The organism is Actinomycetospora sp. NBRC 106375, from assembly GCF_030269665.1.
GTDB lineage: Bacteria > Actinomycetota > Actinomycetes > Mycobacteriales > Pseudonocardiaceae > Actinomycetospora.
The window spans coordinates 1-57671 of sequence record NZ_BSTS01000007.1 but is presented as its reverse complement, the minus strand read 5'-3'; the positions used below and the strand labels follow the sequence as shown (position 1 = coordinate 57671).

Below are 57671 nucleotides of genomic sequence, written 5' to 3'. Positions count from 1 at the left end.
CTCGGAGCCGTTGTCGCCCGACCCTCCGGAGTCGGACCCGGAGTCGTCGCCCGACAGGGCCGACAGGAGCCCGGAGCCGCCTCCGGAGTCCCCGGAGTCCGAGTCCGCGAAGGCGGAGCCGGCGGCCACGGCGACCCCGCCGGTGACCAGGAGCGCCGCCACGATCGCGATGAGTCGTGTCGGCAGGCTTGTGCGATGTCGTCCGCGTCGGGGCACGGGGAACCTCCTGACGGTGCCCGCGGCGCCGGGACGGGGGAGCTCGTCCGGGGTCGGTGCCGGGAACACGGGTGTCTGGGTAGTGACGGCGGAGCGCGGGACGGCGGCAAGGCGAGAGGGGGAGCGTCGCCGCCCGGCTCCGACGGAAGGTCACGGTAGGGACACGGCCGTCCGACGACGGCCTATCTGAGAGAACTCAGGTCCGAGCGCCGCCCGCAGGCTCGCGCGACGCGAGGAACGGCCGCCGTGATGCCCCGTTCGGGGGAACACCTGCTCCGAGCGCTGAACCGGGCTCTCAGGGAGACCCGCCGAGCCTGGGAAGGACGCGGGGCCGCCCACCTCCGTCGGTGAGCGGCCCCGTGGTCGGGTCGGTGCCTCAGCAGGCGATGCCGTCGTTGATGCACCTCACCGCGCGCTTCATCAGCGACTTCGGCATGAAGTTGATGCTGCTCGCGTGGTCGGTCTTCGGATCGTGCTGCTGGTCGGGGAACGAGTCGACCGCGAAGTCCGTGCCGTCGGGCCGGTCGTAGGTCAGGGTCATCCGCAGCGCCGGGATCGGCTGCGTGCCCTCGCCGCACGAGCCGTCCTCCTCGGGGAAGGCGACGTGCGAGCGGTGGTCGTCGGAGTCGGTGTTCTCGCCGTCCCAGCAGCTCGGGAAGTCGAGGATGCGCACGAGCCTGCTGCCCTGGGGGCACTCCGGGTACTTGGTCGTCGTCCGGTCCTCGAACCCGGTGCAGGTCCACTTGGCGTTCGCGTTCTGGTCGCCCTCGGTGCCCGCCTTCGCGTCACCGGTGGCCAGGCGCAGCGCCTGGGGCGCCGCCACGACGTCCTCCTTCGGGTTGCCGTGGAACGTCAGGTCGACCGAGGAGGGCGCCGTGATCGAGCCCTCGTTGCCGTCCTTGCCGCCGCCGTCATCGTCCTCGTCGTCCCCGGTCCCGTTCAGGTCGCGGATCACCGGCCAGTAGTAGGTCGACCGGTCGCCGTTGCCGCACGTGGTGTCGGCGGACTGCAGCTGGTCGTCGGAGGAGTCGAACGTGGCGGTCGTGCCGACGTAGTCGTGGACGTGCTGGGCGCCGTTGCGCTTGCCGGGGGCCAGGACGAAGTTGTCGCTGTTGCGGTGCGCCCCGTCGGCGTTCCGGCCGCAGTCGGTCCGGAACGTGCCGGCCGGGGAGAACTGTCCGCCCTTGCCGTCGGCGCCCGGCGAGACCTGCGTGATGTCGACGTAGTCGTCGTCGTCGGGCGGGGACGCCTGGTCGCGGCCCGCGAACTGCTCGTCGTCACCCGAGTCGTCGTCACCCGAGTCGCCGGAGTCGCCGGAGTCGCCGGAGTCGGACTGCGAGCTGGCCGCTCCGGAGTCGGAGCCCGAGTCGGAGCCCGAGTCCTCGTGGGCGGCGGCGGATCCGGCCGCGACCACGATCCCGCCCGTGACGAGCAGGGCCGCGGCGGCGGCGAGGAGTCGGACGGGTCCGGTCATGCGATGTCGTCCGCGTCGGGGCACGGAGAACCTCCTGGTCCACCCGATGCGGGAGGGCCGTCCGTGCGGCTCGAGCCCGTCCCGGCACCGAGATCGCGGTTGTCGTGCTGGTCCCGCCGGAGCCGGACGGAGGTGTTCGAGGGGAAGCGGCTCCGCCCGCAGCCGACGTGGACCCGACGGTAGGAACGCGACCGTTGGTCGACGGACGATCTGAGAAGAGGCGTCCGGAGGACCGCTCGCAGGAGGATCTCGCGCGACGAACAGCAGGATTACTAGGCTGAACGGACCAAACAAGCGGCTGTTGGGCGCAGTGGTCCTCAGGTGGGTGACCGCCGACGAGCATCACGTCTCCGCTCGCCGCTCACCGATTGAACTCGGACGCGCGGGGAGTCAAGCTGGCCGCGATGAGACCTGATCGTTATGCGGGCGCGGAGCGGGGCCGCGTGCTGTGCGTGGCCCCCTCCCATCGCACAACGAGCGTCCTGGTGGGGACGTTGCGGTCCCACGGCTTCGAACCCCAGCTGCTCCGTGAGAGCTGGAGCGTCGGGGCGACCGCACGGGCCAGCGGGGCCCGGGCGGTGGTGCTCGACGTCGAGATGCCGGGGCTGCGCCCCGTCGAGGTGCTCGCCGACCTGCACCGCGACAGCCCCCGCACGCCGGTCATCGCGCTGACCAGCCCGGAGGCCCGCGACCGCACGGTGCAGACGCTGCGCGCCACCCAGGACGACTACCTGGTGACGCCGTTCCCCATGGAGGAGCTGCTCGCCCGCCTGCGGCTGCGCCTCGGCGACGACCGTCCCACCGCCCAGCTCTTCCTGCGCCGCGGCGACGTGGCCGTCGACACGGCCCTCGAGCAGGTGTTCGTCGAGAACAAGCCCGTCAGCCTCTCGCGCACGGAGTACGCAGTGGTCGACGCCCTCATCCGCCACCCGCGCGGCCAGGCGATGTCCCAGGAGCAGCTCGTCACCCGCGTCTGGGGCGGCCCGCCGACCTCGAACATCGTCGAGGTCTACATCGGCTACCTGCGCCGCAAGCTCGGCGCGGAGCGCATCCGCACCGTCCGCGGTCGCGGCTACATCCTCGAGGGCTGATCGCCCAGACCTCGGGCTCAGGGCGTCAGGGTGAGGTGGCCCGGCCCACGACCCAGGACGTACGTGGGCCACCCGGGCCCCGGCCCGGGCGTGTAGGTCATGACCCGATCGGCGGGCTCCACCGGTCGGCGGTCGGCGTGCAGGAAGTTCAGCTCCAGCAGCGCGCGCTCGACGGGTCCGGCGCCCTGCAGCCGCGAGTCCAGAACGGACATGAGCCGCGCCCGGTCGCTGAACTGGTCGACGATGTCGCACCCGCAGGCGAAGGCGAGGGTCCCGATCTCACCCGGTGCGAGGACGCTCTGCCCGGGCGGCAGGACCCGGCCGAGCTGTGTCCCGGCCTCGAGGTAGTCCGAGGCCGTCGCCCAGTTCCCGAACAAGGACGGACTCGGCCACGGGATCCCGAGTCCGACCTGGTGACCGGCGCTGAGGCCGGCCACCACGGCGAGGGCGGCGACGGCGGCCCCGGTCCGACGGAGGCTGAGATCGGCCGCGCCGAGCGCGGCGGCGAGGCTGACCAGCGACAGCGAGGGGCAGTAGTACCAGATGTACGAGGAGACCCCCATCGCCGCGTAGGCCCCGTAGTGCACGGCGGCGCCCAGCACGGCCGCCACGATCACGCGGTCGACCAGACGGTCACGGCCCCCGACCCACCGGACCGCCGAGACGACGGCCGCGAGCAGCGCCACGACGGCGACGCCGCCGACGACCGCCATCGGGATCGGCCAGCGTTGCGCCATGAACAACGGTCCGTTGCCGAACACCTCGCCGCCGGGGAACGACCCGCTCGTCTTGATGATGAAGCTGTCCGGCACGAAGCTGCCGAGCACGAACCACGACCAGACGTGCCAGGGCAGGGCCACGACGGCACCGATGGCGAGGGCGAGCAGGGCGCGGCGCCACTCGCGCGGCGCGCGAGCGAGGAAGAGCACCACGACGATCACGACGGCGGGCAGCACCAGCTCGGGTCGTGTGAGCACCGCGAGGCCGGTGAGGATCCCTGTCCCCACCGCACGCCGCTCGGCGGCAAAGCGCGTGACACCCACCAGCGTCGCGGCGACGAGGAACGACTCCATCCCCACGACCGACGCGAAGATCGGCGACGTGACCAGCAGTCCGACGAGCACGGTCGCGAGCACGGCCGACCGCACACCGACCACACGGCCGAGTCCGGCGGCCCACCACGCCGTCAACGCCGTGGTGAGGACGAGGACCAGGCCGGCGGCGACGACCGGCCGCCCGGTCACGACGATGCCACCCGCGAGCAGCCACACGTTGAGCGGCGACGTCGCCGAGTTGGCGTCACGGAAGGGTGTCAGGCCCCAGTGCCAGTGCTCGACCACGTTCCGCGCGTAGTCCAGCGTGATGTACGAGTCGTCCGGCATCCCGCGGTAGGCCACGAGGAAGAGGACGGCGCCGAGGAGCCCGCCGCCCGCGGCGATGAGCACGGCGCCTGGCCATGACCGCCGGCTGGTGCGGTCCGTCGTCTCGGGCTCGCCCACGAGCGTGGGCAGGTCGCGCACGGGCCGGGTGTCGGTGTCGTCGACGCCGGTCGCCATGTCAGATCGTCTCCAGGAACGCGACCTGCGCCGCGACGGACGTCGCGAACGCCTCGCCGACGTAGATGTCGAAGTGCCCGCAGTCGAGCTCGAGCACCTCGACCGGGCCGCCCGCCCGGCGTGCCGCGGCACGCACGGCGGCCGGCGGGGCGATCGAGTCGGCCGCCGCAACGACGACCAGCATCGGGCAGCGCAGCCGGGACGCGTCGGCGACCGGGCGGTTGAACGGGATGGCGAGGATCCCGCGTGCCGGCATCTCGTTGCGGAACGTCGGGCCGGTGATGGCGCCGTAACCGGGCTCGGCGTCGGCCGCGGTGATCGCCGCCGTGGCGCCGGGCGGACCGACGACGCCCACGAGGTGCGGCGGGGCGCCGACCAGCGACCCGACGGCGTCGCGCACGGCGTGCGCCGACACCTTGAGCAGCTGGCGCGGCCCCGCGTAGCGCAGGATCTCGGCGACCGCCGCGAGACCGTCCATCGCCGCGCCCTGCGAGATCACGCCGGCGATCCGGGTGTCGCGGGCTGCCACGGCGACGACGTGGCCGCCCGAGTAGGAGCTGCCCCAGAGCACGATCCGGTCCGGGTCGACGCCCTCGATCGCGCGGGCCCGGGCGATCGCGGCGTGGTAGTCCTCGCGGTGGCGGCGGTGGTCGACGAGCTGGCGCGGCTCGCCCTCCGAGGCGCCGAAGCCCCGGTAGTCGAACACTACGACCTCCGCGCCCGCGGCCGCGAAACGCTCGGCGAACGGAAGCAGGCCGCTGTCACGGGTGGCGCCGAACCCGTGGGCCATCACCACGCACGGACGCCCGCCGGGGCCGCGCAGGTCTTCGGTCGTCGCCGGGACGTGCCAGGCGGCGAGCCGGACGCCGCGCTGGTCGACGACGATCTCGCTGGGCATCGCGCGGGCTCCGTCCGTCAGCGGATGTCGGGCCCATACCACCACGCCGGGCGAGACGTCCGGCCGTCAGGTCTCCGCGGGGAAGAGCGTGTCCTCGCGGTGCGCGGGATCGCCGTCGACGCGGATGAACCACTCGGTGCCGAACGCGAGCGCGAACCGGTCGTCGGGCAGCGCGAGGAAGAACGAGTCGTCGGCGATCTGGCTGCGGTGCGCGCGCATGGCCGCCCGCTTCGCCGCGAGCCACGGCGTGACGTCGACGCGCGTCGTGAGCACCGCCTCGGGCGAGCCGAACGCCTCGCTGTCCAGGTCGGGCACCTCCTCGCCCGCGGTGCGCGCCATCTCCACCATCCGCCGGAAGTCGTCCCGGTTGGACGTGGCCTCGTAGACGCGCGGGGTGCCCGCGATCTCCCCGGCCCGCCGCCCGACCCGGTGGACCTGGATGTGGTCGGGGTGGCCGTACCCGCCGATGCGGTCGTAGACCGTGAGGACCTCGGCGTCCTCCTCGCGCAGGATGTCCGCGAGGCGCTCGGCGGCCTCCTCGACGTCGGCGGACCAGAACGACCCGGGCGCACCGTTGGTGTCGGTGTCGACCATGCCGGAGTCGACGTAGCCGAGGAACTCGACCCGTGCCGCGCCGAGCACCTCGGCGGCCGCGTGGGTCTCGCGGACGCGGCGCTCGGCGAGCGTCTCGCCCTCGTCGAGGACGCCGGGGACGATCTCGCCGTGCTCGCCGCGGGTGGCGACCACGAGCACCACGCGGTGCCCGGCGTCTGCCGCGGAGCGCATGACGCCGCCGCAGGTGATGCACTCATCGTCGGGGTGGGCCTGGAAGGTGACCATCGTCGCCACGGGGTCGAGCCTAGTGAGCGCCCCGCGAGGGCCGGTCAGGCGAGGGCGATCGAGGCGACAAGCACGATCGCCACCAGCAGCAGGACCGCGGCCGTGCCGAGGATCGCGCCGGCCCGCGGCCCGGGTCCGCGCGCGAAGAGCTCCCGGCCCTGCAGGCCCTCGGACCGTGCGGCGGCGGCGTGCACCCAGGGCGGCGCGGTCTCCTCCGGCCGGGCCACCCCGCCCCCGGCGGCGCGGGCCGGCACCGACCCGGGCACGAACTGGGTGCGCTCCGGGGGCGGTGGCACGGGCGGGCGCGCCGGACCCGGTGACCACGCTCCGCGGGCCGGTACCGCGCGCCGCGGCACGACCTGGGTCTCCTCACCGCCCGCCGTGCCACCGGGCACGACCTGCGTCCGGTCGGCGGCCGGACCGGCCGCGTCCCGGACCACCTGCGTCGTGTCCGGCGACGGCGCGCCCTCGCCGCCGGCGTCCGCCGCCGACCAGCGGAACGGCGGCGGGAAGGGGTCGGCGGGCAGCGGCCGCTCGTCGGTCTGCACGGCCTCGTCCTCGGCCGGCGGTGGCGGCGGGCGCAGGGCGGGCGCCGCGGCGCCGGACCCGGGCAGCGGCGGCGCGTCGGCCACCGGCGCCGGCACCGGGATGCCGCGGGGCTGCACCGTCCCGGGATCGTCGCCGGGCGCGAGGTCGGACGCGGCCTCGGGCTCGTCCTCGGGCTCGTCCTCGGGGTCGTCCTCGGGCTCGTCGTCCGTGGGGTCGGGACGCGCCGCGGGAGGTGTCGCCGGCGCCGTGCCGGTGCCGAAGGTGGCGCCGGAGTCGGAGTCGGAGTCGCGGTCCGCGGTGCCGGTGGCGGTGTCGCGGGTGGCGGCGTCCGTCGCGGGGCTCGCGGGTGCCGCGGACGTCGTCCCGGCGATCTCATCCGCGCCGGACGCTCCCCCGCCGGCGCTCGCGGCGTCGGCGCCGACCGGGCTCGCGGTCCCGGCCAGGCTCGCGGCGATGCCGAGATCGCCGGCCGCGACCTCGCCCGACCCGGAGGCGCCGGTCCGGGCCGCGCTCCCCGGCGCGGGCGGGTCGTGGGGGGCGCCGCCTGCGCCCGGCGCCTCGGGTGGGCGCCCGGCCGCGGCGTCGTCCGCCGTCGCGGGCGGCGGGCGGTCACCGGCTCCCGAGGACGGCGTGCCGGCCGCGGCGTCGGACTCCTCGCCCGCCGCATCGTCCACCGAGGTCGGCCCGTCGACGGCGTCCGAGGTCGCCGGGCCCGGGTCGTCACCGGCGGGGTCGCGAGTCGGGAGACCACCCCGCTGCTCGTGCGGCTTCGCTCCCCGCGACGTGGACGGGCTCCCGGCCGACGCGCCCGCGGCCGCGGACGTGGGGTCGTCGACCGGGGGCGCGGGCCGGTCCGGGCGCTCCCCCGGATCGGTCGCCTCCCCGACATCCCGGCCGGGCGCTCGGCCGGCGGAGCCGCCCCCGGACCGCCGGTCAGGGGCACGCAGCACGCTGGTGTCGACCGGGCCGGTACCGCCGATGACGGGCCCCGGCTCCGGCGCACGGGGTGTTCCGGACCGCGCGGCGGCACCACCCCGCGGAGGACCGGGCGGACCAGGAGGCGGCGGCGCCCCCGGTCGGGACGGAGCCGCCGGCGGGCCGCCCGGCGATCCCGGCCGGCGCGGTGGGCCCGGCGCGGCGTGCGGGCCGGCCGGTGCACCGCGCGGAGGTCCCGGCGGTCGCGCGCCTCCGGGCGGGGGGCCGGCGCCCGGCGGGACCGGACCGGCGGGCGGGCGGGGGTGGCCCGGGTCCCGGGGCACGGACGGCGACGCGCGGCCCGTCGACGGCGCGAGGCCGGACGGACCGTCGGACCCCGTCCCGAAGCCGGTCCCGAACCCGCTGTCGAAACCCAGCTCGCGCTCGGCGGCGTCGAGCTCGCTGTCGTCGAGGTCGTCCCGGGGCGGCGGCGGGGGCGGCGGCAGGCGCGTGGCGAGGATCTCGTCGCGGCGCCGGCGGTAGGACTCGGCGTCGACACGCCCGGTGGCCAGGTCCTCGTCGAGCCGGCGCAGCTGCTCGGGGACGCCCATGACACCTTCCTCCGCGGCCCTCGCCGACACCGGACGGATCCCGTCCGACCTGGGCAGAATTCGCACGGTAACGCACGGAGACGCTCGGTGAGTGATCATCGCCGTCGACCGCCCACCGAGTGCCGTCCGCTGATCTCCGTGAAATCCGGTGAACACCCGGGCGTCCGATCACGAAGGTGGCGGCGATGGTCGTGCGCGACCGATCGAGCAGGACGCCCGAGCGGTCGAGACGTACGGCCGCGGACGAGAGGACGACACCCGTGGCACCGAGCTCCCGCACCACCTCCGCCTCCGCGGCGACCCGCCGGGCCGTGCCGCGCCCGGCGGAGGGCGTCTGGCCGGGCCTGCAGGACCCCGGGGAGAACCGCCTGCGGATGACGGTGGCCCGCGGCCTGGTCCGCGCCGCGGTCCGGCGCCTCCCGCTGCACCTGGTGTGGCCCGACGGGACGGTCGACGGCGACCCCGCGGGCCCGGAGCTGCGCCTCATCCGGCCCGACGCCTTCTTCACCCGGCTGGGACGCCACGGCCTGATCGGCTTCGGCGAGGGCTGGATGGTCGGCGACTGGGACTCCGACGACCTCGTGGGCGTCCTGCGGACCCTCACCGACCACGTCGAGGTGCTCGTCCCGCGCCCGCTGCGCAACCTGCGCCGCCTCTACGACCGCGGCCAGCCCCGCGAGGAGGTGGCCGCCGACACCGCGGCGTCGCAGGAGAACGTGCACCGCCACTACGACCTGTCGAACGACCTGTTCGGCCTCTTCCTCGACGAGTCGATGATGTACTCCGCGGCCTGGTTCGACCCGGCCCGGCCGGGCGAGCCGCTGGTGGACGCCCAGCACCGGAAGATCGACGGCATCCTCGACCTCGCCGGCGTGCGCTCCGGCCAGCACGTCCTCGAGATCGGCACGGGCTGGGGCGAGGCGGCCATCCGCGCCGCGCGCCGCGGGGCCCGCGTCACGACGCTGACCCTCTCGGTGGAGCAGGCCGAGCTGGCCCGGGCCCGCGCCGAGCGCGCCGGCGTCTCGGACCGGATCACGATCGACGTGCGGGACTACCGCGAGGCGGCCGGCGAGTACGACGCCGTGATCAGCATCGAGATGATCGAGGCGGTCGGCGAGCGCTTCTGGCCCGAGTACTTCCGCACCGTCGACCGCCTGCTGGCCCCGGGGGGACGGTTCGGGCTGCAGTCGATCACGATGCCGCACCATCGGCTCCAGGCGACGAAGTCGTCGTACACCTGGATCCACAAGTACATCTTCCCGGGGGGTCTCATCCCGAGCCTCGAGGCGATCGACCAGACGCTCGCGCGCCACACGACCCTCGAGGTCGTCGACCGCCGCTCGATCGGCCTCGACTACGCCGAGACCCTGCGGCGGTGGCGGGACACCTTCCTCTCCCACGAGGCCGAGGTCCGCGCCCTCGGGTTCGACGAGACCTTCGTGCGCATGTGGGACTTCTACCTCGCCTACTCCGAGGCCGGCTTCGCCTCGCAGTACCTGGACGACCTCCAGCTGGGCATCACACGACGGTGAGGGCCCGCCCGGTGGCCCTGAGCACAAACGGTCAGGGCTGACGGCAGACGCCACGAGGTCGGCGTTAGCCTCCGCGAGGCTCTCCCATCCCCGTGCCGCAGAGGAGCCTCTCAGAGACATGGACACCACCGACGTCGCCGCGATCGTCACCGGCGGGGCCTCCGGCCTCGGCGGCGCCACCGTCCGCCGGCTCGCCGACGACGGCGCCCGGGTGATCGCCATCGACCTCCCGAAGGCCGTCGACGGTGCCGAGGAGCTCAAGAACGTCGAGTACGTCGGCGCCGACGTCACCGACGGCGACCAGGTCGCCGCGGCCGTCGAGGCCGCGACGTCGACCGGTCTGCCCCTGCGCGTGGTGGTCAACTGCGCGGGCATCGGCACCGCCGGCCGGGTCCTGTCGAAGAAGGGCCCCCACGACCTCGGCGTGTTCAACCAGGTCATCGGGGTCAACCTCATCGGCACCTTCAACGTCATGCGGCTCGCGTCCGAGGCCGTCGCGGCGACCGAGCCGCTCGCCGACGGCGCGCGCGGCGTCGTGGTGAACACCGCCTCGGTCGCGGCCTTCGAGGGCCAGATCGGCCAGATCGCCTACTCGGCCTCGAAGGGCGGCGTCGTCGGGATGACGGTGCCCGCCGCGCGCGACCTCGCCCAGTACGGCATCCGCGTCATGACCATCGCCCCGGGCATCATCGACACCCCGATGCTCGCCGGGGTCGAGGAGTCCTTCCGCGAGCAGCTGGCCGAGGGCATCCCGTTCCCCAAGCGTCTCGGGCGCCCGGACGAGTACGCGCAGCTCGTCGCCCAGATCATCGAGCACGACTACCTCAACGGCGAGGTCATCCGCTTCGACGGCGGCCTGCGCATGCAGCCCCGGTAGCCACCGCCGCCGGTCAGGCCGTGAGGTCCGCGAGGTGCGGCACCTCGAGGACGCGGTCCGACGTCAGCCAGGTGCGCAGCGTCCACGTGGCCCGCACGTCGTCGGCGTTGTAGACGAGCAGCCGCTCGCGCTGCGCCGGGTCCGCCTCGCCGCCGTCGAGCCCGACCGCGTCGCGGTACCAGCGCATGGAGTTCTCGCCGCCCGCCTCGGGGTCGTGCCAGGCGAAGCCCGCCGACGGCGCGACCCGCTTGAGGCCCTTGCCGTGCGGGCAGAGGAACGCCTCGCTGACCACGGGGAAGAGGTCGATCCAGACGTCGGAGGCGATGAACTCCTCCACCTCCGCCGCCGGCGGCACGCCCGGCATCCCCGCGAACCGCTCGGCGGAGGCGCGCAACCAGCGGTTCTCGGCCTGCTCGTTGTAGCAGTAGGCGCGCAGCACGAGCCCGCGCTCGGCGCACCGGGCGCGGACGTCGGAGAGCCACGTCCAGAACTCGCCGAACGAGCGGCCCTCGTCGCGGGTGGGCAGCGGGTCCCACGTCGCGAAGGCGCGGTAGCCGTGCTCGAGGCCGATGTCGGCCCCGGTGAGCAGGACGCCCCACAGGTAGGCGCCGTCCTCGCCGAGGCTCTCCATGTCGACGTCCAGCTCGACGTCGCCCCGCGCCACCGTGGGACGTGCGACCCGGCGGACCAGCGGCACGTCACCGCGCCAGGCCCGAGCCAGCGCCACCGCCTCGACCAGGTCCGGGCCCTCGGGAGCGGCCGACGCGTCCGCGGCCTCGGGGTCGTCGGCGGGGGGCCCGGGCAGCCCGACCGCCGGGTCGAGCGCCGCGAGCTCGCGCACCGTCGTGATGCCGCGGCCCCGCAGCTGCAGCGCCGCATCACCCCGGACGACGAGGCTGACGTCGTCGGTGCCGCGCAGGGCGGCCTCGCACGTCGGCCACCACGGGCACCGGCGGCACTCGGTGATCCGGGACGGCTCCGCGAGCGCCGGCGCCCGGCGCCGGGCCGCCTCCGCGACGGCGAGGCGGTCGGCATGGCGGCGGTCGTAGGTCTCGAGGGCGCTGCGCCCGCCCGACCCCCCGGAGGCGGCCAGGTCGATCCACACCACGACGTCGGCGTCGAGGCCGACCACCCCGCCCCACACCGGCTCGCCCGGGCGCTCCGGGGGCGCCAGCCCGGCAGCGCGCAGCATGCGGTGCAGGTGGGCCAGCCGCAGGACGTCGCGCGTGACGGTGCGGACCCGGCGCGACTCGTCGGGCCGCGCCGCCGCGGGGTGGGGCTGCGCGAGCGGGGAGGTCAGCGCGCCCTCGCCGGGATCGGTGACGCGGTGGCGCACCACGATGAGGGGCCACCACCCCGACGCCGGGTCGCCGGGCCCGGCCCGGACGAGCGCCTCCGCGCCGCCGCGACGGCCCTCGGCCGCGGGCAGCTCGGCCGCACCGACGAGGTCGGCCCGCAGGTCCGGATCCGCGAGCACCTCGCGCGTCGCGGCCGCCCGCGCCCGCGAGCCGGACGTCGGCGGCACCGACACCCAGCGCGACCCGAGGAGCTCGGCCCACCGCGCGGCGAGCGTCGCCCGGTGGGCCGCGGCGTCGGCGCGGCGCATCGCGACTCCGGGGTCGGCGTCCTCGTCGGTCGGCACGCTGCCCGGCGGGAGGTCCTCGGGCGGGACGTGCTCGAGGTGGACCCGGCGCCGGCACCGCGTGGTGGCCGCGGCGTCGAGCAGGACCGGGCGCGGCACGGCGGACGAGGCGGGGACGCACCCGTCGTCGGCCTCGCGCTCGGTCGTCGTGCTCATGGTCCGAGCTTCCCACGCCACCCCGACACGCCCGATCGAGGACGTCCACCCCGCCCCCCTCCGTGATCACCGTCGGGCGGGGTGTGGCGCCCGGGCGAGGAGGGCACTCGGCGGCCGACGGGGCGGCGGAGGCCCAGCGCACCGACGCGCCGGACCGGTCCGCGGCCCGACACACGGCGGCGCCCGCCACTAGGGTGCGGGCGTTCGCCCCGCGCGCGACGCGGGCACGAGGATCGGGAGGGTCCATGGGACTGCTGCGGCGCGGGCGGACCGCGACGGCCGCGGACGAGCTCGAGGTGGCCGACGACGTGTTCGTCGTGAGCCCGAAGGCCGCCGACCTCGCCGTCGCCGCCCAGAAGGAGCGCGGACGGGCCGCCCGTGCGGAGCGCCTGCTCGCCGAGACCCAGGAGGCCTCGATCCTCGGGGACAAGAAGGGCCTCAAGGCCGCGAAGAAGCGCCGCAAGGCCGAGGAGAAGGCCGCGAAGGACGAGAGCACCGACCTCGAGGGCACGGCCGCGGACCCGCTGACCGGCGCGAAGATCAAGCGCTACATCGGGATCGCCCGGATCGTCGTGCCCGTCGTCGCCCCGATCGTCTACCAGGCGGTCGGCGTGGCGCGGGACCGCTGGGACTCCCACCGGGCACGCCAGCTCGGCGTCGCGCCCGACGAGCTCGCCGACTTCACCGGGCGCGGGGCCGCCCTCTACGCCCGCATCCACAACCTCACGACCTCGGCGAACGACCTGCGCACCCGCTACGGCAGCGGCCAGGAGGCGCGGGCGACCGAGATCAAGTCGTTCGTCGACGACGCCGAGCAGCGCCTCGCCGACATGGAGTCCGCGGTGCGCGCGGCCGAGCAGATGCCCTCGAGCCGGCGGCGCAGCGCGCACCTCGCGGTCTCCGGCGAGCTCGACCGCGTCGAGACCCGGCTGCTGGCCCTGTGGGGCGTCGGCGAGCCGTCACGCGCCGCGCTCGGGCCGAGGAACCCGGCGGCACCCTCCTGAGCCCGCCGGACGCCCGCGCCGGTTGGCCCGAACGGGCGACGTGGCCCTGATGTCCACATCACGATCCTAATACGGCCGTCACGTCACCCACCGTGAATGTCACGCGCCTTCGGACGTGGTGCGCGTCACTGCCATGACCTGGAGCTGCTCGAATTCGGTTGTGGACGTCCTGAGCGGGCACGGCCTACTACCGAGTGCGGCCGGTGGTCCGGGTAAACGTCCCTCGAATGTCGGACCAACGGGGTGACAACGCCCCGCTCCGCCGCCTACTGTCCCCGCAGCCGTTGTCGCAGGGACAACGGCCGTTGCCCCAGACGCCCCGCTCCGGCAGGCCGCCCCGGGGTCGGCAGAGGCGCGGAGGGGAGGGCGGTCCGTGAGTCCTCGTGCACGCACCGGAGGCTCGGACGCACCGCCCCAGCGCACCCCGGCGGCCGCGATCGCGGCCACCGAGCCGTCCGCCGCCGCCCCGGCGCCCCGCGGCCGCCGTCCGCGCGACGAGGCCGGTGGCCCGGTCCACCGCGCGCTCGACGTCCTCGACCTCCTGGGCACACCGGGCGGCCCGTCCGCCCTGGGCGTCGTCGAGATCGCCCGTCAGCTGGGGCGTGACAAGTCCCAGGTCTCGCGCCTGCTGAAGCTGCTGGCCGACGCCGGGTACGTCGACCGCGAGCCGGGCTCCCTGCGCTACCGCATCGGCACCCGGCTGTTCGCGATCGGCGCCACGGCGGTCGACCGCCGCCTGCGGGACGAGGCCGACGCCGCCGTCGCCCGCGAGGCCGCGCTGCTCGGCGAGCGGGTCGACGTCGGCATCCGCAGCGGCGGCAGCGTCATGACGATCAGCACGGCCGCGCCGGACAGCGAGCTGCGCGCGGCGGGGTGGGTGGGGCGCACGGTGCCGTTGTCGTGCACCGCCACCGGTCGTGCGCTCCTGTTCGACCTCGACACCGCGGCGATCGCGCGCATCATCGTGCCGGAGGGTCTCGGACCCGCCGGCCCTGCGGCGCCCCGGTCCCTCGACGAGCTGGTCGCGCGCGTCTCCGACGAACGCCGCCGCGGCTGGTCGCTCGCGCGCCACGAGACCGACCGCGGTCTGCTCTCCCTCGGGGCCCCCGTGCGCGACAGCAGCGGCACCGTGGTCGCGGCGCTCGGGGTGAGCGGCCCCGAGTCCCGCGTCGACCCGGTCCTCGACGAGGTCCGCGCCGCGGTGCTGCGCGCGTCCTCCGACCTCTCGCGCGCCCTGGGGGCAGGCGTCACCACCTCCGCCGGGCACACCGCCGCCCGCGCCGGACCACCCCCCACGAGCAGCGACGCCGTGTCCTCCCTGTCCACCCCCCCTGCTCCCGAGAGAGGAGCGTCGTGAACTTTCTGGACTATCTCGCCACCAACTCCCAGCAGATCGTCTTCCTGACCCAGGCGCATTTCCTGGTCGTGCTCATCGCCGTCGGCATCGGATCGGCGATCAGCGTCGCGCTGGGCCTGGCGGTGTCCACCGGCGAGCCCGACCCGCGCCGCTTCTCGCTCGACTGGTTCGCGACCGGCATCCGGGAGGGCGGCCTGGTCTTCACTGCCGCGCTGCTGACCGTCCCCTCGCTCGCCCTGTTCGCGCTCTTCCTGCCGATCACGGGGCTCGGAATCACCACGGCGATCATCGTGCTGATCATCTACACGCTCTACACGGTGCTGCGGAACACCGTGGCCGGCCTGACCACGGTCGACCGGGCCGTCCTCGAGTCGGCGCGCGGGCTCGGCTACGGCCGCGTGCGGCGCCTGCTGACCATCCAGCTCCCGCTGGCGTGGCCGGTCATCCTCAACGGCATCCGCGTCACCACGCTGATCTCCATCTCGATCGCCGTGGTCGGCGCCGTCGTCCAGGGGCCCGGCCTCGGCATCCTGCTCCTCAACGGGATCTCCCGCATCGGCGCGGCGAACTCCTTCTACCAGGTCCTCGCGGGCACCCTGCTGTGCCTCGTCGTCGCCGCCGTCTTCGAGATCTTCTTCGCCATCGTCCAGCGCCTGACCATCCCCAGGGGGATCCGTGTCTGAGACCACAGACCAGCCCGTCGTCGAGACGCCCCAGGGCGCCGGCAAGCCCGACATGATCGTCCTGGAGGGCGTCGAGAAGATCTACCCGGGCAGCGAGGCGCCGGCGGTCAGCCAGCTCGACATGGCCATCCCGCAGGGCGAGATCGTCATGCTCATCGGCCCCTCGGGCTGCGGCAAGACGACGACCCTGAAGATGATCAACCGGTTGATCGAGCCGACGTCGGGGCGCATCCTGCTCGACGGCAAGGACGTCACCCACGTCAACGGCGACCAGCTGCGCCGCGAGATCGGCTACGTCATCCAGCAGGGCGGGCTGTTCCCGCACTTCTCCATCGCCGACAACATCGGCGTGGTCCCGAAGATGGTCGGGTGGGACAAGCAGCGGATCCGGGAGCGCGCCGACGAGCTGCTCCACCTCGTCGGCCTGGAGCCCTCGGTCTTCCGCGATCGCTACCCGCGCCAGCTCTCCGGTGGCCAGCAGCAGCGCGTGGGCGTCGCCCGCGCGCTCGCGGCCGACCCGCCGGTCATGCTCATGGACGAGCCGTTCGGCGCGATCGACCCGATCACCCGCGACCGGCTCCAGGACGAGTTCCTCGAGATCCAGCGCACGGTCGGCAAGACGATCGCCTTCGTCACGCACGACCTCCAGGAGGCCGTGAAGCTCGGCGACAAGATCGCGGTGTTCGCGACCGGTCGGCTGGAGCAGTACGACGACCCCAACACCATCCTCACCCGCCCGGCCAACGACTTCGTGTCCGACTTCGTCGGCGGCGGCGCGGCGGTCCGACGCCTGTCCCTGCTCGAGCTCTCGCGCCTCGAGCTGCACCCGATCGAGACCGACGAGAAGGCCGTCGGCAACAGCAACGGCTCCCCGGTCGCGGAGGTCGACGCCTCGGGCAAGCCGGTGTCGTGGCGCCACCTGCCCGGGGCCGACGCCGCCGGCGTCGCGCTGGTGACCGTCCCGCTCTCGGGCACCGTCTACGACGCCGTCGACGTGATGCTCGACGGTTCGGCCTCCCTCGTCGCCGTGGTCGACGAGGAGGGCCGCCCCCAGGGTGTCCTGCACTGGAACGACCTCGTCAGCGGACTGCGCACCCGGGAGCGTGACGCGTGAGCACGGCCACCTCGGAGACCGTCGACCTCCAGGCCGAAGAGTCGGTCGAGGAGGTCGAGGGGCAGCAGGGCCGGATCTCCTCGCTCTGGAGCCAGCACTACGACCTGGTGATCCTCCCCGCGATCATCATCCTGCTGCTGCTGGCGCTGTTCCTCTACGTCGGCACGCGCCAGCTCGACTCCATCGAGCAGCGCGTGCTCGCGCCCGACAACGTCGCGGGCCTGCTCTGGCAGCAGATCCTGCTGGCGGCGGTGTCGACGGTGCTCGTGCTGGTGATCGCGGTACCGCTGGGCATCGTGCTGAGCCGCCGCGGCGCCCGCCGCGCCCAGGGCCCCGTGCTCGCCGTCGGCGGCTTCGCGCAGGCCCTGCCCCCGTTCGGCGTGCTGCTGCTCATGGCGTTCTGGCTCGACTTCGGCTTCTGGACCGCGATCATCGGTCTGACCATCGCTGCCCTGTTGCCGGTGCTGCGCAACACCGTCGTCGGGCTCCAGCAGGTCGACCAGTCGCTGATCGAGGCGGCTCGCGGCATGGGGATGACGTCGCGCCAGACCCTGTTCCGGGTCGAGATCCCGCTGGCGGTGCCGGTCATCGTCGCCGGCCTGCGCGTGGCGCTCGTGCTCAACGTCGGCACGGCGACCCTCGCGAGCTACATCGGTGCGGGTGGGCTCGGCGAGCTCGTGCAGCAGGCCCTGCGCCTCAACCGCATCAACGTCCTGCTCGTGGCCGGCGGCATCATCGCCGCGCTCGCCCTGCTCATCGACTGGCTCGCCGGCGTCGCCGAGCGCGTCGTCGTGACCCGCGCCGGCTAGGCCGGCTCCTGGTTTTCGTCTCGGCCGTCCGCCCCGCCAGCGAGGCCCGGCCAACCCCGGAGGAAAAGGAGAACAACGTGCGGTGGACAATCCGCGGCGGCCGCTCCGGCCGTCGCACCGGCTGGCGGGCGGGCGCGGTGACGCTCGCCGCCACGGCCCTTCTGGCCGCAGGCTGTGGTGGCCTCTCGGGCAGCGGCCAGCCCGAGGCCCAGGGCGGCAGCCTCGCGGCCAGCGGCATCAACCTGCAGGGCCAGACCTACACGGTCGGTGGCAAGGAGTTCGACGAGCAGCTGGTCCTCTGCAACATGACCATCGCCGCGCTGCAGTCCGTGGGCGCGACGGCCAACAACCGCTGCAACATCACCGGTACCGCGGCGACCCGTTCCGCTCTCACCAGCGGTCAGATCGACATGTACTGGGAGTACACCGGCACCGGCTGGATCACCCACCTCAAGAACGCCTCGCCGATCCCGGACTCCCAGCAGCAGTACATCGCGGTGCGGGACGCCGACCTGGCCCAGAACCAGATCGTCTGGCTGCCGCCGTCGCCGTTCAACAACACCTACGGCCTCGCGGTGACCCAGGCGTTCGCGCAGCAGAACAACCTGCGCACGCTCACCGACTGGGCGAACTTCACGAACAGCGGCAACCCCGCCGCGACGCTCTGCGTCGAGGCCGAGTTCGCCGGCCGCGACGACGGCCTCGCCGGGCTGTTCCGGACCTACGGCGTCAACCCGGCGCCCACCGGGCCGCCCAAGCTGAACACCCTCGACACGGGCGCCATCTACCAGGCCACCGCCAACGGCAACCCGTGCAACTTCGGTGAGGTCTTCACCACCGACGGCCGCATCCCCGGCCTGAACCTGGTGACGCTGCAGGACGACAAGAACTACTTCCCGAAGTACAACGCGTCGCCGACCATCCGCAAGGAGGTCTTCGACCGGAACCCGAGCGTCCAGCGGGTCTTCGACGCGATCACCCCGCGTCTGACCGACCAGGTCATGCTCGACCTGAACGGCCAGGTCTCCTCGCAGGGGCAGGACCCCCAGCAGGTGGCCACGCGCTGGCTGCAGCAGCAGGGATTCATCGGCGGCCAGTGAGCCCCCGGCATGAGTCTCTGAACGCGTGACGACGGCGGCCGGTCGCGGATCCCCCGGGATCCCGGCCGGCCGTCGTCGTCGTGCCACCTCGATCGTCCACAACCGTTCCGCTCGTCCCGACCGTCCCGACCGCGGAGGCCCTGCCCGTGCGACGACTGCGGCGCTCCCTGGTCCTGACCGCACTCCTCGTCACCGTCCTCGTCGCGACCGCGGCGGGCTGCGCGGAGGGCCAGCGGCTGACCCCGCCGGGCAGCCTCGCGCGCGAGCTCGACCTCACCGGGCAGACGCTGACCGTCGGCGGTAAGGAGTTCGCCGAGCAGCTCCTGCTCTGCAAGATGACGATCGCCCTGCTCCAGTCGACCGGCGCGACCGTGGTCGACCGCTGCGACACCAAGGGCTCGGCCAATGTGCGCGCCGCCCTGGCCACCGGCCAGATCGACATGTATTGGGAGTACACCGGCACGGCGTGGCGGACGTACCTGTCCCAGGAGTCGACGATCGCCGACCCCCGGGCGCTCTACGACGCCGTGAAGGAGGCCGACGCCGGCAACCGGATCACCTGGCTCGACCCGACGCCGTTCAACAACACCTACGCCCTCGGCGTGCGCACCGACACCGCGCAGCGCCTGCGGGTGCGCACCATCTCGGACTTCGCCGCCCTCGTGCGCTCGGGCTCACCCGAGGCGACCCTGTGCGTCGACCAGGAGTTCACCGGGCGCGAGGACGGCCTGCAGGGTCTGCTCGCGACCTACGGCATCACCCTCGGGGACCAGGCTCTCGACACCCGGGAGATCGAGGAGATCTATCCCGCGATCGCCGCGGCGAACCCGTGCACCTTCGGCGAGGTGTTCGCGACCGACGGGCGGCTCAACCCGCTACGGCTGTCCACGCTCGTCGACGACCGCGGCTACTTCCTGCCCTACAACGCGGCGCTGACCGTGCGCACCGACGTCATGGAACGCGCGCCGCGCCTGGCCCTGCTCGGCCGGATGCTCGCCCCGACCCTGACCGAGCAGGTGATGCGCGGGCTCAACGAGCGCGTCTCGGCCGGCGGCCGCAGCGCGGACGAGGTCGCGCGCGGGTTCCTGCGCGAGCAGGGCCTGATCGGCTAGGTGGTCGCCGCGGCGACGGCCTGGGCCGGGGGCACCGTACCCCCGATGAGGTCGAGCACCGCGCCCGCCGAGGCCGGGGTGTCGAGCAGCGCGAGCAGGACCGCCGCCACGTCGTCGCGCGTCACCTCGCCGTACCCGACCGGCGGCGATCCCCCGGCCGGACCGAGCCGCACCAGGCCGGTGCCCGCGTCGTCGGTGAGGCGGCCGGGGCGCAGGATCGTGAGGTCGAGATCGCTGCGCGCCCGCAGCGCGTCCTCGGCGGCCTTCTTCGCCCGCAGGTAGTGGGCCCAGACCGAGTCGTCGTCCTCCGGCGCGGGCGGGGCGTCGATGTTCATCGCCGACACGAGCAGGTAGCGCCGCACCCCGGCCGCCGCGGCGGCGTCGGCGAGGAGCAGGGCGGCGTCGCGGTCCACGGTGCCCTTGCGCTCGGCGGTGCTGCCGGGGCCCGCGCCGGCGGCGAACACGACGGCGTCCGCTCCGGTCAGGTGCTGGGCCAGGTCGCCGGAGCCGATCTCCTCCAGATCGGCCACCACCGGCTCCGCGCCCGCCTCCCGGACCTCGTCGGCGTGGTCCGGGTTGCGGATCAGCGCCACCGAGGCATCCCCCCGCGCGGCCGCCCGCCGCTCGAGCCGCAGCGCGATCTTGCCGTGTCCACCGGCGATGACGAGGCGCATGCGGCCGACCGTACGCGGCGTCCCGGCGCTGTCCGTTTTGTTCGTTTCGGCGGCGGGCGGAAACCGTGGTCTTGCCCACGCGAAGACGATCACGTGTGATGTGGGCCGCGTGGCCACCACCACACCCACCACCACGATCGCGCGGGAGGCCGTCGCCGTGTACGAGAAGAACGGTGAGAAGTACTTCGTCGTCGATTCCCACATGCACTACTGGGACGCCTCACCCGAGAACTGGGTGCCGGGGGCGGAGCAGTACGCCAAGGGCTGGATCGAGTGTTTCCACGCCTACCAGTCGCTGGGCCCGGCCGAGACGCACCAGTCCATCGAGGAGTTCCAGAAGGTCTCCGAGGACCAGCTGATGCGCGAGGTCTTCGACGAGGGCCACGTCGACGTCGCGATCTTCCAGTCGACCTATCTGCGTGAGTGGTACAAGGACGGCTTCAACACCAGCGAGCGCAACGGCGAGCTGGCGAAGAAGCACCCGGACAAGTTCCGCGTCAACACGCGCTTCGACCCGCGCGACGGCGACGCCGGCATGCGCGAGTTCGAGAAGAACGTCGAGATCTACCAGCCCACCGGCGTGAAGCTGTACACGGCGGAGTGGAACGGCGACTCCCGCGGGTTCAAGCTCTCCGACCCGGAGTGCTACCGGTTCCTCGAGCGCGCCCAGGAGCTGGGCATCAAGAACGTGCACGTGCACAAGGGCCCGACGATCTGGCCGCTGGACAAGGACGCCTTCGACGTCTCCGACGTCGACCACGCGGCCACCGACTTCCAGGGCCTGAACTTCATCGTCGAGCACGTCGGCCTGCCGCGCATCGAGGACTTCTGCTTCATGGCGACGCAGGAGCCCAACGTCTACGCCGGCCTCTCGGTCGTGCTCGGCGGCCTCATGCACGCCCGGCCGCGCTTCTTCGCCAAGGTCATGGGCGAGCTGCTGTTCTGGGTCGGCGAGGACAAGATGACCTTCGGCTCGGACTACAACATCTGGGAACCGCGCTGGCAGGTCGAGGGCCTCGTCGACTGGGACTTCCCGGAGGGCGCGGAGTACGACGACTACCCGCGCCTCGGCGTCGACGGCAAGAAGAAGATCCTCGGCCTGAACGCGGCCCGGCTCTACGACATCCCGGTGCCGACGGAGTGCCGGCTGTCCTCGGACACCAGCGCCCCCGCCTCGCCGGGCGACGCCGAGCTCGTCGACCGTGAGGTGGCCCAGGCATGACGGTCGTCTCCGACACCCCCGCCACGCTGCTGGCGGGGGTGTGGGAGGCGCTGCGCGCCGTCCGCGACCCCGAGCTCGACACCGACGTGGTCTCACTGGACTTCGTCGGCTCCTGCTCGGTGACCGACGACGGGGTCGCGCACGTGGCGCTGCGCCTGCCCACCTACTTCTGCGCCCCGAACTTCGCCTTCCTCATGGTCGCCGACGCGTGGGACGCCGTCGCCGCCGTGCCGGGCGTGGCCCGGCCCGACGTGGTGCTCGTCGACCACTTCGCCTCCGACGCCATCAACGCCGGCGTCGCCGCCCGGGCCGGCTTCGTGTCGTCCATGGCGGGCACCGAGGTCGGCGAGGCCGTCTCCGAGCTCGACGACCTGCGGCGCACGTTCACCGAGCGCGCGCTCATGGCGGGCACGGACCTCGTCGTCCGCCCGCTCATGGCCGCCGGGGCGACGCCGGAGCAGGTCGCGGGCATGACCCTCGGCGACGCGCCGGCGAGCGACGACCTCCGGCGCCTGCGGACGCGCCGGCGCGAGCTCGGGATCCCGTCGGACGACGCGGACCCCCTCGTCGTCGACCCCACCGGTGCCACCGTCGGCGTCGAGGCCCTCCCGCTGCACCTGCGCAAGGCCCGCAGCTACCAGGTCGGCGTCGACGCCAACACGAGCATCTGCCGGGGCCAGCTCGCCGCCCGCTACGGCGTCTGACCCTCGCCACCCCGGCACACCCGCCTCTCCGGCACCACGGCGCGCCCACCTCTCCGGCACCACGGCGCGCCCGCTTCTCCCGCTCCGGCGGCGGGAGGCGGGCGCGCCGGGTCCTGGACGAACGAACGGCGCATTCGCTGCTTCCGAAGCAGCGAAAGCGCCTTCCGTTTCCTCTGGAGCGAGGCATTCGGCGCCCCGCCCACCGCCATGCGGGTCAGCCGGCCTGCGAGACAGGCACCACGCTCACCGACGGGCGAGGGCGCGAGGCGGCGAGGAGATACGAGCTCCACACCTCCGCGATCACCCGAGCCGGGTCCGATCGCAGGAGGCCAGGGCGGTGGTGGACGACCACCACACCCGCCGCGACGAACGCCGCTCGCCGACGAGCGGTGGCGTCGTCACCCTCGGGGTGGAACTCCAAGGAGTCGATCTCCCAGGCGAGCCCGACGTCGTCGAACCACGCGTCCGGTCGGCCCAGGGGACGCCCGTCGGCGCGGAGCAGCTTCGGGTTCCACAGGACGGGCGGGAGATCGCTCGCGGCGTGGACGTCCCGCGCCCACCCTTCGCTGGCCGACCGGATCCCGTCCTCGATCTCGACGAGCACCTCACGTGCGAGCCCCGTCCCCCGCTGCGAGCCCGCGTCGAGCTCTCGGCGCAGACGCGCGACGGTGGACCGGTGATCGCCGATGACCTCGGCGATGAGCGCGCGGACCTCGTCCCGGTCGGCGCAGCGTCGGACCGTGTCCGTGACCGCACGCTCGAGGGGTGCCACGGGGACCTCCTCGCGCACGACGGGCTTCGGCAGGCGTTCGGTCCGCTCGACCACCACGAAGGCGCTCGACGTCACGCGTCGGTGCTCGTCGACGAGGACGTGCACCTCGTCGGAGTCGGGCAGCCGGCGCAGTCCGTGGCGCCTCGCCGCCTCCACCCCGGTGATGACACCGTCGGGACGGGTGTGGACCAGGGCGATCCGGACGAGCTGGTCACGCGACGGCGCGCCGCTCTGCAGCAGCACCGTTCCTCGGACCAGGCGTTGCCACAAACCGCGGCGGACACGGCGAGCAACGGTCGCCGAGGACAGGCCGGCCGCGACGAGGTCGGCGACGGCGGCGACCCGGAGGGGGGCCAGTCCGGCGATCTCGCTCGGTGTCGGTCCGGGGCGGCGAGGACGACGGGGCACGGGCCGAGGGTCCGACCCCGACTCCTCGGCGAGGTAGCCGAATGACAGGGGCTGTGGACGGCGGCGGACGGTGGGGATGAGGCGAGACCGCGCCGGCGCGATCTTCATCTGTTCGGAGGGCCACTTCTGGCGTTCGCCGAGCCGCCGCGGAAACGAACGGCGCTCTCGCTGCTTCAGAAGCAGCGAGAGCGCCGTTCGTTCGTTCTCGGGGCCTACGGGGCTCGCGCACGCGGAGGCGCGGGGGCGCGGTGGCGCGCGTTCGCTGCGACAACCCCGGCGCCGGCGTCAGCCCCAGACGTCGCGAGCGACGGAGACGACGAGGTCGAGCTTGGCGCGCTGCTGGTCGACGGTCAGGTCGTTGCCCTCCACCGTCGACGAGAACCCGCACTGCGGGGAGAGGCAGAGCTGCTCGAGGGGCACGTACTTCGACGCCTCCTCGATGCGGCGCTTGAGCGTGTCCGGGTCCTCGAGCTCGCCGGTCTTCGTCGTCACGAGGCCGAGCACGACCTGCTGGTCGCCGCGCGGGACGAAGCGCAGCGGCGAGAAGTCGCCGGAGCGGGCGTCGTCGTACTCGCAGAAGAAGCCGTCGATCTCGAGGCCGCCGAAGACGGTCTCGGCGACGTAGTCGTAGCCGCCCTCGGCCGCCCAGGAGGAGCGGTAGTTGCCGCGGCACATGTGGGTGGTGACGCGCAGGTCGGCGGGGCGGTCGCGCAGGACCTCGTTGATGGTGCGGACGTAACGCTCGTGCATGTGATCGGCGTCCTCGCCGCGTGCCGCCATCGACTCGCGCTGGGCCGGGTCGTTGAGGTACGCCAGCGAGGTGTCGTCGAGCTGGAGGTAGCGCACGCCGGCCTCGTAGAGGCGCGCGACCTCGGACCGGTACGCCGCGGCGAGGTCGGCCCAGAACTGGTCGGGGTCGGAGTACGGCGAGCCCTCGTGGACCGGGGCGCCGCCGAGGCGGTAGTGCAGCATCGAGGGCGAGGGGATCGTCAGCTTCGGGACGGCGGTGGTCACGGTCGACGCCAGCATCGAGAAGGCGTCGCCGAAGATCGTCTTGGAGATCCCGATCCGCTGGTCGATCACCAGCGACATCGCCGCGAACGTCAGGTCGCCGGACTTGTTGCGGAACGCGACCTCGACCGACGAGTCCTGCGACGAGGTCACGCCGTCGAGCTGGTAGAGGAAGTCCATGTGCCATGACGTGCGGCGCATCTCGCCGTCGGTGGCCGCCTGCAGGCCCGCGTCCTCCTGGAGGGCGACGGCGTCGCGGATGGCGTCGTCCTCGACCTTGCGCAGCTCGTCGGCGCCGATCCGTCCCTCGGCGTGGTCGGCGCGCGCCTGCTTGAGGGCGGGCGGTCGCAGCAGGCTCCCGACGTGGTCGGCACGGAACGGGGCGATGGTCCGGGCACTCATGCTCCGGCACGCTATCCGCGCCGGGCGGCGGAAGGCCCGGGACTCTCCCACCCAGCGGAAACCGGGGCGAGCAGGGCACCGGCGGCGCGATCGGCGCCGGCGCGGACCGCGCGCTCCAGGCGGTCGCGCCGGTCCGCGATGCTCCCGGGCCCGCCGGCGGGCACCACGGGCACGGCCACCGCGACCGCGCCCACCAGCGTCGGTCCGCCGAGCTCGCCCGGCACGCGGACGGGCGCGGCCAGGCAGGCGAGCCGCTCGTGGAACTCGCCGCGGTCGGTGGCCACGCCGCGGCGCCGCACGGCCTCCAGCTCGCGGTCGAGGTCGGCGCGGTCGGTGATCGTGCGGTAGGCCAGCGACGGCAGCCCGTCGCGGGACAGGACGGCCGTCCGCACCCCGTCCTCGCACTCGGCGAGCAGGAGCTTGCCGACCGCGGTGGCGTGCAGCGCGCCGCGCCACGACGAGATGACCGGCACGGGGTGGCTGGCGCAGTCGTCGTGGGCGACGACCACGACGTCCTCGCCCCGGAACGCGGTGTAGAGCGTGCCGGCCTCCGCGGCGCGGTGCACCGAGCGCAGAATGCGGCCCAGGCCGCGCGGGACGGCCAGCTGGGCGACCAGGCGGTCCTGCAGCGCGGGGACCTTCGGCCCCAGCCCGAAGCCGCGCGAGGTCTCGAGCCGCACCAGGTAGCCGTCGGACACGAGGCTGTCGAGCAGGTGGTAGGTCGTCGAGAGGTTGTACTCGAGCCGCCGGGCGACGGCCTTGGCGGTGATCCCGTCGCCGGCCGCGGCCACCACCTCGAGCACCTGCAGGGCGCGGTGCACCGAGGAGAGCGCGCTCACACCGCCCATGACACCCGAGCGACGCTCACCCCGCCAATCGGGTGTCCTCCGAGGCCTCGGTGAGGGCGCCGAGCTCGTCGGGGGCGAGGGTCAGCTCGGCCATCGGCAGGATCGTGCCGAGCTGGGACACCGTGCGGGCCGACGCGATCGGCGCGGTGACGGTCGGCTGGGCGGCGAGCCACGCGAGGGCGACCGCCGCGACCGGGACGGCGTGGGCGCCGGCGACCTCGTCGAGCACCCCGAGCACGCGGGCGCCGCGGTCGTCGAGGTACTCGACCGCGCCGCCGGCCCGTGCCGAGGCCATCGGCCCGGAGGTGTCGACGGCCGCGGCCACGGCATCGGAGCCGGGCCGGTACTTCCCGGTCAGGAACCCCTTGGCCAGCGCGAAGTAGGGCATGACGCCGAGGTCGGCGGACGCGGCCACCTCGGCGAGGTCGTCCTCGTAGACCGCGCGCTCGACGAGGTTGTAGTGCGGCTGCAGGGCGACGGGGCGGGCCAGTCCGTGCCGGTCCGCCACCTCCAGCGCGCTCGTCAGCCGCTCCGCCGAGTAGTTCGACAGCCCGACATGGCGGATCTTCCCCGCCCGCACCAGCTCGTCGAACGCCCCGAGGGTGTCCTCGAGCGGCGTGTCGGGGTCGTCGCGATGGGCGTAGTAGAGGTCGATGTGGTCGGTCTGCAGGCGGCGCAACGAGTCGTCGCAGGCGGCGCGCAGGTTGTCCGGCGCGAGGCCCGGGCGCTCCGGCCACGACCCGACCTTGGTGGCCACGACGACGTCGTCCCGACCCCGCGAGGACAGCCACGACCCGAGCACCCGCTCGGAGTCGCCGCCGGAGTTGCCCTCGACGCGCCAGGTGTAGGAGTCGGCCGTGTCGACGAAGTTCCCCCCGGCTGCGCGGTAGGCGTCGAGCACCGCGTGGGAGGTCTCCTCGTCGGCGGTCCAGCCGAAGACGTTGCCGCCCAGGCAGAGCGGGTGGACCTCGATATCGGTGCGGGGGATGCGGACGCGGGAGGCCATGCCGTCCACGGTAGGCGCGCCCGGACTATTCTCCGCGCCGACCTCCGCGGGGAGATCGACGACGCTCCCGGCGGGCCCCGGCCCCCGCACGAGGAGAACCTCCGTGATCGCCAACCCGTTCCGCGTCGACCCCTGGACCGTGCACGAGCCGCACGTCGACCTCGACGCCCTGCCGCAGACCGAGTCGCTGTTCGCGCTGGCCAACGGCCATGTCGGGATGCGCGGCAACCTCGACGAGGGGGAGCCGCACGCGATGCCGGGCACCTACCTCAACTCGTTCTTCGAGTCGCGCCCGCTGCCGCACGCCGAGGGCGGCTTCGGCTTCCCGGACGAGGGCCAGACGCTGGTCAACGTCCCGAACGGCAAGCTCATCCGCGTGCTCGTCGACGACGAGCCCCTCGACGTGCGCTACGGCCAGGTGAACGCGCACCACCGCACGCTCGACATGCGCGCCGGGACGCTGACCCGTCACGTCGACTGGGTCTCGCCCAACGGCCAGCGGGTGACGGTGACCTCGGAGCGGCTCGTGTCGTTCTCGCAGCGCGCGGTCGCCGCGATCCGCTACGAGGTCTCGGTGCCCGAGGACGCCGGCTCCGAGGCGCTGCTGGTGATCCAGTCGGAGCTCTTCGCCAACGAGCAGATGCCGGTGATCGAGGGGGACCCGCGCGTCGCCGCGGCACTGCAGGACGTGCTGGTGCCCGAGCACCACTCGAACTCGAGCCACGGCGCCCGCATGACCCACCAGACCCGACGCTCGGAGCTGCGGGTCGGCGCGGCGATGGAGCACCAGGTCGAGGGGCCCGACGACGCCAAGGTCACGAGCTCGTGCTCGAACAACGTCGGGCGCACCACGGTGATCACACGCCTCAAGCCGGGCCAGTCCGTCCAGGTCGTCAAGTACATGGCCTACGGCTGGTCGAGCCAGCGCTCCCAGCCCGCGATCGTCGACCAGGTCGAGGCCGCCCTCGACGCGTCGGTCTACACCGGGTGGGACGGCCTCGTCGCCGCGCAGCGCGAGTACCTCGACGACTTCTGGGCGAAGGCCGACCTCGAGATCGACGGCGACCCGCGGCTGCAGCAGGCGCTGCGGTTCTGCCTGTTCCAGGTGCTGCAGGCCGGCGCCCGTGCCGAGCACCGGGCGATCGGGGCCAAGGGGCTGACCGGCCAGGGCTACGACGGTCACAGCTTCTGGGACGGCGAGACCTTCGTACTGCCGGTGTTCATGTACACCCAGCCGCGGGCGGCCGCGGACGCGCTGCGCTGGCGGCACAGCACGCTCGAGACCGCCACCGCCCACGCCGCGCACCTCGGGCTCGAGGGCGCCGCGTTCGCCTGGCGGACGATCAACGGCGAGGAGTGCTCGGGCTACTGGCCCGCCGGCACCGCCGCGTTCCACGTCAACGCCGACATCGCCGACGCCGTCATGCGCTACGTCGCGGCCACCGACGACAAGGCGTTCGAGCGCGAGATCGGCGTCGACCTCCTCGTCGCCACGGCGCGGCTGTGGCGCTCGCTGGGCCACCACGACAGCGACAGCGCGTTCCGCATCGACGGCGTCACCGGTCCCGACGAGTACTCGGCCGTCGCCGACAACAACGTCTACACGAACCTCATGGCGCAGAAGAACCTGCGCGGGGCCGCCGACGCCGCGGTGCGCTGGCCCCGCGAGGCGGAGCGCCTGCACGTCTCCCCGGAGGAGATCGCGAGCTGGCGCAGCGCGGCCAACGCGATGGTGATCCCGTACGACCAGGCGCTCGGCGTGCACCAGCAGAGCGAGGGCTTCACCCGCCACGCGGTGTGGGACTTCGAGCAGACGCCCGAGGAGAACTACCCCCTGCTGCTCAACTACCCGTACTTCGACCTCTACCGCAAGCAGGTCGTCAAGCAGCCCGACCTCGTGCTGGCGATGGTGCAGTGCCCGGACGCGTTCACCCCCGAGCAGAAGCACGACAACTTCGTCTACTACGAGCGCATCACCGTGCGGGACTCCTCGCTCTCGCCCGGCACGCTCGCGGTGATGGCCGCCGAGACCGGCCACATGGACCTCGCCTACGACTACCTCTGCGAGTCCGCCCAGATGGACCTCGCCGACCTCGAGCACAACGTGCGCGACGGGGTGCACCTGGCGGCGATGGGCAGCGCCTGGACCGCGATCGTCATGGGCCTCGGCGGGATGCGCACCCACGACGGGCGGCTGACGTTCGCGCCGAGACTGCCCGAGGCGCTCTCCGGCGTGCGGTTCCGGATCCAGTGGCGGGGGCGCTCGCTGCACATCGCGGCCGAGGGCGCGTCGGTGACCTACACGCTCGAGGACGGCAAAGAGATCACGATCGGCCACCACGGCGAGGAGGTCACGCTCTCGCCCGAGGACCCGGTCACGCTCGACGTCCCGCCCGCGCCCGCCGTCGGCGAGGTGGAGCAGCCGCCCGGGCGCGCGCCGCTGTTCCGGCGCCACGGGTGAGGCCCGCCGGGATCACCGCGCGCGGCGGGTGACCGGCACGATCCGGTGGCGCCGGTGCTCGGCGCACACACCCAGCGCCCGCCACGGCACCGGCGGGCCCGCCGCCTGGTAGCGCGAGCGGGCCGGGTGCCACAGCCCGTCGGCGCCGCGGTCCCAGCGGGCGACCCCGGGGACCTGGCCCAGCACCGTCACCGAGGCGACCTCGGCGGGCTCCGGGTCGGCCGCCACGTCGTAGCCGTCGCCGCCCACCGGCAGCCCGCAGCGGCAGTGGGTGAGGGTCGCGCGGTGCCCGGTCGCGGTCGTGGTCGTCGTCCCGCTCGCCGGTTCGGCGGGCAGGATCCATTGCGCGACCCAGTCCGGGCCGCCCGGCAGGGGAGTCGGGTCCTGGTGGGGCTCGACCGAACGTTCGACGACCACCGACGGCCTCCACGGGTGACGCGCCAGTACCGGAGACGGGCGCCGCCCCTCCGCGTCGCCCGTCGTTACATGTAGGGGGAAGCGTAGTTCACCGCTTCGTGTCGGCGCTGCTGGCTACCCTCGTCCGGACGACCGGCGCCGACCGGCGGCGCCGGTGGCACGGGAGGGACCGGTGGAGGCCGAACGCACCGACCCCAGCGCGCTGCGCTGGCTGATCGGTCACGAGTTGCGCGCCGCACGCGAGGGGGCCGGCCACACGCAGACCGCCGCCGCGCGCGTGCTCGGCTGCACCCACGCGAAGATCAACTACTTGGAGCAGGGCAAGAACCAGCAACGGCCCGACGAGGTCGGCAGGCTTCTGCGCTCGTACGGCACCGACCCCACCGACGTCGAGCGCCTCGCGTCGCTGGCGTCGGCGGCCGACCGCGGCACCTGGTGGGCACCCTTCGCCGACGTCGTGCCCGACTGGCTGCGCACCTTCGTCGGGCTCGAGGGCCTCGCCTCGGCGGCCTTCGCCTACGAGCCGCTGCTCCTGCACGGCCTGCTGCAGACCCGCGCGTACGCCACCGCGCTGCTCGCGGACGCCCTGCGCGTGCCGGTGATCGACGTCGACCGCGTCGTCGGGCTGCGCCTCGCCCGCCAGCAGCGCCTGCACGACGCGTCACGACCGCTCCACTACGAGGCGGTGATCGAGGAGACGATCCTCCACCGCATGGTGGGCGGGCCCGCGGTGATGGCCGACCAGCTCGACCACCTGCTCACTCTCTCGGAGCAGAAGAACGTGTCCATCCGGGTGATGCCGTTGGCGGTCGCCGTCCACGACGGGCTCGACGGCGAGTTCACGCTGCTCGATTTCGACGCTGCGCGATCGATCGGTTACGTGGAGTTCCAAGATGGCGCGGTCTACGTCCAGGATCCCGACCGGATTGGCGGATACCGCACGGCCGCTGCAAGACTGCGCGACGCGGCGCTGCCGGAGGACGCCTCGCTCGAGGTGATCCGCACCCGGCGCGCGACGCTGGGGCCCTGAGCCCTCAGCCGCGGCGGGGGGACCGTGTCGCGGCCCGCATCGCTCCCCGGGTGCAGCAAGGAGACGAGCTCATGACGCACGGATGGCGGACCTCCAGTTTCAGCTCCAACGGCGCGAGCTGCGTCGAGATCCTCGAAGCCGACGGCGCGGCCTACCTGCGGGACACCAAGGAGCACGGCGACGGCGCCGTCCTGCACCTCGACGGGCCCGCGTGGTCGGCGTTCCTCGACGAGGTCGCCCGCGACGCCCCCTCGGCCAACGGCGCGGTCGAGGTGAGCACGGCCCCGGCCGGCGGCCGCGCGGTGCTCGAGACCTCGTCCGGCGCGGTCCTGCACTTCCGCGACGACGAGTGGACCGCCTTCCGCGACGGCGTCGTCGCCGGGGAGTTCGGCGCGGGGACCTAGCGGGTCCGTTCGCCGCCACCGCCGGGGTTGACCAGTCCCCCGTCCGTGGTCCCGCCGTCGGTCCCGCCGGTACCGGTCCCGCCGTCGGTCCCGCCGCCGGGGTTGACCGGCGGCACGACGACGGTGGTCGTGGTCGTGGTCGGGCGCACGGTCGTGACCGGCGGGGGCGCCACGGTGGTCGTGGTCGTCGGCTCGGTGGTGCGCCGCGAGCGGGTGGTCGTCTCCTGCTCGGTGGTGGTCGTGCTGCTCGACGTGAGCACCGGCGCCGGGACGACCGGCGCGGGCGGCGCCGCGTCCTCGCGGTTGGAGAGCAGGAAGTAGCCGCCCACGCCGCCGGCGAGCAGCAGCGCCAGCAGCGCGACGACCGCGGCGCGACGGCCCCGCCGCGGCTTCTGCTCGGGCTCCGGCGGCGGCTCGCCGGCGCCCACCAGGGCGGTCGGGCCGGCGCCGTACGCGCCGGTGGCCCCGTAGGCCGCCGGGGGGTAGCCGCCGGGCGGCGTCCCCATCGCGCGGGTCGGGCCGCTGGTCGCCCCCATCGGCGCGTAGGCCGTCGGGCCGGTCGTGCCGCCCATCGCGGTGGTGCGCATCGCGCCGCTGCCGGTGACCGGCGCCGGGGCCAGCACGGTCTGGGCGTCCATCCCGACCTCGCGGCCGAGCATCCGCAGCTCGCCGACCACCTGCTCGGTGGTGGGGCGCTCCGTCGGCTCGTCGAGCGTCATCCCGGCGAGCAGGTTGCCCAGCGCGGGCGGCAGGTCGGGCGGGATCTCCGGCGCGCGGTGCAGGCGGGCGACGGCGGCCTCGAGCGCGTTGCCCGGGTACTCGCGGCGCGCGGTGATGCACTCGAGCAGCACCAGGCCCAGCGCGTAGACGTCGGAGGCCGGGCCCACCTGCTGGCCGCGGACCTGCTCCGGCGACAGGTAGGACGCGGTGCCGATCACCATGCCGGTGGCGGTGATGTTCGTGGCGTCGGCGAGCACGGCGATGCCGAAGTCCGACAGGTGCGGGCGGCCGTCGGTGTCGAGCAGGACGTTGCCGGGCTTGATGTCCCGGTGGACCACGCCGTGGCGGTGCACGTAGGTCAGCGCGTCACCGAGGGCCGCGCCGAGCGCCACGACGTCGCCGAGGGCGAGCGGGCCGCTGCGGATGCGGTCGGCGAGGGACTCCCCCTCGATCAGCTGCATCACGAAGTACGCGCGGTCGCGCTCCTGGCCGACGTCGTAGATCGTGACCAGGCCCGGGTGGTTCATCCCGGCGAGCGTCTGGACCTCGCGCTGGCGGCGGGACTCGTCGGCCTCGCCGACGCCGGCGGGGAAGAGCTTGACGGCGACGTCGCGCCCGAGCAGCTCGTCGCGGGCGCGGAAGACCTCTGCCGCGCCGCCGCGCCCGATGAGGTCGCCGAGGGTGTAGCGACCGCCACCGACCGTCGGCGGCGGGCCCGCCTCCGTCGAACTCACGCCCGCGCGCCTCCTCGATCCGCGTACTCCCGCGGAGTGCCGCTCCGCGGGGTGCCGGGGCCCTGTTCCGGCCACCGCGTGGTCGCCGGGACCGGGGCCCGTCCGTGTCCATCGTGCCTGGCCGCCCGGCGCGACCGACGGCCACCCTGCCCCACGGACCACCCTCGGCGACAGCGGCGCGCAGCGGAGGGGAGCTGACGCGCCGGAGGCCGACCCCTGCGGCACGCAGCGAAGCGGAGCTGACGCGCCGGAGGCCGACGACGGACCTCCCCGATCTCGGACGGGTGTGGACCCCGTGCCGACGAGGGTACGGTGCCGATTCGACCCCTGGTCACGTGGAGGACCCATGAGCCGCGACGACTACGCGCAGCAGGGCAAGCAGTTCGTCAACGACCTGCGCGACACCGTCAGCAAGAAGGTGTCGGACAACGAGGACTCGATCCTCGGCTCGATCGGCAAGGCGGCCCGCTGGGTCGACGAGAAGACCGGCGGCAAGTACTCCGAGCAGATCGGCAAGGCCGAGGCGAAGGTCGGCGAGGGCGTCGGCTGGGTCGGCAAGCAGGGCACCGGCGAGCCGCAGGCCCCCGGCGCGGCCGCGGGCGACCCGACCGCCGGTGCGGACGCGACCACCGGCCCCGTCGGCCCGCCGACCACGACGCCGCCCGGCGACCGGCCGACCACGCCGACCACCCCGGCGGCATCGACCCCGCCACCGACCCCGCCCACCACACCGCCGACGCCGCCCACGACCCCGCCGACCACGCCGCCGTCGAGCTCGGGCAGCGGCGACTCCGCCGACTGGCCGCGCCCACCGCAGTCGTGAGGTCGGACCGGACCAGCGGCGCCGCCCGTGGCTGAGCTCGAGAAGGCCCTGCGCGCCGAGCCCACCGACGACCCCGGCCGCTTCGACGTCCTGCTCGACGAGCAGTGGTCCATCGGCCCCAAGCTCCACGGCGGGTACCTGCTGGCCGTGACCGCCCACGCGGCGCGGACGGCGATCGCGGCGGAGCGTCCCGACCACACCTGCCCGCAGGCGGTCACCGGGACGTTCCTGCGGGCGCCCGAGCCCGGCCCGGCGACCCTCGAGGTCACGGTGCTGCGCCTGGGCCGCGGCGTGTCCCAGGTGCGCGTGCTGCTCGACCAGGACGGGCCGACGGTCGAGACGGCCTGCGTGCTGGGCCCGCCCGCGACACCGTCGGGCGACGACCGGCAGCCCGGACCGCCCGAGCTCACACCCCGCGAGGACTGCCCCCGCAGCCCGTCGGGCTCCGACGAGGACGGGCGCGGCTCCCTCCCGATCATGGACGCGGTGGACACCCGCCTCGACCCGCGCACCGCGGGGTTCCTGCGGGGCAGCCCGTCGGGCGAGGGTCGCATCGCCGGGTGGGCCGCCCTGGACACCGGCGAGCCCTGGACCGCGGACGGCCTGCTGGTCGCGCTCGACATCCTGCCGCCGGCGACCTTCGACATGGGCCTGTCCGGCTGGTCGCCCACGATGTCGCTCTCGGCGCACGTCGTGGCCGACCCGGCGCCCGGCCCGCTGCGCGTCGTGCAGTGGGTCGAGCGCGCCGGCGCCGACCGCATGCACGAGACCTGCCGGGTGTGGGACGCCGACGACCGCCTCGTCGGCCACGCCCACCAGCTGGCCGCGATCAGGCGGTAGCGGCTACTCCGTCGTGCCGTCGGCGAGGATCCGCCGGAACCCGGTGTAGGGCACGAGGACCTCGGGCAGCGTCACCGACCCGTCCTCGGCCTGGCGCTGCTCGAGGATCGCGGCCATCGTGCGACCGATCGGCAGGCCCGACCCGTTGAGCGTCGCCACCTGCCCCCGCGTGCCCTGGGCGTCCTTACTGCGGATCCCGGAGCGGCGTGCCTGGAAGGTGCCGCAGTCGGAGCACGACGAGATCTCGCGGAAGGTGTCCTGGCTCGGCAGCCAGACCTCGACGTCGTAGGTGAGCTGGGCGTTGAACCCCATGTCCCCCGCGGCGAGCCGCACGACGCGATAGGCCAGGCCCAGCTCCCGCAGGCAGGCCTCGGCGTGCCCGAGCATCGTCTCGAGCTCGGCCGGCGAGTCCTCCGCCGCGCACACCCGCACGAGCTCCACCTTGGAGAACTGGTGCAGCCGCAGGATGCCCCGCGTGTCACGGCCGTAGGAGCCGGCCTCCGAGCGGAAGCACGGCGTCCACGACGTGTAGGCCCGCGGCAGGCTCTCGGTCTCGAGGATCTCGTCGGCGTGCAGCGCCGTGAGCGGCACCTCGGCGGTCGGGATGAGGTAGAGGTCCCGGTCGCCCGTCCCGGTCCGGAAGAGGTCCTCCTCGAACTTCGGCAGCTGCCCGGTGCCGGTCATGGTCGGCGCGGTGACGAGGTACGGCACGGAGAACTCGGTGTAGCCGTGGCGCCCGGTGTGCAGCGCGAGGAAGAAGGACGCGATCGCCCGCTCGAGCACCGCGCCCGGTCCCCGGGCGATGCTGAAGCGCGCACCCGAGAGCTTGGCGGCCCGCCCGAGGTCGAGGATGCCCATGGCCTCGCCGATCTCGACGTGGTCGCGGGGGGCGAAGCCGAGAGCCGGGGGCTCCCCGACGCGGCGGACCTCGACGGCGTCGGCGTCGGAGTCACCGTCGGGCGCGGCGTCGGAGGGCAGGTTCGGGATCGTCAGCAGCAGGTCGCGCAGCGCGGTCTCCGCGGCGTCGACCTCCTCCTCCGCCGCGCGGATGCGGTCCTTGAGCTCCCGGGCGCGCTCCTTGAGCGCGTCGACCTCGGCGGTCGCGGCACCGGACTTCGCCGCCTTCCCGACCTCGGCCGCCGCCCGCTTGGACTCCGCGCGCAGCTCGTCGACCGCCCCGATCGCCGCCGACCGCCGCGACGACATCGCCTCCAGGCCCGCGAGGTCGAGCTCGTAACCGCGGCGGGCGAGGCGGCGCTCCGCCTCGTCACCGAGCTCCAGCAGGAGGCGTGCGTCGTGCATCGAGCCCAGTCCTCTCCCGGGTGGATATGAGAAAGGCCCCGGACGTGGGTCACGACCGGGGCCCTGTGGATCGCTGGGGTGTGCTGGTGGGCGAGGGGGGAGTTGAACCCCCACATCCTTTCGGATACACGGACCTGAACCGTGCGCGTCTGCCATTCCGCCACTCGCCCTGAAGTGATCGGTGCGGAACGCTAGCACGGGCGGATCCGGCCACTCCGAAGGAGGTCGGCGCCCGGGATGCGGCGACCGATACCATCGAACCCGCCGGTTCGGTGTGGCGACACTCCGGAGTGGGCAGCAGAGCCGGGACGGCCGCGCGAGGTGTCGGACGAGGAGGGATCGCGGGTGGGGCGCGCACAGCGCTTCGAGCGCAAGCTCGAGGGACTGGTGGGTGACGCCTTCGCACGCGTGTTCGGTGGCAAGGTCGTTCCGCAGGAGATCGCGCAGGGTCTTCGCCGTGAGGCGGAGGACGGCGTGCGAGAGTTGGCAGGTGGGCGCCGCCTGGCGCCCAATCAGTACACGGTGGTGCTCAGTCCCGCAGACCACGAACGCTTGGCCGGCGACGAGGAGACCATCACCCACTCGCTGATCGAGGTCGTGGAGGAGCACCTCACAGAGGGCGGGTGGGAAACATACGGTGAGGTCGTAGTCTCTCTGGAGCGTTCCGACGCGCTGCACACGGGACAGTTCCGCACCAGGTCGTCCGTCGACCCCGACGCGTCGCGGCGACGGGCCGCGAGCCCCCGATCCGCAGGAGAACACGCCATGAGTCAGGCACCCGGCCGCTACCCGGACGACCAGCAGGGTCGCGACGGCTACGGCCAGCAGGACCCCTACGGGCAGCAGGGCTACCCGCAGCAGGGCTACCCTCAGCAGGGCTACGGCCAGCCCGGCTACGACCAGTACGGCCAGCCCCAGGGTGGCTACCCGCAGCAGGGCGGCTACCCCCAGCAGGGCGGCTACGACCCGTACGCCCAGCAGGACCCGTACGGCCAGCAGGGCTACCCGCAGCAGGGCTACCCGCAGCAGGGCTACGGCCAGCCCGGGTACGACCAGTACGGCCAGCCCCAGGGCTACGGGCAGCAGCAGGGCTACGACCCCTACGGCCAGCAGGGCTACCCGCAGCAGGGCTACGGCCAGCCCGGGTACGACCAGTACGGCCAGCCCCAGGGCTACGGGCAGCAGCAGGGCTACGACCCCTACGGCCAGCAGGGCTACGGCGGCCAGTACGGCCAGGGCGGCTACGACCCGTACGCCCAGCAGGGCGGCTACGACCAGTACGGCCAGCAGGGCTACGGCGGCGTGCAGACCCGCCAGCTCACCGCCTCGCTGACGCTGGACGACGGCTCGAACCGCTCGTACCAGCTGGTCAACGGCTCGAACGTCATCGGCCGCGGGCAGGACGCGCAGTTCCGCCTCGCCGACACCGGCGTCTCCCGCCGTCACCTCGAGATCAACTGGGACGGCCAGCAGGCCACCCTGTCCGACCTCGGGTCGACCAACGGCACCACCGTCAACGGCACCCCCGTGCAGACCTGGCAGCTCGCCGACGGCGACACCATCCGGGTCGGCCACTCCGCGCTGCTGTTCCGGGCGCAGGGCTGAGGCCCGAAGGCCCGTAGGCGTGCCCGAACTCGTCCTCCAGATCACGAGGGCCGGCTTCCTGGCCCTCCTGTGGCTGTTCGTCCTCGCCGCGTTGCGGGTCGTCCGCAGCGACCTCTACGCGGCATCGGGTCTGCGGGCCGCGGCGCCCGGTGGACGACGTCCCTCCCGTGGTGGGGGTACGTCCAAGCCGGCCCGCGGCGGCGGACGGTCGGGCCCGCGGGCCCTGATCGTGACCGCCGGTGCCCTCGCGGGCACGCGCATCGCCCTGGACGGCCGCCCGATCATGATCGGGCGGGCGGACGACTCGACGCTGGTGCTCGACGACGACTACGCGTCGACACGGCACGCCAGGATCTCCCAGTCGGGCGACGACTGGTACGTCGAGGACCTCGGATCGACCAACGGCACGTACCTCGACCGCAACAAGGTCTCCGGGCCCACCCGGGTCCCGGTGGGCACCCCCATCCGGATCGGCAAAACGGTCATCGAGCTCCGCACATGACTCCCGGGACGCCACACGAGCGGCTGCACGCGCCGGCAGGAGATCTCCAGCTGCCGGGCGCCGCTCCCATCCGGACCCGGGTGACGATCCCCCATCCCCTTCCGTGCAGGATCGACCCGTGACCCTGGTGCTGCGCTATTCCGCTCGCAGCGACCGGGGCCTGGTACGGCAGAACAACCAGGACTCGGTCTACGCGGGCCCGCGTCTGCTCGCCCTCGCCGACGGCATGGGCGGACACGCCGCCGGCGAGGTGGCCTCGAAGCTCGTCATCGCCGCGCTCGTGCCGCTCGACGACGACGAGCCCGGTGACGACCTCCTGGGCGAGCTCGCCGAGGCCACCGCGCAGGGCAACGACGCGATCACCGAGCTCGTGGCCGAGGAGCCCGACCTCGACGGGATGGGCACCACGCTGACCGCGGTGCTCTTCGCCGGCAGCCGGCTGGGCATGGTCCACGTCGGCGACTCCCGGGCCTACCTGTTCCGCGACGGCGTCCTCACCCAGATCACGCGCGACGACACGTTCGTGCAGTCGCTGATCGACGAGGGCCGCATCACCGAGGACGAGGCCGCGAGCCATCCCCAGCGCTCGCTGCTGCTGCGCGCGCTCACCGGTCACGACGTCGAGCCGGCCCTGACCGTGCGCGAGGCCCGCTCCGGCGACCGGTACCTGCTGTGCTCCGACGGCCTGTCCGGCGTCGTCAGCGCCGAGACCCTCGCCGAGGCGCTCACCATCCCCGACCCGCAGGACTGCTCGGACCGCCTCATCGAGCTCGCGCTCAAGGGCGGCGGACCGGACAACGTCACCTGCATCGTGGCCGACGTCGTCGACGTCGACTTCGGCGAGCACGACCCGATCTACGGCGGTGCCGCGGGCGACGGCCGCGCCGACCCGCCGCCCGGCGACTCCGCGGCCGCGCGCGCCTCCGCCGCGACGCTGACCCGCAGCGAGCCCGAGTCCCGCCCCACGCCGGTGGCCTCGTCGGACTCCGGACGCCGCCGCGGCCCCAAGCGTGCCCGCCTGCGCCTGGCCCTCGTCGCGCTCGCCGTCGTCGCGATTGCCGGGATCGCCGTGCTCGCGGCCACCATCTACGTCAGCGGCCAGTACTACGTGGCCGGCGACGACGACACCGTGGTGATCTACCAGGGCGTGCCCGGCACGTTCCTCGGCGTCTCGCTGCAGAGCGTCGCGGAGGACTCCGGTGTCCGCGTCGCGGACCTCACCCCGACCGCCCGCCAGCAGCTCGCCGGCGACGGCATCCGGGTCGAGGACCTCCCGCGCGCCCAGGAGACGGTCAACCGGCTGCGCACCCAGCAGATGCTGCCGGTGTGCGTGCCCGCGGCCGCCCCGGGCACCGTGCCCGGCGCCGTCCCCGGAGCCGTGCCCGGCACCGTGCCCCCGGCCGGGGCGCCCGCGGCGACGGCCGCACCGGGCACGCCCGGTGTCGCGGGCCAGGCCCCCGTCGCCACGCCGACCCCAGAGCAGGTCCCGGGCCGGGACTGCCGGGTCCCCTGATGGCGCGCCCGACCGCTCCCGGCGCTCGGTCCGGCACGCCGGGCAGCCCCGGCTACGAGCGTCCGGCCGACCGCACGGCCCTGCGGCCGGCGGTCGCGGCGGCCGTGTCCACCCGCCGCGGCGTCGAGCTCGCCCTCCTCGGCTTCGCCGCCGTGATCACCACCGGCGCGCTCGTGCTCGTCGAGGCCAACCAGGAGCAGGAGCTCACCTGGGCGCTGCTCTACCTCGGCGCGGCCTACATGGCCATCCTCGCGCTCGCGCACCTCGCGGTGCGCAGGTTCGCCCCGTACGCCGACCCGCTCGTGCTGCCCCTCGCGGCGCTGCTCAACGGCATCGGGCTGGTGATGATCCACCGGGTCGACCTCGCGAAGATCGCCCGAGCGGCGAGCCTCGGCAACGAGGAGCCCGCCCAGGAGGCGCTGCGCCAGGTCGGCTGGACGGCCATCGGCATCGTCTTCTTCGTCGGTGTCCTGTGGCTCGTCCCCGACCACCGCACGCTCGCCCGCTACGGCTACACCGCCGGGTTCGTCGGGCTCGTGCTGCTGGCGCTGCCCGCGGTGCTGCCGGCCTCGCTCTCCGAGGTCAACGGCGCCCGCATCTGGATCAAGCTCGGGCCCGCCAGCATCCAGCCCGGCGAGTTCGCGAAGATCCTGTTCGTCGTCTTCTTCGCCTCGTTCCTGGTGGTCAAGCGCGACCTGTTCACCAGCGCGGGCAAGCACTTCCTCGGCATGACCTTCCCCCGGCCCCGCGACCTCGGCCCGCTGCTCGTGGCCTGGGGCGTCGCGATGGCCGTCCTGGTCTTCGAGTCCGACCTCGGCACCTCGCTGATGTTCTTCGGGATCGTGCTGGTGATGCTCTACGTCGCCACCGAGCGCATCTCGTGGGTGATCATCGGCCTGACGATCTTCGGGGCCGGCGCCTTCGCGGCGTGGACCTTCGTCGACCGCGTCCAGATCCGCGTCTCGGTGTGGCTCGACCCCTTCGCCGACTACAACGGCCGCGGCTTCCAGGTCAGCCAGGGGATCTTCGGCCTCGCCACGGGCGGGATGGGCGGCACCGGGCTCGGCGCCGGGCGCCCCGAGCTCGTCCCGTTCGCGAGCACCGACTTCATCTTCACCTCCCTCGGCGAGGAGCTCGGGCTCGTCGGGATCGCGGCGCTGCTGCTGATCTACTGCGTGCTCGCCACGCGGGCCATGCGCAGCGCGCTGGCCGTCCGCGACACCTTCGGCAAGCTGCTCGCCGCGGGCCTCGGGTTCGCGATCGCCTGGCAGGTGTTCGTCGTCGTCGGCGGCGTCATCAACCTCATCCCGAACACCGGCATCACGGCGCCGTTCGTGTCCTACGGCGGGTCGTCGCTGGTCGCCAACTACGCCCTGGTCGCGATCGTCCTGCGCGTGTCGAACGCCGCCCGGCAGCCGGCCCCCGACCGCAGGCCCGGGGCCGCGCCCGGAGGCGGAGGGCAGCAGGCGCCCCTCGCGCCGCTCGCCGAGGCCAGCACCGAGATGGTGTCCCGCGACCAGGTGCGCACCCCGCCGCACGGGCACGGGCACCAGGAAGCCGGTGCCGGCGGTCCCGGCGCCCCCGCCGACCGCTCCCCACGAGGAAGGACCCGAGGAGAGTGAACACCCCGCTGCGACGGGTCTCCCTCGCGGTCATGGTGCTGGTGCTGCTCCTGCTGGGGCAGGCCACCTGGATCCAGGTCGTCAAGGCCGACGAGTACCGCGCGGACCCCCGGAACGCCCGTGTCCTGCTGGACGAGTACGCCCGCCAGCGCGGCCAGATCTCGGCCGGCGGCGAGGTGCTCGCGCAGAGCGTGCAGAGCCCCGACCCCGGCGACCGGCTGCGCTACCTGCGCCAGTACACCGACGGGCCGCTCTACGCGCCCGTGACCGGCTACTACTCCCAGATCTACGGCGCGGGCGGCATGGAGCGCGCCATGGACCCGGTGCTCAACGGCACCGACGACCGCCTGTTCGTGCGGCGGATCTCCGACGCCGTCACCGGGCGCGACCCGGCCGGCGGCAACGTCGTCCTGAGCATCGACCCCCGCGTGCAGCGCGCGGCGTACGACGCGATGACCTCGCGGGGCTACCAGGGCTCGGTCGTCGCGATCCGCCCGCAGACCGGCGAGATCCTGGCGATGGTCTCGACGCCGTCGTACGACCCGAACCCGCTGGCCAGCCACTCGGGCACGGTCCAGCAGAACACCTGGAACCAGCTCTCGGAGGACGATCCCCCGACGCTGACCAACCGCGCGACCAGCGAGACCTACCCGCCCGGCTCCACGTTCAAGATCGTGAACACCGCGGCGGCGCTCGAGGCGGGCATGATCCAGCCGAACAGCCCGGTCACCGCCGCGCCGCGGATCACGCTGCCGGACAGCACGACGACGCTGGAGAACTACGACGGCAAGCCGTGCGGGCCCGGGGCCACCGTGCCGTTCGCGACCGCGTTCGCGAAGTCCTGCAACGGGCCGTTCGCCCAGCTCGCCGTGCAGGTCGGGGCCGACCGCCTGCGGGCCATGGCCACCTCGCTCGGCTTCGGGAATCCCGGGCTGACCGTGCCGATGCCGGTCGAGGCGTCGGAGACCGGGCCGATGGCCGACGGCGCCTCGGTCGCCCAGTCCGGCATCGGGCAGCGCGACGTGCGGCTCACCCCGCTGCAGAACGCCATGATCACCGCGACGGTCGCGAACGGGGGTGTGCCGATGACCCCGACCACCGTGTCGCAGATCCAGGGCCAGGATCTCTCGACCGTCGAGTCCACCGAGCCCGACCGCCTGCAGCGGGCCTTCTCGCAGTCGACCGCCGACACGCTGACGCAGCTGATGATCGGGTCGGAGAACAATGGGTCGGGCCAGGGCAGGATCCCCGGCGTGCAGATCGCCTCCAAGACCGGCACGGCCGAGTGGGGCGCCTCGCCGAAGACCAACCCGCCGCACACCTGGTACGACGCGTTCGGCCCCGTGCCGAACCCGCAGATCGCCGTGTCGGTCATCGTCGAGCGCGGCGGCAACCGCGGCGAGGAGGCCACCGGTGGCTCGGTGGCCTCGCCGGTCGGCCGCGCCGTCATCGCCGCCGCCCTGGGGAACAACGGCTGATGGCACCGACGACCGGCTCCCTCATCGGCGACCGCTACCGGCTCGGGCGGCGGATCGCCGTCGGCGGCATGGGCGAGGTCTGGGAGGCCGAGGACTCGCGCCTCGGCCGGACCGTCGCCGTGAAGATCCTCAAAGCGGAGCTCACCGGCGACCCCGAGTTCCTGCACCGCTTCCGCACCGAGGCGCGCACGGCCGGCTCGCTGTCCAACGCCGGCATCACCGCGGTCCACGACTACGGCGAGACCACCACCGAGTGGGCCACCGCCAACGGCACCGTCCAGGTGCCCACGGCATACCTGGTCATGGAGCTCGTCCGCGGCGAGCCGCTCGCCCAGATCCTGGCGGTGCACGGGCGTCTCGGGGTCGACTACACGCTCGACATCCTCGAGCAGTGCGGCCACGCCCTCGAGGCCGCGCACGAGCGCGGGCTGATCCACCGCGACGTCAAGCCGGGCAACATCCTGGTGACGCCGACGAACCAGGTGAAGATCACCGACTTCGGCATCGCCAAGGCCATCGACGCGGCGCCGGTGACGCGCTCGGGCATGGTCATGGGCACGGCCCACTACATCGCGCCCGAGCAGGCGGGCGGCGGCGACGCCGGGCCCGCCTCGGACGTCTACTCGCTGGGCGTCGTCGGCTACGAGTGCCTCGCGGGGCGCCGCCCGTTCCTGTCCGAGAACGCGGTGACGGTCGCGATGATGCACATCCGCGACCCGCTGCCGCCGCTGCCGAACGACGTCCCGCCGGTGGTGCGCCAGCTCATCGAGGCGACGCTCGCGAAGGACCCGCGCCAGCGCTACGCCACGGGCGGGGAGTTCGCCCAGGCCGTCGCGGCCGTGCGGCGGGGCGACCCGCTGCCCCTGCCCGGCCAGGCGATGGCGCCGACCGAGCGCGTCAACCCGGCCACGCGCGTCGCGCCCGCGATGCGCGAGACCTCCCCGCCGCGCGGTGCGGAGCGGCCCGACCGCTGGGCGTCGCGCCCGGAGGAGCCGCGGCGTCGCGGGCCGTGGGGCACGGTCGCGGCCCTCGCCGTGGTCGCGCTCCTGCTGCTCGCCGGCGTGCTCTGGGTCGTCAACTCCGCGGAGACCTCCGCGCCGCCGCCGGCGCCGACCACCACCGCGTCGTCCACCACCACGACGCCCAGCCCGACCACGACGCGCAGCTCGCGCACGACCTCGAGCACCGCGTCCGGCAACACGGTCTCGGTGAACCAGGTCGAGTACCTCGGACGGTCCGCGCAGACCGCCGCCGCGGGGCTGCGCCAGCTCGGCCTCGACCCCGAGGTGAAGACGGTGCTGGGCGGCACCCCGAACGACGACTCGGCCTGTCGCGTCCTCTCCGTCTCCCCGAGCGGTGAGGTCCCCCGCGGGGAGACCGTCACCGTGACCTGTCAGGAGTTCTGAGGATGACCACCCCACGACTCCTGTCCGACCGCTACGAGCTCGGGCCCGCCCTCGGCTACGGCGGGATGTCGGAGGTGCACGGCGGGCGCGACGTGCGCCTGGGTCGTGACGTGGCCATCAAGGTGCTGCGCGCCGACCTCGCGCGCGACCCGCAGTTCCAGGTGCGGTTCCGGCGCGAGGCCCAGAACGCCGCGGCCCTGAACCACCCGGCGATCGTCGCGGTCTACGACACCGGCGAGACGCCCACCGACGACGTCCCGTTGCCCTACATCGTCATGGAGTACGTGGCGGGCCGGACGCTGCGCGACATCGTCAAGACCGAGGGCCCGATGGAGCCCTACCGGGTCTGCGAGGTCCTCGCCGACGTCTGCGCCGCGCTCGACTTCTCCCACCGCCACGGGATCATCCACCGCGACGTCAAGCCCGCGAACGTCATGATCACCCCGGCCGGCGCGGTCAAGGTGATGGACTTCGGCATCGCCCGCGCGCTCTCCGACGCCCAGCCGGCGGTCACCCAGACCGCCGCGGTGATCGGGACCGCGCAGTACCTCTCGCCGGAGCAGGCCCGCGGCGAGTCGGTCGACGCCCGTTCCGACGTCTACTCGACCGGGTGCGTGCTCTTCGAGCTGCTCACCGGCCGCCCGCCCTTCACCGGCGACTCGCCGGTGGCGATCGCCTACCAGCACGTGCGGGAGGACCCGCCGGCCCCGTCGGAGATCAACCCGCGGGTGTCGCTGGACCTCGACGCGATCACGCTCAAGGCGCTGGCCAAGAACCCGTCGAACCGGTACCAGACCGCCGACGAGATGCGGGAGGACCTCTATCGCGTCCTGTGCGGCGAGCAGCCCGGCGCGCCGATGGTGATGACCCCTGACGAGCGCACCGAGTACATGACCGGGGGCCACCCGGCTGCGTACCCGGCCCCGGCCACCGACGGCTTCGCCGAGGTCGAGGACTTCACGGCGTGGCAGGCCGAGCAGAACGAGGCCCGCCGCAAGCGCTCGCGCCGCCGCACCATCGCGGTCGTCGCCGTGCTCGCGCTGCTCGCCGCCCTCGCCGGCGTGTACTTCCTGTTCTCCCCGTCGGCCAACACCGTGGCCGTACCGACCGTCGTCGGCCAGCCGCAGGCCGCGGCGCTGCAGTCGATGTCGACCGCCGGGCTGCGCCCGACGGTGGTGCCCGTCGCGTCCACCCCGCAGCAGGTCGGGCAGGTCGTCACCACCAACCCGTCGGAGGGCCTCGAGGTCCAACCGGGCAGCGTCGTCGAGCTGCGGGTCGGTCGGGGGCCCGATCCCGTCCAGGTGCCCGACCTGTCCGGGCAGACCGCGAACGAGGCGCAGGCGACCGTGCAGCGCCTCGGGCTGACCCTGGCTCCGGTGCCCCAGCAGCGCGAGGTCGACGACGCCAACCAGGTCGGCCGCGTGCTGTCCCAGGACCCCGCGGCCGGCGGCTTCATCGCGCCCGGCACGCCGGTGCTGCTGACCATCGGGCGCCAGCGCGAGACGCTGCGCGTGCCCGACGTCGTCGGCCAGGACCGCCAGACGGCCACCACGACGCTCGAGGGCGTCGGCCTGCGGGTCACCACGACGGAGGTCGACGGCGGACAGTCCGCGGGCACCGTCGTCGACACCTCGCCGGGTGCGGGCTCCACGGTGCCGCGCAACTCGTCGGTGACGCTGCAGGTCTCGCGGGGCAACCAGCTCTCGGTGCCCTCGGTGGTCGGCCAGACGCCGTCACAGGCGGCCCAGCAGCTCTCGCAGGCCGGGTTCACGGGATCGATCGCGCAGACCTCGCAGCAGGTCACCGACGCGTCCCAGGTCGGGAAGATCCTCTCGCAGAACCCGAGTGCGGGGAGCCAGGCCGGGCGCAACGACACCATCCAGGTCGTCGTCGGCGCCTTCGGTGGCGGAGGCGGCGGCGACGACGGCGGCGGGCTCTTCGGCGGCGGGTGAGGTCCGTCAGGCCGGGGGTGCCGCCGCGAGCGCCAGGGCCCGCAGGCCCTCGGTGAGGTCGCGGACGACCGCGTCGTCGACCGGGTGGCCGCACGCGCCCATCCACGTCGCGAGCAGGCGGTGGCCGTCCTCGGTGAGCACCGACTCGGGGTGGAACTGCACGCCCTCGAGCGGGAGCTCCCGGTGACGCATGGCCATGAGCACGCCGTCGTCGGTCCAGCCGGTCGGCTCGAGGACGTCGGGCAGCGTGTCGGGCCGGACGGTCAGCGAGTGGTAGCGGGTGGCCGTGAACGGGGTGCGCAGGCCGGCGAGCACGCCGACGCCCTCGTGGTGCACGAGCGAGGTCTTGCCGTGGCGCAGCTCCGGCGCCCGCTCCACGACGCCACCGTGGGCCGCCCCGAGGGCCTGGTGGCCCAGGCACACCCCGAGCATCGGCCGCGCGGCGGCGGCACAGCGCCGGATCACCTCGAGGCTCGACCCGGCGTCGTCCGGCGTCCCGGGACCGGGGCTGACGAGCACGCCGTCGACCTCGTCGACGAGGTCGACCACGCCCTCGGCGTCGTTGCGGAGCACCACCGGCTCCGCGCCCAGCTGCGCGAGGTACTGGACGAGGTTGTAGACGAAGCTGTCGTAGTTGTCGACGACCAGGACGCGCATCCCCCGAGCGTACGGCCGGGTGATCGAACCGGTCGACTACGCTGGCGCGGGAGTCGTCCCGCCCGATCGGAGCCGTCGTGCCCAAGTCCAAGGTCCGCCGCAAGCCGGCCTACACGCCGCCGCCCAAGGCCGGTCCCGCCGCCGCGGGGCCGTCCCACCCGGTCTACGTCGGGATCATGCTCGGCGTCGGCCTGCTCGGGCTCGCCTGGCTGGTGGTCAACTACCTCGCCTCCGAGTCGATCCCGTTCATGCAGGACCTCGGTCCGTGGAACTTCCTCATCGGGTTCGGGCTCATCGTGGTGTCCCTGCTGATGACCATGAAGTGGCGCTGAACCACACGCGTGTCATTCGTCCACCGGTGTGGACGGACCCTGTGGACGGACGGCGATGACAGAGGACGCCGGGGCTTCCGCCTGGGCCGCACCCTGGCCCGCGGTGCTGCTCGGCCTGGCGGGGACGGTCGGGTTCGGAGCCTGGGCGCTCGCGGTCGGCGACCCGCCCGGGCGCCTGCTCGTCGGCATCGCCGCGGTGGCGGTCGGCGTGGTGACGGCGATGGGGGCGTTCGCCCGCCCGCGGTTGCGCGTCGACGCCGGCGGGCTCGTGCTGCGCGGCCTCACCGGTACCCGCCGCTGGCCCTGGGACCACGTCGACGCGGTGCGGGTCGTGCGGATGCGCCGGCTCGGAGTGCCGGCGGCCTACCTCGAGGTCGAGACCCGCGACGGGGACGCGCCCGACGACGGGCGCCTGCTGGTGCTCGGGCGCCTCGAGCTCGGCACCGACCCCGTCGAGGTCGCCGAGGCCCTCCAGGAACACCGGGCCCGCGCGGGCCGGGCCGCACGGACGCCCGCGTCAGGACAGCGCGAGGACCCGGACCGCGACGAGGACGACCAGGACCACGGCGATCCCGCCGACGGCGAGGAGCCCGGCGACCGGCCGTGACCGGGCCGGCCCGTGCACCAGCGCGACGGCCACCAGGGCGCCGGTCACGAGCCCGCCGAGGTGCCCGAGCAGCGAGAGGCCGGGGATCGTGAAGCTCAGGACGACGTTGATGCCGATCGTCAGCAGCGCCGGGCCCTGGTCGAGCTGCAGGCGGCGCAGCACCACGAGCAGCGCGCCCATCAGCCCGAACACCGCCCCGGAGGCGCCGGCGACGGGCCGCAGGGGATCGCCGAACAGCACGACCGCGGCCGAGCTGCCGAGCAGCGACACCGCGTAGAGCAGCGAGAACCGCCACCGGCCGAGGACCAGCTCGAGGTCCCGCCCCAGCACCCACAGCGCGAACATGTTGACCGCGACGTGCAGCGGGCCGATGTGCAGGAAGCCGGCGGTGACGAGCCGCCACCACTGCCCGGCGGCCACGTCGGCGGGCACGAGCCATCCGGCCTGCGCCCACGGTGACGCGATGTTCTCCCACACGCTGCCCGCGGACAGGGCGGTGAGCGCGAAGACGGCGAGGTTGACGACGACGAGCGTGATCGTGACGACCGGCCGGTCGCCGGGGCGCGCGGCGGCCCGCGGGCGCCGGACCTCGCCGGCGGCCCGGTTCTGCGCGGCGACGCAGTCGACGCAGTGGGCGCCGACCGGCGCCGGGCGCAGGCAGTCGGGACAGGCGGGACGCCCGCACCGGGTGCAGGCGAGGGCGGTGGGGCGGTCGGGGTGCCGGACGCAGGTCGCCGCGGCCTCGGGCCCGGCGGCGGTCACGTCGCCCCCCTGGTCGGCGTCAGGAGCCGACCGACACCGACGTGATGACGATGTCCTGGACGGGACGGTCGCCCGGGCCCGTGGCGGTCGCGGCGATGGCGTCGACGACGTCGCGGGAGGCCTGGTCGGCCACCTCACCGAAGATCGTGTGCTTGCGGTTGAGCCAGGTCGTGGGCGCGACCGTGATGAAGAACTGCGAGCCGTTGGTGCCCGGCCCGGCGTTCGCCATCGCGAGCAGGTAGGGCCGGTCGAAGCGCAGGTCCGGGTGGAACTCGTCGGCGAACTTGTAGCCGGGCCCGCCGCGGCCGGTGCCCGTCGGGTCACCGGTCTGCAGCATGAAGCCCGCGATCACACGGTGGAAGATGGTGCCGTCGTAGAAGGGTCCACTGCTGCCGCCCTTGGCGTTCGGCTCGCTGTAGGACTGCTCGCCGGTCGCCAGTCCCGTGAAGTTCGCGACGGTCGTGGGCGCCTCGTTCGGGAACAGGACGAGGTTGATGTCCCCGTTCGAGGTGTGCAGCGTGGCGGTCGGGGTGTCGGCGGTGGTCACCGGGCCATCGTGCCACTAGGACGGTGCGGACCTTCGAATGGAGTAGCGGGTGTGACGCCCCGGCGGGTCGGGCACCTGCACCCCAGGGGCCGGGGGCATCATGGCCGCCCCACCGACGAGTGAGGTGAAGTCGTTGAGCAGCAAGACCGTGATCGGGGCCAGGCAGGACCTGGACGATCTGCGCAAGGAGGGCCGGCGCGCCCGCAAGAAGGCCGAGAAGCAGGCCGAGAAGGCCGCGGCGCAGGCCCGCAAGGAGCGCGAGAAGCGCCGCAAGGAAGGCGCGAAGAAGCGCGCCGAGGTCCGCAAGGACGTCCGGAAGGCGGCCGACGAGGCCCGCCAGCGCGTGCTCGACGCGCGCGCCGAGGCCCGCCAGCGCGCCGAGGAGGCGCAGGCCGAGGCCCGTGCGCGCGCCCAGGAGGCCCGCGCGGAGACCCGCAAGCGCGCCAACAAGGCCGCCAAGGAGGCCCGCAAGCAGGCCAAGGTCTACGCCAAGGACGCGCGCAAGCGCCTCGAGAAGTCGGCCGTGCCGACCTCGAGCAAGGAGCTCCAGGAGCTCGGCGAGACCGTGCGCGGCTCGCTCGAGGACGGCCTGACCTCGGTGCGCAAGGACCTCGCGGCCCGCATCGAGCCCGAGGAGCCGAAGAAGCGCCGCCGCTGGGGCCTGTGGCTCTTGGTGGCCGCGATCGTCGGTGTCGGCGCCGCCGTCGTGGCGACCCGCCGCGAGCCGGAGCTGCCGCCCCCGCCGCCGCCGGCACCGCGTCCGAAGCCGGCCACGACCTCCGGGTCCACGTCGACCCCGCCGGTCTCGCCGTCGGCCGCGTCGGGTCAGGAGATCCCGACCCACACCGCGACCGACGCCGTCTCCGGGTCCACCTCGAACGGTGCGGTCTCGTCCGACAAGCCCGCCACGGGCGGCAAGGACTAGTCCCGCCGGACACCCCTCGTCGGCACGACCCGTCCCCGGTCCCCCAGTGGACCGGGGGCGGGTCGTTCGCGCGTCCGGGACCGGTGGGTCACCCGCCCACGAGGCGCCGCAACCGGTCCCCCGCGTCGACCCCCCGGTCCAGCACCGTGTCCTGCGGTCGGCCCCCGACGACCGCGGCGACGTTCGCGGCGCTCGTCGTCCCCGGCGTGAGGTAGGCGTGGTGGCCCCGGGACTCCGCGAGCACCCGCCCGTCGGGCAGGGCCACCTCCCGGGCCGAGAGCCCGGTGACCCCGGGCATGCGGTTCGGATCCGGCCCGAACCAGCCCGTGTCGGCGGTCGGGTCGCCGGCCGCCTCGACGACCCACGCGTGGCCCGGCGGCCGCCCCGGTGACGGCCCGACGCCCGGGCTGCCGAGGTAGACGACGTCGTCGACGCCCCCGGCGCCGCCCGGTGCGAGGGCGGCCGCGGTGACCACCGAGCCGTACGAGTGCCCGATCGCCGTGACGTGCGCGTCGGGCTGGGCACCGGGACGGGCGGCGTCCAGGCCGTCGAGGAACGACGCCAGCCGGTGCCCGCCCTCGGTGGCCGGCGCCCGTCCCAGCACCGACCGGTCGGGGTCGGCGACCTCGTCGGCCTGCGGCGCGTCGTAGCCGTACCAGGCCACCGCCGCCGTGCCCGGGCCCGCGGCGTCCGCGAGGGCGTCGAGCTCGTCGAGGCGGGCCGGGAGCTCGCCGACCCCCGTGGTGAAGCCCGGGGTGAACACCGCGACGTCGCGGGCGGTGTCGACGTCGCCCCGCGCCACGGCCGCGCGGACACCCTGGCCCGGACGGCCGTCCGGATCGACCTCGAGGTCCAGCAGCGCGCGTCCCGGACGGTCGAGCGCCGCGGCCACCGCCCCGAGCCGCGCGAGCCGCTCGCGCACCTCGTGGAGCTGCCAGCCGACCTCCGCGAGCTCCACCGGGTTCCGCGTCCGGGCCAGCCGGTCGCGGGCGGCGGTCTCCTCTCCGCGCGCCTGCTCCTGCGCCGCCGCGAGCACGACCCGGTTCGCGCGGTCGCGGGCCGGCGCCGGGAGCCCGTCGAGGCCGCCGACGAGGGTGGGGCGGTCGCGCTCGAGCACCGCCCGGGTCGCGGGGTCGAGGTCCGCCCACCACCGGGCCACGGCACCGGGGTCCGGCCCGCTGCCGCCGGTCGTGAGGGTCGGGGTCGGCGTCGGCGTCGGCGTCTCGTGGCCGGCCCGCTCGAGCGCCGCCGCGAGCGCCGCGTCCACAGCCGCGGGCGCGACCCCCGCGCCGAGGGCGAGCGCCGCCGCCCCGAGGGCGGCGAGCACCCCGTCGACGTCGGCGACCAGCGCCCGGTGCCGGTCGGCGAGCACCGCCCGGGTCGCGGTCGCCGCCGCGGCGGCCGGGCCGGTCCACCCGGGCACCGGCCCGTCGAGCACCGCGCCGGCGTCGGCGAGGGACCGGCGGGCGGCGAGGAGCCGGGTCGCCGCGATCGCCGCGGTGGCCACGGTGGCCCCGGTGGCCCCGGAGGTCGTGCCCGTCACGGCCGCGACCCCAGGGCCGTCAGGTCGCCGGCCGCGTCCTCGTCCCCGGTGCGGTAGGCGGCGGCCGCGGCGCCCAGCGCCTCGCCGTGAGCCACGAGGTCGGCACACCACAGCGCGATCGCGGCCTCCCACCGGTCGGCGAGCCCGGCCGCCGCCGGCCCGGCGCGGCCCGCCGGCAGCACCGCCATGTCCCGCACCGCCGCGGCCGGGGCGGTGACCGGTACGGCGAGCGCCGCCGCGGAGCACGCCGCGCCGGCCTCCTGCAGCTCGTCGGGCCGCACGACGGGCCCGTCCTGTTCGTCCACACCGGTTCCGACGCGGCTTCCGGCGTCCCGGATCCCGGGTCCCGGCGGGCTGGGGACGCATCCGGCCGATGGGGACGGCGATCGGCCGGTCGATATGACCCCGGTCACATCGACGGTGGACCGTGTCGATCGGCGCGGGGGCGTTCGTGGCGGGGTCGACCCCGACCGACGAGGAGCACCCGATGACCGAGTACCTGCCCACCCCCCGCACGCTGGTCGACGGCCTGGCCATGGTCGAGTCCGGGCGGTGGCGCGACGGCCGCCTGTGGTTCGCGCACTGGGGCGTCGGCGAGGTCCTTGCCGTGGACCCTGCCGTCGACCCTGACGGGCGCGCCGAGGTCATGGCGAGCGGGCCGGCCCGGATGGGCTGGTCGATCGCCTGGCTGCCCGACGGCCGCCTGGTCACCACCGGCGATGCGATCACCCGCCACGAGCCGGACGGCACCCTCACCACGCTGCGCGCGCAGGGCGCCAACGAGATCGCGGTCGACCCGGCCGGGCACGTCTACGTCGACGGCTTCGACGGCGCCTTCGGTGACGGCGGCTGGCCCGATCCCGGCTGGATCGACCTGCTCGCGCCGGACGGCTCCTGGCGCCGGGTCGCCGAGGACATCCACTTCCCCAACGGCATGGTGATCACGCCGGACGGCGCCACCCTCGTCGTCGCGGAGTCGACGGCCGGGCGCCTCACGGCGTTCGACATCGCCGACGACGGCAGCCTCACCGGCCGCCGCGTGTGGGCGGACGGCCTCGGGCCGGACGGCATCGCGATCGACGCCGAGGGCGGGATCTGGACGCAGACCGGGGACACGCGGACCTTCACCGGCGACCCCGCCTCGCCCGCGGGGGCGTGCGTCCGCGTGCTCGACGGCGGCGAGATCACCCACCGAGTCGAGACCGACCTGCCCTGCTTCGCGTGCGCCCTCGGCGGGCCCGACGGCCGGTCGCTGTTCCTGCTGTGCAACGAATGGGCGGGCATCGAGGAGGCCGTCGCGGTGCAGGCCCGGCGCTCGGCGCGCGTCCTCGTGACCGAGGTGCCGCGGTGATACTGCGGGGGTGCCGACCGCGGAAGAGCTCGAGGCCGCCCGCTCCCGCCTCCTGCCCGACGTCCTGCCCGGCCCGGACGACCCGCCGCTGCGGGTGCTGTTCTGCGGGATCAACCCGGGGCTGGTGTCGGCGGCGACCGGCCACCACTTCGCGCGCCCCGGCAACCGGTTCTGGCCCGCGCTGCACGCGTCCGGGTTCACCCCGCGCCGCCTCGCGCCCGCCGAGCAGGGCGAGCTGCGGTCCCTCGGGCTGGGGCTGACCAACGTCGCGCCGCGCGCCACCGCCCGCGCCGACGAGCTCGACGACACCGAGCTGGTGGCCGGCGGCGAGCGGTTGCGGACCCTCGTGGCCGACGTCCGCCCGGCGTGGCTCGCGGTGGTCGGGATCGGTGCCTACCGGGTCGCGTTCGGCGAGCGTCGCGCCGCGTCCGGACGCCAGGACCGCACGCTCGGGCCGACCGGCCTGTGGGTGCTGCCGAACCCCAGCGGCCTCAACGCCCACCAGACGCCGGTGACGCTCGCGGCGGCGTTCCGGGAGCTGCGGGAGGCCGCCGGATGAGTGCCGGATAAGTGCCCCGGTTCCGGGGCACCTGGCCGTCATGAAGGCTGCGCTCTACCGCCGCACCGGACCGGCCGCCGAGGTGCTCTCCGTCGCCGACATCGACGTCCCCGATCCCGGGCCGGGCGAGGTCCGCGTCCGCATCACCGGCTCCGGGGTGAACCCGACCGACTGGAAGACCCGCGCCGGGCTCACCGGGCGCGACCCGGAGGACTTCCAGGTCCCGCACCAGGACGGTGTCGGCGTCGTCGACGCCGTCGGCGCCGGCGTGGACGCGGTGTCGGCGGGCCGGCGCGTGTGGCTGCAGCTCGCGGCGTTCGGCAACCGGTACGGCACGGCCGCGGAGTACTCGGTGCTGCCCGCCGAGCGCGTCGCGCCGCTCCCGGACGACGCGTCCGACGACCTGGGCGCCTCCCTCGGCGTGCCGGCGGTGACCGCGGCGCACTGCCTGCTGGTGCGCGGCGCGGGGCGGGAGGCGCTGCGTGGTGCGACGGTGCTGGTCGCGGGCGGGGCGGGGGCGGTCGGGCACTACGCGATCGAGCTGGCCAAGCACGCCGGCGCCCGGGTCGTCACCACCGTGAGCTCCGAGGAGAAGGCAGAGCTCGCCCGGTCCGCGGGGGCCGACCTCGTCGTCAACTACCGCGAGGACGGGGCGGTCGACCGCGTCCGCGAGTTCGCGGGACACGTCGACCGCGTCGTCGAGGTCGCCCTGGGCGCGAACCTCGAGCTGGACCTCGCCGTCGCCGGGGCGGGCACCGTGATCGCGGTCTACGCCAACGAGCCGGACGACCCGGTGATCCCGACCCGCCGCTTCATGGTGGCCAACGCGACCATCAGCTACGTGCTGCTCTACGGCGTCCCGTCCGCCGAGCTCGCGGTCGCCACGGCGTGGGTGAGCGCCGCCGCGGCCGGCGGCGCCCTCTCGCCGCTGCCGGTCACCCGCTACGGGCTCGACGACGTCGTCGCCGCGCACGAGGCGGTGGAGAACGGGGCGGTCGGCAAGGTCGTCGTGGTCCCTTAGGTGTACTGCTCCCGGGCGGCGAGGAACGCGTCGCGCGGGTCGTCGGCCTCGTCGCCCCGTCCGACCGTGGCGAGGCCGACGGCGGCGCCGTGCGCGGCGGCGGCGCCCCGCGGCCACATGGCGGCCTCGTAGCGGGCCGTGGCGGTGGCGGGGTCGTGCAGGATCGCGGCGGCGAGGTCGGCGGCGTCGAGCATGGCGAGGTTGGCGCCCTGCCCGCCGAACGGCGACATGAGGTGGGCGGCGTCGCCGAGCAGCGTCACGCCCGGGTGCGTCGGCCACCGGAGCCCGACCGGCAGGGCGTACAGACGGCGGGCGACGACCGCGTCGTCGGCGAGCGCCACGACGTCGCGCAGGGCCGGCGCCCAGCCGTCGAACCAGGCGAGCAGGGCGGCGCGGGCGGCCGGCGGGTCGTCGGCCGGGAAGCCGTCGACCCAGGCCTCGTCGACGCGCAGGGAGACGTAGACGCCGAGGTTGCCGGCCGCGAGCCGCTGGGTGGCGAGGCCGCGGTCGCCGTCGAAGCACATCGTGCTGCCGCGTCCGGCCAGCGCCGCGACGGTGGGGCGCGTGCGGTCGACGTCGGTGTGGAACAGCTCGACGAACGTGACGCCGGTGTAGGACGGGCGGGCGTCGCAGAGCAGCGGACGGACGCGGGACCAGGCCCCGTCGGCGCCGACGACGAGGTCGGCGACGAGCACGTCCGGGCCGTCGGGACCCTGCACCCGCAGCTCGTGGGAGCCGTCCGGCCGGGGCGTGAGCGTCTCGACCCGCGTGCCCCAGCGGACGGTCCCGGGCGCGAGGGCGTCGAGCAGCAGGCCGCGGAGCTGGCCCCGGTCGATCTCGGGGTTCGCGAAGCCCTCGGCCGGCTCCTCGGCCAGCACGGTGCCGTCGGGGGTGAGGCGGCGCCCGGCCTGGTCCTCGGGCCGGGCCAGGGCGGCCCACGTGTCGTAGAGGCCGGCGGCGTGCAGCGCGTCCTGCCCGGAGCCGGCGTGGAGGTCCAGGGAACGGCCCTGGTCGCGGGCGGTCGCGGAGTCCTCCTGCTCGAGGACGGTGACGTGGTCGATCCCGTGCCGCTGCAGCACCCGGGCGAGCGTGAGCCCGCCGGGGCCGCCGCCGACGACGGCGATCCGGGGTGGGGAGGTCATGGCGGTGCTCCTCTCGTCGGTGACAGTGAGCGTAGGCGTACTCACTCAATAACTGAAGTCGCTCAACTTTTGTAGGCGTTACAGTAGCGCCGTGACACCGGTGGTCGGGCGGCGCGAGCGCAAGAAAGCCGCGACGCGCAGGGCGCTCGCCGACGCGGCGCTGGAGCTCTTCCTCGCGCGCGGCTACGAGGACGTGACCGTCGCCGAGATCGCCGCCGCCGCGGACGTGTCGGTCACGACGCTGTTCAACCACTTCCCGGGCGGCAAGCCGGCGCTCGTCTTCGACGAGGCGCAGGCCCGACAGGAGGCGCTGGTCGCCGCGGTGCGCGACCGGCCGGCGGACACCGGGCTCGTCGCGGCGCTGCACGCGCACCTGCGACGGTCGCGCGCGCTGTCGCCCCCCGCGGAGCCGGCGGAGCGCGAGCGGATGGAGCGCTTCCTCGCCCTGGTGCGCGGCAACCGTCCGGTGGCCGAGGCGCACCGGGCCATGTGGGCGTCGCAGGAGGTGGCGCTCACCGCGGCGATCGCCGAGGAGCCGGGCACCGACCCGGAGGCGGCCGCAGCGCTGGCGCGTCTCGTGCTCGACGGCTACGTCCACGCGGAGGGCCGCCCGGACCCGGCGGCGGCGTTCGACGTCGTCATGCGCCTGCTTGCCGGGGGATGGGACGCGATGTACCTGTGACCTGTTGTTACAGCTACCGGCGGGTTAACCTCTCTGCGTGTCGACGCACTACGACGTCCTCGTCGTCGGATCGGGGTTCGGCGGCAGCGTCACGGCGCTGCGGCTCGCGGAGAAGGGCTACCGGGTCGGGGTCCTGGAGGCCGGGCGGCGGTTCACGCCGGAGACCCTGCCGGCGACGTCCTGGGACGTCCGGAACTTCCTGTGGGCACCGCGGCTGGGCTGCTACGGCATCCAGCGCATCCACGTGCTGCGCGACGTCGTGGTGCTCGCCGGCGCGGGCGTCGGCGGCGGGTCGCTGAACTACGCGAACACGCTCTACCGGCCGAAGAGCGACGCGTTCTACCGCGACCCGCAGTGGGCGTCGATGACCGACTGGCGCGACGAGCTCGACCCGTTCTACGACCAGGCGACCCGGATGCTCGGGGTGGTCACCCAGCCGTCGGTGACGCCGTCGGACGTCGTCATGCGCGACGTCGCCCGGGAGTGGGGGCGGGAGGACACCGTCGCGCCGACGCAGGTGGGCGTGTACTTCGGCGCCGGGCCGGGCGTGACGTCGCCGGACCCGTTCTTCGGCGGCGCCGGCCCCGAGCGGACCGGGTGCCTCGAGTGCGGCGAGTGCATGACCGGCTGCCGGCACGGCGCCAAGAACACCCTCGAGACGAACTACCTCGCGCTCGCCGAGCGCGCCGGCGCCGTCGTGCACCCGGAGACGTCGGTGCGCACGATCCGCCCGTCCCCGTCCGGCTACGTGGTGGAGACGCGGGCGCTGCGCGGCCGGGGTCGCGCCACGTTCACCGCCGAGCAGGTCGTCGTCGCCGCGGGCACCTGGGGCACCCAGACGCTGCTGCACCGGCTGCGCGACACCGGCGTGCTGCCCCGCGTCTCACGGCGGCTCGGGGAGCTCACGCGCACCAACTCCGAGGCGCTGGTCGGCGCGATGGCCCGGCGTGCTCCCGAGCGCGGCGGGCCCCGCGACTTCACCCGCGGCGTCGCGATCACGTCGTCGTGGCACCCGGACGAGGACACGCACATCGAGCCCTGCCGCTACGGCTACGGGTCGAACGCGATGGGCCTGCTGACGACCCTGATGACCGACGGCGACGGGCGGGTGCCGCGCCTGCTCAGGCTCCTCGGCGCGATCGCCCGCCACCCGCGCACGTTCGCGCGGTCGCTGGACAAGCGGCACTGGTCGGAGCGCACGGTGATCGCGCTGGTCATGCAGTCGCTCGACAACTCGATCACGGTGCGGCGGCGTTTCGGGCGCCTCGTCTCCCGCCAGGGCCACGGCACCCCCAACCCGACGTGGATCCCGGCGGCGAACCGGACGACGCGCCGCATGGCCGAGATGATCGACGGCGACCCCGGCGGCACCTGGGGCGAGGCGGTCAACATGCCGATGACCGCGCACTTCATCGGCGGCTGCCCCATCGGCCCGGACGCCGAGCACGGCGTCGTCGACGGCTACCAGCGCCTCTACGGGCACCCGGGCCTGCACGTGGTCGACGGCTCGGCGCTCTCGGCGAACCTCGGCGTGAACCCGTCGCTGACGATCACCGCGCAGGCCGAGCGGGCGATGGCGTTCTGGCCGAACAAGGGCGAGCCCGACCCGCGCCCGCCGCTCGGGTCCGGGTACCGCCGCGTCGCCCCCGTGGCTCCGCACGCTCCCGTGGTGCCCGCCGACGCCCCGGGCGCCCTGCGCGTGGTCGGGCTCGGCACCCCGCCCGTCCCACCCCGCACCCCGGTCGCCGGCGGCTGACGCACACGGGGTGCCTCCTCGTCGAACACGGGGTGCTCGTCGAACACGGGGTGTTCGAGCAATGCGGCTTTCCTGGCGCGTGACGCCAGGATCGCCACACCCTCGCCTCGCCGACACGCCGAGACGCGTGCCCGGGATGAGGCACCCGGTGTCTCAGCCTGGCGTCCACACTGACGCTCAGCGTCAGGAAAGCCCCCACGATCACCCTGAACGCGTGGCCGGCTCCGGCGGCACCCCACGATCGCCGTCTCGGTGACCAGGGCGCTCAGATGGAGCCTGTTGCCAAATCGCGCGCCTTCGCCTGTCGATCTCGGGATCGGGGGAGGATCTTGGGGTGGCGAAGAGGTATCGGCCGGTGGATCGGGATCAGCGGTTCCTGCTGGCCCCGGACATGC

Annotated in this window: 53 protein-coding genes and 1 tRNA gene (1 of these 54 running past the window's edge); 32 read left to right on the top strand and 22 right to left on the bottom strand. The window is 74.4% G+C overall.

The window, feature by feature from the left end:
* Positions 1-162: the start of a DUF1996 domain-containing protein gene (locus QSK03_RS13270; RefSeq protein WP_285652587.1), read on the bottom strand. Its footprint begins 1164 nt before the window's first position; 162 of the gene's 1326 nt are visible here — the first part of the coding sequence; the start codon lies at positions 160-162; its stop codon lies off the left edge, out of view.
* A gap of 430 nt (positions 163-592) precedes the next feature.
* Positions 593-1690 (bottom strand): DUF1996 domain-containing protein, encoded by a 1098-nt coding sequence (locus tag QSK03_RS13265; RefSeq protein ID WP_285652584.1) that lies wholly within the window; start codon positions 1688-1690, stop codon positions 593-595.
* Positions 1691-2175: 485 nt separating this feature from the next.
* Here QSK03_RS13265 and QSK03_RS13260 point away from each other — a divergent pair, with 485 nt between their 5' ends.
* Positions 2176-2781: a response regulator transcription factor gene (locus QSK03_RS13260; protein ID WP_285652582.1), complete on the top strand. Its 606-nt coding sequence runs from the start codon at positions 2176-2178 to the stop codon at positions 2779-2781.
* A 17-nt stretch (positions 2782-2798) separates the two neighbouring features.
* Here the strand turns inward: QSK03_RS13260 and QSK03_RS13255 are convergent, their stop codons facing one another.
* From QSK03_RS13255 to QSK03_RS13240, 4 genes are all read right to left on the bottom strand, one after another.
* Positions 2799-4337 carry an ArnT family glycosyltransferase gene (locus tag QSK03_RS13255; RefSeq protein ID WP_285652580.1) on the bottom strand — a complete coding sequence of 513 codons (1539 nt, stop codon included), beginning with the start codon at positions 4335-4337 and terminating at the stop codon, positions 2799-2801.
* Position 4338: 1 nt separating this feature from the next.
* A complete protein-coding gene (locus tag QSK03_RS13250) occupies positions 4339-5235 on the bottom strand; it encodes an alpha/beta hydrolase (protein WP_285652577.1) in 897 nt (298 codons plus the stop codon).
* A gap of 66 nt (positions 5236-5301) precedes the next feature.
* On the bottom strand, positions 5302-6084 hold the full coding sequence (locus QSK03_RS13245) for a PIG-L family deacetylase (protein WP_285652573.1): 783 nt from the start codon (positions 6082-6084) through the stop codon (positions 5302-5304).
* Positions 6085-6119: 35 nt separating this feature from the next.
* On the bottom strand, positions 6120-8150 hold the full coding sequence (locus QSK03_RS13240) for a hypothetical protein (protein ID WP_285652571.1): 2031 nt from the start codon (positions 8148-8150) through the stop codon (positions 6120-6122).
* A gap of 260 nt (positions 8151-8410) precedes the next feature.
* Here QSK03_RS13240 and QSK03_RS13235 point away from each other — a divergent pair, with 260 nt between their 5' ends.
* On the top strand, positions 8411-9682 hold the full coding sequence (locus tag QSK03_RS13235; RefSeq protein WP_285652566.1) for an SAM-dependent methyltransferase: 1272 nt from the start codon (positions 8411-8413) through the stop codon (positions 9680-9682).
* A gap of 118 nt (positions 9683-9800) precedes the next feature.
* Entirely contained in the window at positions 9801-10559 is a 759-nt protein-coding gene (locus QSK03_RS13230) for an SDR family NAD(P)-dependent oxidoreductase (RefSeq protein WP_285652563.1), read from the top strand.
* Between the two features lie 13 nt (positions 10560-10572).
* Here the strand turns inward: QSK03_RS13230 and QSK03_RS13225 are convergent, their stop codons facing one another.
* Positions 10573-12357, bottom strand: coding sequence for a TM0106 family RecB-like putative nuclease (locus QSK03_RS13225; RefSeq protein ID WP_285652560.1), 1785 nt, complete (start codon positions 12355-12357; stop codon positions 10573-10575).
* Between the two features lie 245 nt (positions 12358-12602).
* Between QSK03_RS13225 and QSK03_RS13220 the strand changes: the two genes are divergently transcribed.
* The 7 genes from QSK03_RS13220 (at position 12603) to QSK03_RS13190 (ending at position 19536) form a co-directional block, all read left to right on the top strand.
* Positions 12603-13361 carry a DUF6474 family protein gene (locus QSK03_RS13220; RefSeq protein ID WP_285652558.1) on the top strand — a complete coding sequence of 253 codons (759 nt, stop codon included), beginning with the start codon at positions 12603-12605 and terminating at the stop codon, positions 13359-13361.
* Between the two features lie 373 nt (positions 13362-13734).
* Complete coding sequence (locus tag QSK03_RS13215; RefSeq protein ID WP_285652555.1) at positions 13735-14718, top strand: IclR family transcriptional regulator; 984 nt, start codon at positions 13735-13737, stop codon at positions 14716-14718.
* Positions 14715-15401, top strand: coding sequence for an ABC transporter permease (locus QSK03_RS13210; RefSeq protein WP_285652552.1), 687 nt, complete (start codon positions 14715-14717; stop codon positions 15399-15401). Before QSK03_RS13215 ends, QSK03_RS13210 begins: the two co-directional genes overlap by 4 nt.
* Positions 15402-15453: 52 nt before the next feature.
* Positions 15454-16515 carry an ABC transporter ATP-binding protein gene (locus tag QSK03_RS13205; RefSeq protein ID WP_285653172.1) on the top strand — a complete coding sequence of 354 codons (1062 nt, stop codon included), beginning with the start codon at positions 15454-15456 and terminating at the stop codon, positions 16513-16515.
* Positions 16512-17324 carry an ABC transporter permease gene (locus QSK03_RS13200; RefSeq protein WP_285652549.1) on the top strand — a complete coding sequence of 271 codons (813 nt, stop codon included), beginning with the start codon at positions 16512-16514 and terminating at the stop codon, positions 17322-17324. The genes QSK03_RS13205 and QSK03_RS13200 overlap by 4 nt, the downstream gene beginning before the upstream one ends.
* Before the next feature lie 77 nt (positions 17325-17401).
* Positions 17402-18424: a glycine betaine ABC transporter substrate-binding protein gene (locus tag QSK03_RS13195; RefSeq protein ID WP_285652548.1), complete on the top strand. Its 1023-nt coding sequence runs from the start codon at positions 17402-17404 to the stop codon at positions 18422-18424.
* A 146-nt stretch (positions 18425-18570) separates the two neighbouring features.
* Positions 18571-19536, top strand: coding sequence for a glycine betaine ABC transporter substrate-binding protein (locus tag QSK03_RS13190; protein WP_285652546.1), 966 nt, complete (start codon positions 18571-18573; stop codon positions 19534-19536).
* Here the strand turns inward: QSK03_RS13190 and QSK03_RS13185 are convergent.
* Complete coding sequence (locus QSK03_RS13185; RefSeq protein ID WP_285652543.1) at positions 19533-20210, bottom strand: SDR family oxidoreductase; 678 nt, start codon at positions 20208-20210, stop codon at positions 19533-19535. The two genes, QSK03_RS13190 and QSK03_RS13185, sit on opposite strands and share 4 nt — an antisense overlap.
* Positions 20211-20367: 157 nt before the next feature.
* On the opposite strand from QSK03_RS13185, the gene QSK03_RS13180 reads away from it, so the two are divergent.
* Together QSK03_RS13180 and QSK03_RS13175 are read left to right on the top strand one after the other, a co-directional pair.
* Positions 20368-21432, top strand: a complete 1065-nt coding sequence (locus tag QSK03_RS13180; RefSeq protein WP_285653169.1) for an amidohydrolase family protein — start codon at positions 20368-20370, stop codon at positions 21430-21432.
* On the top strand, positions 21429-22136 hold the full coding sequence (locus QSK03_RS13175; protein ID WP_285652540.1) for an iron-sulfur cluster assembly protein: 708 nt from the start codon (positions 21429-21431) through the stop codon (positions 22134-22136). Before QSK03_RS13180 ends, QSK03_RS13175 begins: the two co-directional genes overlap by 4 nt.
* Before the next feature lie 214 nt (positions 22137-22350).
* Here the strand turns inward: QSK03_RS13175 and QSK03_RS13170 are convergent, their stop codons facing one another.
* From QSK03_RS13170 to QSK03_RS13155, 4 genes are all read right to left on the bottom strand, one after another.
* Positions 22351-23316 (bottom strand): hypothetical protein, encoded by a 966-nt coding sequence (locus QSK03_RS13170; protein WP_285652538.1) that lies wholly within the window; start codon positions 23314-23316, stop codon positions 22351-22353.
* A 285-nt stretch (positions 23317-23601) separates the two neighbouring features.
* Positions 23602-24729 carry a 5-methyltetrahydropteroyltriglutamate--homocysteine S-methyltransferase gene (locus QSK03_RS13165; RefSeq protein ID WP_285652535.1) on the bottom strand — a complete coding sequence of 376 codons (1128 nt, stop codon included), beginning with the start codon at positions 24727-24729 and terminating at the stop codon, positions 23602-23604.
* Positions 24730-24740: 11 nt separating this feature from the next.
* Positions 24741-25568, bottom strand: coding sequence for an IclR family transcriptional regulator (locus QSK03_RS13160; protein ID WP_285652533.1), 828 nt, complete (start codon positions 25566-25568; stop codon positions 24741-24743).
* A gap of 25 nt (positions 25569-25593) precedes the next feature.
* A complete protein-coding gene (locus tag QSK03_RS13155) occupies positions 25594-26583 on the bottom strand; it encodes an aldo/keto reductase (RefSeq protein WP_285652529.1) in 990 nt (329 codons plus the stop codon).
* 103 nt (positions 26584-26686) lie between these two features.
* Here QSK03_RS13155 and QSK03_RS13150 point away from each other — a divergent pair, with 103 nt between their 5' ends.
* Positions 26687-29044 (top strand): glycoside hydrolase family 65 protein, encoded by a 2358-nt coding sequence (locus QSK03_RS13150; protein ID WP_285652527.1) that lies wholly within the window; start codon positions 26687-26689, stop codon positions 29042-29044.
* Positions 29045-29056: 12 nt separating this feature from the next.
* Here QSK03_RS13150 and QSK03_RS13145 read toward each other — a convergent pair whose 3' ends face one another.
* Complete coding sequence (locus tag QSK03_RS13145) at positions 29057-29461, bottom strand: hypothetical protein (protein ID WP_285652525.1); 405 nt, start codon at positions 29459-29461, stop codon at positions 29057-29059.
* A gap of 172 nt (positions 29462-29633) precedes the next feature.
* Here QSK03_RS13145 and QSK03_RS13140 point away from each other — a divergent pair, with 172 nt between their 5' ends.
* Positions 29634-30491, top strand: a complete 858-nt coding sequence (locus QSK03_RS13140) for a helix-turn-helix domain-containing protein (protein ID WP_285652523.1) — start codon at positions 29634-29636, stop codon at positions 30489-30491.
* A gap of 71 nt (positions 30492-30562) precedes the next feature.
* Complete coding sequence (locus QSK03_RS13135; protein ID WP_285652521.1) at positions 30563-30895, top strand: DUF397 domain-containing protein; 333 nt, start codon at positions 30563-30565, stop codon at positions 30893-30895.
* On the opposite strand, the gene QSK03_RS13130 is transcribed toward QSK03_RS13135, so the two are convergent.
* Positions 30892-32349 (bottom strand): serine/threonine-protein kinase, encoded by a 1458-nt coding sequence (locus QSK03_RS13130; protein ID WP_285652518.1) that lies wholly within the window; start codon positions 32347-32349, stop codon positions 30892-30894. The two genes, QSK03_RS13135 and QSK03_RS13130, sit on opposite strands and share 4 nt — an antisense overlap.
* A 346-nt stretch (positions 32350-32695) precedes the next feature.
* Here QSK03_RS13130 and QSK03_RS13125 point away from each other — a divergent pair, with 346 nt between their 5' ends.
* Both QSK03_RS13125 and QSK03_RS13120 read left to right on the top strand, forming a co-directional pair.
* Complete coding sequence (locus QSK03_RS13125; protein ID WP_285652515.1) at positions 32696-33172, top strand: antitoxin; 477 nt, start codon at positions 32696-32698, stop codon at positions 33170-33172.
* Between the two features lie 27 nt (positions 33173-33199).
* Positions 33200-34012 (top strand): thioesterase family protein, encoded by an 813-nt coding sequence (locus tag QSK03_RS13120; protein ID WP_285652512.1) that lies wholly within the window; start codon positions 33200-33202, stop codon positions 34010-34012.
* A gap of 3 nt (positions 34013-34015) precedes the next feature.
* Here the strand turns inward: QSK03_RS13120 and serS are convergent, their stop codons facing one another.
* Complete coding sequence (serS, locus tag QSK03_RS13115) at positions 34016-35314, bottom strand: serine--tRNA ligase (RefSeq protein WP_285652509.1); 1299 nt, start codon at positions 35312-35314, stop codon at positions 34016-34018.
* Positions 35315-35398: 84 nt separating this feature from the next.
* Positions 35399-35484, bottom strand: a tRNA-Leu gene (locus QSK03_RS13110).
* Between the two features lie 175 nt (positions 35485-35659).
* On the opposite strand from QSK03_RS13110, the gene QSK03_RS13105 reads away from it, so the two are divergent.
* The 7 genes from QSK03_RS13105 to pknB all read left to right on the top strand — a co-directional run bounded on the left by QSK03_RS13105 (position 35660) and on the right by pknB (position 45392).
* Positions 35660-36919 (top strand): FHA domain-containing protein, encoded by a 1260-nt coding sequence (locus QSK03_RS13105; RefSeq protein WP_285652506.1) that lies wholly within the window; start codon positions 35660-35662, stop codon positions 36917-36919.
* Positions 36920-36938: 19 nt separating this feature from the next.
* A complete protein-coding gene (locus QSK03_RS13100) occupies positions 36939-37421 on the top strand; it encodes an FHA domain-containing protein FhaB/FipA (RefSeq protein ID WP_285652504.1) in 483 nt (160 codons plus the stop codon).
* Positions 37422-37539: 118 nt separating this feature from the next.
* A complete protein-coding gene (locus tag QSK03_RS13095) occupies positions 37540-38934 on the top strand; it encodes a PP2C family protein-serine/threonine phosphatase (protein ID WP_285652501.1) in 1395 nt (464 codons plus the stop codon).
* Entirely contained in the window at positions 38934-40556 is a 1623-nt protein-coding gene (locus tag QSK03_RS13090; protein ID WP_285652498.1) for an FtsW/RodA/SpoVE family cell cycle protein, read from the top strand. Before QSK03_RS13095 ends, QSK03_RS13090 begins: the two co-directional genes overlap by 1 nt.
* Positions 40553-42034 carry a peptidoglycan D,D-transpeptidase FtsI family protein gene (locus tag QSK03_RS13085; protein ID WP_285652495.1) on the top strand — a complete coding sequence of 494 codons (1482 nt, stop codon included), beginning with the start codon at positions 40553-40555 and terminating at the stop codon, positions 42032-42034. The genes QSK03_RS13090 and QSK03_RS13085 overlap by 4 nt, the downstream gene beginning before the upstream one ends.
* Complete coding sequence (locus QSK03_RS13080) at positions 42034-43440, top strand: protein kinase domain-containing protein (RefSeq protein WP_285652492.1); 1407 nt, start codon at positions 42034-42036, stop codon at positions 43438-43440. Before QSK03_RS13085 ends, QSK03_RS13080 begins: the two co-directional genes overlap by 1 nt.
* Before the next feature lie 2 nt (positions 43441-43442).
* Positions 43443-45392, top strand: coding sequence for a Stk1 family PASTA domain-containing Ser/Thr kinase (gene pknB / locus QSK03_RS13075; protein WP_285652489.1), 1950 nt, complete (start codon positions 43443-43445; stop codon positions 45390-45392).
* A gap of 6 nt (positions 45393-45398) precedes the next feature.
* On the opposite strand, the gene QSK03_RS13070 is transcribed toward pknB, so the two are convergent.
* Entirely contained in the window at positions 45399-46049 is a 651-nt protein-coding gene (locus QSK03_RS13070) for an aminodeoxychorismate/anthranilate synthase component II (protein WP_285652487.1), read from the bottom strand.
* A 77-nt stretch (positions 46050-46126) separates the two neighbouring features.
* On the opposite strand from QSK03_RS13070, the gene crgA reads away from it, so the two are divergent.
* Together crgA and QSK03_RS13060 are read left to right on the top strand one after the other, a co-directional pair.
* Entirely contained in the window at positions 46127-46381 is a 255-nt protein-coding gene (gene crgA, locus QSK03_RS13065; protein WP_285652484.1) for a cell division protein CrgA, read from the top strand.
* Between the two features lie 55 nt (positions 46382-46436).
* Positions 46437-46988 carry a PH domain-containing protein gene (locus tag QSK03_RS13060; RefSeq protein ID WP_285652482.1) on the top strand — a complete coding sequence of 184 codons (552 nt, stop codon included), beginning with the start codon at positions 46437-46439 and terminating at the stop codon, positions 46986-46988.
* Here QSK03_RS13060 and QSK03_RS13055 read toward each other — a convergent pair.
* Positions 46899-47750, bottom strand: coding sequence for a rhomboid family intramembrane serine protease (locus tag QSK03_RS13055; protein WP_285652481.1), 852 nt, complete (start codon positions 47748-47750; stop codon positions 46899-46901). The two genes, QSK03_RS13060 and QSK03_RS13055, sit on opposite strands and share 90 nt — an antisense overlap.
* A 19-nt stretch (positions 47751-47769) precedes the next feature.
* Entirely contained in the window at positions 47770-48297 is a 528-nt protein-coding gene (locus QSK03_RS13050) for a peptidylprolyl isomerase (protein ID WP_285652478.1), read from the bottom strand.
* 133 nt (positions 48298-48430) lie between these two features.
* On the opposite strand from QSK03_RS13050, the gene QSK03_RS13045 reads away from it, so the two are divergent.
* Complete coding sequence (locus tag QSK03_RS13045) at positions 48431-49222, top strand: hypothetical protein (RefSeq protein WP_285652475.1); 792 nt, start codon at positions 48431-48433, stop codon at positions 49220-49222.
* Between the two features lie 88 nt (positions 49223-49310).
* Here QSK03_RS13045 and QSK03_RS13040 read toward each other — a convergent pair whose 3' ends face one another.
* On the bottom strand, positions 49311-50765 hold the full coding sequence (locus QSK03_RS13040) for an alpha/beta hydrolase (protein WP_285652472.1): 1455 nt from the start codon (positions 50763-50765) through the stop codon (positions 49311-49313).
* The gene (locus tag QSK03_RS13035; protein WP_285652469.1) at positions 50762-51070 is read right to left on the bottom strand and encodes a hypothetical protein; all 309 of its coding nucleotides are present in this window, start codon (positions 51068-51070) and stop codon (positions 50762-50764) included. The genes QSK03_RS13040 and QSK03_RS13035 overlap by 4 nt, the downstream gene beginning before the upstream one ends.
* Before the next feature lie 122 nt (positions 51071-51192).
* Between QSK03_RS13035 and QSK03_RS13030 the strand changes: the two genes are divergently transcribed.
* Genes QSK03_RS13030 through QSK03_RS13020 form a run of 3 tightly spaced genes read left to right on the top strand, consistent with a single transcriptional unit; the run spans position 51193 to position 53696 of the window.
* A complete protein-coding gene (locus tag QSK03_RS13030; RefSeq protein ID WP_285652467.1) occupies positions 51193-52116 on the top strand; it encodes an SMP-30/gluconolactonase/LRE family protein in 924 nt (307 codons plus the stop codon).
* Between the two features lie 10 nt (positions 52117-52126).
* A complete protein-coding gene (mug, locus tag QSK03_RS13025) occupies positions 52127-52675 on the top strand; it encodes a G/U mismatch-specific DNA glycosylase (RefSeq protein ID WP_285652465.1) in 549 nt (182 codons plus the stop codon).
* 40 nt (positions 52676-52715) lie between these two features.
* Positions 52716-53696, top strand: coding sequence for an NADPH:quinone reductase (locus tag QSK03_RS13020; protein WP_285652462.1), 981 nt, complete (start codon positions 52716-52718; stop codon positions 53694-53696).
* Here the strand turns inward: QSK03_RS13020 and QSK03_RS13015 are convergent.
* The gene (locus QSK03_RS13015) at positions 53693-54838 is read right to left on the bottom strand and encodes an FAD-dependent oxidoreductase (RefSeq protein WP_285652460.1); all 1146 of its coding nucleotides are present in this window, start codon (positions 54836-54838) and stop codon (positions 53693-53695) included. The two genes, QSK03_RS13020 and QSK03_RS13015, sit on opposite strands and share 4 nt — an antisense overlap.
* Positions 54839-54929: 91 nt before the next feature.
* On the opposite strand from QSK03_RS13015, the gene QSK03_RS13010 reads away from it, so the two are divergent.
* Both QSK03_RS13010 and QSK03_RS13005 read left to right on the top strand, forming a co-directional pair.
* The gene (locus QSK03_RS13010) at positions 54930-55520 is read left to right on the top strand and encodes a TetR/AcrR family transcriptional regulator (RefSeq protein WP_285652459.1); all 591 of its coding nucleotides are present in this window, start codon (positions 54930-54932) and stop codon (positions 55518-55520) included.
* Positions 55521-55557: 37 nt separating this feature from the next.
* Positions 55558-57276: a GMC oxidoreductase gene (locus tag QSK03_RS13005; protein WP_285652457.1), complete on the top strand. Its 1719-nt coding sequence runs from the start codon at positions 55558-55560 to the stop codon at positions 57274-57276.
* Positions 57277-57671 lie beyond the last annotated feature (395 nt).

What these genes read in the sequence shown, in the direction of transcription:
- QSK03_RS13070 (WP_285652487.1), bottom strand. Translation starts at nt 46,049, where the DNA reads ATGCGCGTCCTGGTCGTCGACAACTACGACAGCTTCGTCTACAACCTC.
- QSK03_RS13225 (WP_285652560.1), bottom strand. Translation starts at nt 12,357, where the DNA reads ATGAGCACGACGACCGAGCGCGAGGCCGACGACGGGTGCGTCCCCGCC.
- QSK03_RS13175 (WP_285652540.1), top strand. Translation starts at nt 21,429, where the DNA reads ATGACGGTCGTCTCCGACACCCCCGCCACGCTGCTGGCGGGGGTGTGG.
- QSK03_RS13090 (WP_285652498.1), top strand. Translation starts at nt 38,934, where the DNA reads ATGGCGCGCCCGACCGCTCCCGGCGCTCGGTCCGGCACGCCGGGCAGC.
- QSK03_RS13135 (WP_285652521.1), top strand. Translation starts at nt 30,563, where the DNA reads ATGACGCACGGATGGCGGACCTCCAGTTTCAGCTCCAACGGCGCGAGC.
- QSK03_RS13125 (WP_285652515.1), top strand. Translation starts at nt 32,696, where the DNA reads ATGAGCCGCGACGACTACGCGCAGCAGGGCAAGCAGTTCGTCAACGAC.
- QSK03_RS13185 (WP_285652543.1), bottom strand. Translation starts at nt 20,210, where the DNA reads ATGCGCCTCGTCATCGCCGGTGGACACGGCAAGATCGCGCTGCGGCTC.
- QSK03_RS13015 (WP_285652460.1), bottom strand. Translation starts at nt 54,838, where the DNA reads ATGACCTCCCCACCCCGGATCGCCGTCGTCGGCGGCGGCCCCGGCGGG.
- QSK03_RS13020 (WP_285652462.1), top strand. Translation starts at nt 52,716, where the DNA reads ATGAAGGCTGCGCTCTACCGCCGCACCGGACCGGCCGCCGAGGTGCTC.
- QSK03_RS13155 (WP_285652529.1), bottom strand. Translation starts at nt 26,583, where the DNA reads ATGGCCTCCCGCGTCCGCATCCCCCGCACCGATATCGAGGTCCACCCG.
- QSK03_RS13265 (WP_285652584.1), bottom strand. Translation starts at nt 1,690, where the DNA reads ATGACCGGACCCGTCCGACTCCTCGCCGCCGCCGCGGCCCTGCTCGTC.
- QSK03_RS13205 (WP_285653172.1), top strand. Translation starts at nt 15,454, where the DNA reads ATGATCGTCCTGGAGGGCGTCGAGAAGATCTACCCGGGCAGCGAGGCG.
- QSK03_RS13220 (WP_285652558.1), top strand. Translation starts at nt 12,603, where the DNA reads ATGGGACTGCTGCGGCGCGGGCGGACCGCGACGGCCGCGGACGAGCTC.
- QSK03_RS13080 (WP_285652492.1), top strand. Translation starts at nt 42,034, where the DNA reads ATGGCACCGACGACCGGCTCCCTCATCGGCGACCGCTACCGGCTCGGG.
- pknB (WP_285652489.1), top strand. Translation starts at nt 43,443, where the DNA reads ATGACCACCCCACGACTCCTGTCCGACCGCTACGAGCTCGGGCCCGCC.
- QSK03_RS13240 (WP_285652571.1), bottom strand. Translation starts at nt 8,150, where the DNA reads ATGGGCGTCCCCGAGCAGCTGCGCCGGCTCGACGAGGACCTGGCCACC.
- QSK03_RS13255 (WP_285652580.1), bottom strand. Translation starts at nt 4,337, where the DNA reads ATGGCGACCGGCGTCGACGACACCGACACCCGGCCCGTGCGCGACCTG.
- QSK03_RS13060 (WP_285652482.1), top strand. Translation starts at nt 46,437, where the DNA reads ATGACAGAGGACGCCGGGGCTTCCGCCTGGGCCGCACCCTGGCCCGCG.
- QSK03_RS13250 (WP_285652577.1), bottom strand. Translation starts at nt 5,235, where the DNA reads ATGCCCAGCGAGATCGTCGTCGACCAGCGCGGCGTCCGGCTCGCCGCC.
- serS (WP_285652509.1), bottom strand. Translation starts at nt 35,314, where the DNA reads ATGCACGACGCACGCCTCCTGCTGGAGCTCGGTGACGAGGCGGAGCGC.
- QSK03_RS13165 (WP_285652535.1), bottom strand. Translation starts at nt 24,729, where the DNA reads ATGAGTGCCCGGACCATCGCCCCGTTCCGTGCCGACCACGTCGGGAGC.
- QSK03_RS13230 (WP_285652563.1), top strand. Translation starts at nt 9,801, where the DNA reads ATGGACACCACCGACGTCGCCGCGATCGTCACCGGCGGGGCCTCCGGC.